This is a genomic window from Candidatus Thermoplasmatota archaeon, from assembly GCA_038884455.1.
Classification (GTDB): Archaea; Thermoplasmatota; E2; order DHVEG-1; family DHVEG-1; genus JAWABU01.
In genome coordinates this window covers 1-49226 of the sequence record JAWABU010000008.1, presented here as the reverse complement: position 1 = coordinate 49226, position 49226 = coordinate 1, and the positions used below count along the sequence as shown (strand labels likewise).

Below are 49226 nucleotides of genomic sequence, written 5' to 3'. Positions count from 1 at the left end.
TGTGTGGAACATCCCGGGCTTTCTTGATAATTTTTCATAGGTCAGCATCTCTACATCCCATCCGATGTAGAAGATATATGCTAGGGGTTAAAAATTGCTATTTCGCAAGAGGTCTAATATTAATCTCTACCCAGATTATCGACCCTATTGATATCTATGTATGACGTGGTTATTGTTGGTGCTGGTCCTGCTGGCTCAACAGCTGCGAAATTTCTCGCGGAAAACGGAATTTCTGTACTTATTATTGATAAAAGAAGGTTTCCCCGTGATAAACCCTGTGGCGGTGGATTAACGATAAAGGTTCTTGAAGAATTTCCGTATATACAAGAACAGGGGGTTGATTGATTCTTACTCGTATGGCGGGAGTGTTTATTCAGCATCACTTCGATATCACGTTTCTGTTGAGAAAGAACGTCCTTTTCTCGCAACTGTTCTTCGTTCAACATTTGACTATGGTCTGCTTCGTCTTGCTCAACAAAGTGGTGCAACAGTTTTCGAAGGAAAAAAGGTTACTGATGTTCAAATGTCTCCTGACCATGTTTCGATCATTCTTTCAGATGAGACAACGATCCAAAGTCAGGTTGTCATTGGTGCTGATGGAGTATGGAGTATAGTCGCTCAAAAAACTGGTTTACATTCTGATTCATATCGATTTGGTTTGTCGATGGTAAACGAATATGAACTCGGATCACACGTAATTGACCAACTGTGTACTCCTCAACGTCGCGGGCATCTTTTTTTAAAAGTTGGAGGTATTGCAGGATATGGATGGGTGTTCCCGAAAAAAAATCATATAAATCTTGGTATTGGTGTTACTAATGCATCTCGGCAAACTCAAAATAATAAAATCAATTTGAAAAACGTGTATCTGCAGTTTTTTCACCTATTGCAAGAACAAAATATCATCCCTGCAGATCTTGACCCTGGCGATATTAAGGGTGCTGCACTTCCTTCGCAACCACGCAAAAAAACCTATGCACATCGAGTACTGTTATGTGGCGATGCAGCTGGTTTAATTAACCCGTTAACTGGCGAAGGTATTGATTATGCGATGATTTCAGGAAAACTTGCTGCTGAAGTTATTGCCCAAGCAGTCAAGCAACATACATTTTCTGAACGTTTTTTATCTGAATATCAACGTCGTTGGAAACAACGTTTTGGGAAGGATATCGATTTATTAGTACGCCTGTCGAAACGTTGGGGGACCCAGTCTGAAAATGTTATAAAATATGTAAGTCAAGATGCAAAGATGAGCGAGCTACTTTTTGATATTGCTACAGGAAACAAGAGCATAAATGCTTTAAAATGGAAGCTTGTCCGACGATATCTGCTCCTCAGAACCAAAAATATTTTTTCACACTAATGCTTAACAGACTGCTATCTGAAAAAAAATGCATTTTTCTCTCTTTTGCTGTTCCAGTGGTTTTTTGATTTTCAAAACCGTAACTCATAAAGATTAAGAACAGATTCCTGTATTCTGACTAGGTTCTATGACAATAAAAACATGGATTCCTATTGAAGAGATACTCCAAGGAAAAAAGACCAACGAGACCGTTCATCTTAGAGGATGGATTTATCGAACTCGGAGTAGCGGCAATATCGTTTTTATAACCCTCCGGGATGTTACCGGTGTTCTGCAAACGACCATAAAAAAAGGAAATCTTCCGGATAATGAGTTTGCAGACGCTGAAAGAGCACTCATTGAATCTTCAGTTGAACTCACCGGCATCGTAAAAGAGGATGCCCGCGCACCAGGAGGTTTTGAATTACACGTAACTAATATAAAAGTAATACACTTTGCAGAACCTTTTCCAATTAACAAAGATCAAAGCCCTGAGTTTTTACTTGACCAGCGACATCTATGGATACGCTCTCGAAAACTGACCTCAATTTTAAAAATTCGATCAACGGTGGTCGGTGCAATCCATCAATTTTTCCGTGAACGAGGTTTTTATGAATTCGATGCACCAATCCTCCAACCAAATCAATGTGAAGGTGGGTCAACTCTTTTTGAAGTGAAATACTATAATGATAAAACATACCTTTCACAATCATGGCAACTCTATGCAGAAGCAGGTATTTTTGCTTTAGAAAAAATCTACAACATGGGGCCTACCTTCCGAGCAGAGAAATCAAAAACCTCCCGTCACCTCTCTGAGTTCTGGATGGCTGAAATGGAAGCAGCATGGATGGATCTCTATGACGTTATTAACCTTGCAAAAGAGGAGATCCGTTACATCATCACTCAGGTTATCCAGAAGAATCAAAAAGATTTAGAATTTCTTGGTCAAGATATTCGAAAACTTGAAGCCATTGCACACGCAGAGTTTCCTACTATCACGTATACTGAGGCATTACACATCTTAAAAGAAAGGGAGCATATGGAGGTTGAATGGGGTAAAGATCTTCGAACACTTGAAGAAGATGCACTTATGAAACATTTCACCACACCGGTGGTGGTGACGCATTATCCAATTTCGATCATGGCATTTTATAAACCACGGGATGAAAAAAACCCTGATACGGCACTCTGTTTTGATATGATTGCTCCCGAAGGATATGGTGAAATTATTGGCGGGTCTCAGCGAAGTCTTGACATTGAGGATATGACGAAACGATTAGAAGCAATGGGCGAAAAAATCGATAATTATCAATGGTATTTTGATCTCCGACGTTATGGCTCCGTCGTTCATGCAGGGTACGGTGTTGGTGTTGAACGAGTGGTTGCATGGATCTGTGGCGTTGATAACATCAAGGATACTATTCCATTCCCGCGGACGTTACTGCGTTTTAAACCTTGATTTTCAGGAGGAAAACGATGATGGCACAAGCACATGTGATGATCTCGGGAAAGGTCCAAGGTGTTTGGTTTCGAGCGAGTACAAAACAAAAAGCAGACCAACTCGGTGTGACCGGCTGGGTGAGAAATACCGAGGACGGTTGTGTTGAAGCTGTTTTTTCTGGAGATAAAACCAAGGTTGAAGAAATGATTGCATGGTGTTATCAAGGTCCACCAGATGCACAGGTAACCCGTGTTGACGTTACGCATACCTCATCAAAAGAAGTCTTTACTGAATTTACAATTAAAAGATAACATCCATTTTTTATTCTTCTGCTAGCTTCTTTTTTTCTTCGAGTTTTTTTTGTTTTTTTTCTGCTTTCTCTTCTTGATGTTGTTTTTCTTTCACCGTCATACCTTTAAGTGTTTGTATTCGTGATTGAAAGGCTTTGATGCGTTCTTCATGATGTCGTTTTTTAATGGTGAGATCTGCTTTAGTTATCTTTTTTTGCTCAAACCTCATCTCCAACTGGGTAATTCTCATCTGTTCTCGCTCTATTCGCTTTTCAAGTTTGCTTATGCTCTTATCAAGTCTTTGAAGGAAACCCATAGTATCATCCTCGCAAAGGAATATGTTTTCTTTTTTCAATTCTGCATATAAAGAAGTGGCTTATATACCTTTCAGAAAAAAAGAAATTCACTGAGTACTCTGATGAATATGTTTCAACATAGATTTTGTTGTTTCTCAGGAACATATTTTTCTATGATTTTTTGACGCTGCCCCAAAAAATATGCTCATAGAATATCTACTGCTGCTGAGTTCATATAAACAAACATCACGGAGAAACTATGAAAAGATTCAAAAAAACTATGAAGAACAACTTGTTTTCGGATACTGATGACAACAATTTTTCTTGGAACCTCTGGTTGGTCGTATGATTGGAATCTGGGGAATTCATTGGATTGGTATCTGCAGAATTCTGGTTTTAATGCAGTTGAGTTGAACATGAGTTTTTACCGATTTCCGTATCCAACTATGATTCAGGCATGGGCTAAAAAAGCAAAGCATCTCGCCTGGGTTGTCAAAGTCCATCGTTCGATTACCCATTTTCAAAAACTCAACAAAACATCTTTTGCAGGTTTTACTCGTTTTAGAAAATTGTTTACACCGCTTGAGGATAGCATTGATTATTATCTGTTCCAGTTGCCGCCTTCTTTTGTTGATATCAGTGCTATAGAAGCTTTTATTAAAGAACATGGCTCTGAGAAGATCGCTGTTGAGTTCCGCCATGAATCATTGTTTACTCAAGAGATGATAGCGTGGGGTAAAAAACAGGGTGTTCTTGTAGTTAGTATCGATAGTCCTGAACTTCCCACAAGGATCATGAGTGAATCAGTAATTTATGAGCGAATCCATGGAAAAACTGACTGGTATCAGCATGATTACTCAGATCACGAACTTTATGAAATTAAAGAACGGATTTTTCAAAGTCATCCTGATGCAGTGTATATCTTTTTCAATAATGATCATATGTTGAAGAATGCACAGCGGCTACAACAGTTGGTAGATTATTCGAATCCCCAGTGAGACCAAAACAATTTTTGCCGTTCTACTTCTTCTTGACTTTGTTTCATTCTGCGTATTTTTTCTTCTCGCTGCTGCTCAATTTGTCGTTTCCGTTCCTCCCAAAGATCAAGATCAATTATTTCCTCCATAAAAAAACCCCTTACAATTCAATAGTATTCACTATATATGATATTCTATTAGAGTAGCTTCTTCCTGAACGCGCCTTTTTACTTTGATGAAATTTTTTTAATACTAGTATCCATGTCAATTCGATCCTGCTAGTCGTTGCTTGCTTTGTCATGTTTCCAACATTATTTTTTAGGGAAGGAAAAACTATGACGAGCGAACAACAAACATCCCATCAGATACAAAAACCAGATGCTGTACCCTTACTCATACGTAGTGTACAAGTCAATTAGTATCTTCTGTGGTCACTACTGAACAGTCACAGAATTATAGAACATTCGGTTGACATGCTGAAGCTCTTCAACAATCAAACCGCTATCAGCGTGAATTTGTACTGGAACAGGAAAATCAGACAACTTGTACAATGTTCTGAAAAGATCTGCTCCATCTTTTGAAGATACTATTCAAACGTTAGCAAAAAGGGTAGACGTGAAAAAATGCAGATTTGATAAAAAAACGATGAGGAGTTAAGGGAATTATTTTTTTAATCGTGCCCAATTGTAGTGTCGTAGTTTACTGGTTTCACCAAAACCACAGGATGCACACCTGCGCTTCTGCACATGAAATGAATGTTTCCCACAGCGTCGGCAGGCAACATGGTTGGTTTTTCCGCCAGCACTTGATGTTGTTCCTTTCGTCATAGCAATCTACCTCAGTATTCTATGGAGATATATAAATAATATTGTCACCGCGAACGATGATCTTGTCATGTTTTCTTTTCTGATCTGCAATGATTTCATCAGCATTTTTTAAAACAAGGTTCATATGGGGAACATCATACCCGTCAAGTATTCCTTGATATTCGATACCATTGCGAAGTTCAACAATAACCCTGCCGTTTAAACTTGCGTGTAGTAATTTTAATGGTTTCTCCATAGGTTGTGTCATATGGACAGCCCAAATAGAGCTATGCTTTATAAGAGTTTGGATGATATAGATTATTTGAAAAGAATACATGATGGTAGATGAGTATGACAGTTTCTCTGAAGAATCGACATCAGTTAAATCATCGTGATGTTCAGAAATTGTTTTCAAGTCTGAAGTCTCGATTTCCGGGTCTAAAAACAGGAAAAAAAGCTGTTGTCGAAACAGGTTTTCTTGATCGGTATCAAGTTTTTTTAGTGGACAACTCAATCGATTTTTTTATGGTCGATACTAGGATTTTTTTTACAGTACGTGGTCTAATGAAATATCAGCCTGAAGTCGCATGGGTTGTAGTTGATATGGGTGCAGTTGGTTTTATTGTGAAAGGCGCTGATATCATGGTACCAGGTATCGTTGATGTTGATAGTACAATTCAGGAAGGAGAGTATGTCTGGGTATGTGATGAACAACATCACAAACCACTTGCCGTGGGTATCGCATTGATGTCTGGTGAAGCCATGAAATTACGTACAACCGGTAAGGCAGTTAAAAACATTCATTATGTTGGTGATGATCTCTGGAAACTGTCAGCATCAGGATAACCTCTTTGTTTCACGGTTGATAATTTTTTTAATTATTTCAGGAAGTTGAACTTGATACCGCGTAAAATTATGATCATCATGAAAAAAATGGACAGTTGCTTCTTGGATTTTTGCAAATTCCAATGACCAGTGATTGGGAACAACCGTGTCCTGAGTACCGATCAATATATCAATCTTTGTTGGTACTTTCTGCTGAAATAATCGTGGCTCGATCATTTCGTTCAGAATCCTCTTTGGCATAGCTGGTATCGAATCAGGTGATGTTGTAGGGGGGATGATTGCAGGATTGAGTAAAATAAGCTGTTGAACCGGATGAATAAGTGCTGTTGCAGCTGCAAGAAAACCACCAAAGGATGAGCCAATGAGAACCGGCTGAGGATCAGATTGTATTGTCTGTGCTATCCGTCTTAAACATGCGGAAATAACCAGATCTTCAGGGTTGCCTTCGCGGTATTTGATTGCATACACCTTAAGTGTTTGGGCAAACAAAACTGCCTTGGTGCTGGATGTGCTTGATTGGTAACCATGAATGTAGTATAACATCGTGTACGCTCCGTTTTTTTTGAAATGGTGTTGTTCCTTTATATAATCAAAGACAAATGTTTATAAAGAGAAATATATTTAAGATGTGTAGTTAAAAATTACGGAGAAGCGTGTGAGTATGGGATTAGCAAAGAAAATTTTTGGCGACAAAAAGTCAGATTTAACAGAAGGATATGTTGATTTAGAAAAATATGTCGACTCAACCGGCGATTCGATGGGTTCAGTAAAAATGAAGGTTGCCTTAGGTGAGATCCGTCAATACGATGACTTAAAAGTACTTTCGGATTATGTCTACGGTGGAAACGTTTTGATTCTTGACTTTTCTGCAATCGCTGATGAAGAAGTAATTCTGAAAAGAGTCACCAACGAGTTGAAGAGGATTACCGATGACATCGGTGGTGACATCGCAGGTATTGGGAACAACCTGATGATTGTTTCACCTTCTGGTGTAAAAGTTGATCGTCGGAAAATCCGTGGCACCAATGCATAAAAAAATCTTTCCCTTCTTTTTTCCTTTCAAAAGACATATTTTTTAGTAATATTTATATTCTCTTTTCCGTTGACTCTTTATAGAGTTGGGACTAGAGTGGATGCGCTCGATGAGGTTACAGAAACGTTTGTTAGTTCTTGGTATAGCACTTGTTATTTTGAGTACGGTTATGGCGACGCAGTATGCAACATCTCAGGTTGGGTATGAATATAGTATTGGACATCCAAGTAATGCTGATATTCGTTTTGTAGCATGTGATAACTCAACTGATAATATTACGGTATTGCGTCTTGCAGGAAGCAATGGGACCAACGCTGCACTGAAACTGCATTTTGGTGGTAATTTTAGCGCAGGGTATAACAAAACATATACTGCTGCGTTTGCGATTGTCAATGAAGAGCCATTTCCCGTCTCTATCACGCATATGAATGTGTCGAGCAGTACCGGTGCTGATTATCTGCAGATATGGCTGCATACGAATCGAACAAAGCTTGTAGATGATGATAGTGATTCTGTTTTTTTATGGAATCAGGGTGTGGGAAAATCAGGAATCGGGTCGGTTGTGTGGGTGTTAGGTGCAGGGAATCAGAATGCTGGTGATATAAACGGTCAAAAGGAGTAACTGGTTGGACGAATGAGGGTGTTCGTTTTACGAAGTATGCTGGCCAGGCGGTGAATGGTACAACAGATTTCGTCTGGGTGCAGATTTCAATTAGTCTTCCACAGTCTCCGGATAGTTGTGGTGTGCATACGGGTGCTATTTTTATTTATTTTGAAGCAAGTTCATATGGTGGTGATGGTGGTGGGGGTGGTCCGTGTTATGAATGTGGTGCTGGTCATGTGGATAATGGTGATGGAACGTGTACCGCGACATTGAATAATCCAACTGAAGATGGATATATAAGGTATGATGTGTTAAGAGATAGAACAATCAAATATAGTGCTAGTGAATTAATTTATATTGGCGTTTCTTTCGACGTATATCGTGGATATGTTGAATGGGAGATCTCTTCTATTCCGGATAGTTCGATTATTAACAATGTTGTTTTTAGATATCATGGCGCTAGTAATAATATAGATTGTCATATTCATGATGTCATATTCATGAAATGGTTGGCACTCGGCCGTCGACAAGTGGTGCCCAAGCAATATATAATGAGGCTGCTGAGGGAACCGTGTATGCTGATGAAAATGGATTCCCCGTGGTTGGTACAAATAAGCAGATTAATCTTGGAGCAAATGCTTGTACTGATCTGCAGAGTCTGCTTGGATCAAACTGGTTTGCTATTGGGATTCAATCAGACAGTGAGGTTACCTCTGCTGTATCACAGATTTATTCTGAAGAATACAGTTCAGCAAGTCCAAAACCAATCCTAGTTGTAACCTACACACCGCCGTCCTGTTAACCAACGGTGAGTTTTAAGAATACATTCGACAGATTAAGTTATCTAATTTTAAACCTTATTTTTGATATACTGCATCAGTGGAATAAAACAATACATTTATGTAGAACCACATATTAATAAGGGGTTCTTAATTATCCCCTTTTCAACCGTAGTTTGTTGGGAGTTAGAGCGTATGAAAAATCTTGATATAACTAAACTACGCCATGGAACAACATTGGTGAAACGCGGATTTGCACAAATGCAAAAAGGTGGTGTCATCATGGATGTCACTTGTGTTGAGCATGCTCGTATTGCTGAGGAAAGTGGAGCTGTAGCAGTTATGGCTCTCGAGCGTGTTCCTGCGGATATCCGTGCTGATGGTGGTGTTGCGCGAATGGCTGATCCAAAAATAATTCAAGAAATTATGGATGCCGTGAGTATTCCTGTTATGGCTAAGGTTCGTATCGGTCATTTTGTTGAAGCGCAAGCACTCGAAGCACTTGGTGTTGATATGATTGATGAATCAGAGGTACTCACCCCTGCTGATCCCTTTTATCATGTGGATAAAAAAAAGTTCACGGTTCCTTTTGTCTGTGGTTGTCGAAACCTTGGAGAAGCGGTTCGACGTATCTGTGAAGGAGCAGCAATGATTCGAACCAAAGGAGAAGCAGGAACCGGAAATATTATTGAAGCTATACGTCATCAACGCATGGTTTCAAGCATGATTACCTATGTACATACTGTTGATCAGAAGGAACTGCATCGTCTCGCTGAGGAATGTCTGCAGAGCTATCGTACGTCGTATACAACGTTGACCAATCAAACAGTTCATGATGATACGATCATCTTTTCTGATTATTCCTATAAAACAATGTATAAGGAAATCATTGAGATTCTGAAAGAGATCAAATCATTGAAACGCCTTCCGGTTGTAAATTTTGCTGCAGGTGGTGTTGCAACTCCTGCTGATGCTGCAATCATGATGCAGCTCGGGAGTGATGGTGTCTTTGTTGGTTCTGGTATTTTTAAATCATCGAATCCGAAAGCTCGAGCCCGGGCGATTGTCGAAGCAGTTGCACACTTTGACGATCCGCAGATTATTGCAGAGGTAAGTAAAAATCTTGGTGATGCGATGCCAGGAATTGAGATTGAAAAACTCTCCAAGGAACATATGCTTCAAGAAAGAGGTTGGTAACAATACGAACCGTTGGTGTTCTCTGTATTCAAGGTGCGGTACATGAACATATCGCTATGATGGAGCAGGTGTTCAAAAACCACGAGACTCTGGGGAGGGTTGTTCCTGTTCGTTCAAAAAAAGATATCGATCTTCTTGATGCGTTGATTCTTCCTGGTGGTGAGAGCACCACTATTTCAAAAATGTTGTATTCTTCTGGTATGTATATCCTGCTTCGTCAAAGGTTAGAATCTCAGCAGTTGCCTATCATGGGGACGTGTGCAGGGTGTGTGTTGCTTGCGAAGAAAATTACTGACTCCGATACCGGGGTTCATCTTTTAGAAGCAATGGACATGTGTGTTGAGCGGAACGCATTTGGCAGGCAGAAGGAATCCTTTGAACAAGAAATCACATTTTTAGGATTTCAGAAACCATTTCCAGCTGTTTTTATTCGGGCACCCTTGATTACTGAAGTATGGGGAAAGAGGATTCAGGTACTTGCAACACTTGATACAAAAAATCAAAAAATAGTTGCTGCCAGACAGAATAATCTGCTGGCATTATCGTTTCATCCTGAGCTTACCACTGATCTCAGGATTCATGAGTATTTTTTCAAGATGATTCTTTAGGCTTTCATAATTGCTAGCAGGAATATTCCTAGAGCGATGAGTGCTCCGACGACGGCACCGACAACTGCAACAATGCCGTTGAGCACGGTTCCTGATAGGTTGATTAAATCAATTGGTGTTCCCAGCAGGAATGTTAAAATGTTTGCGCCCCAGAGAAACAGAATACCAACGACTAATCCTATGAGGATAAGTATTGCTCCAACGATCCGACTTTTTCCAGAGCCAAAGTATGCGGTAAAGATACCAGCGATGATACTTGCGACAGCGAAAACAAGCATGAGCATGCCTAAAAAATATTGAACTAATCCTTCCATTTTTCACCTCCCTTAAAATTTCGTCCCAGTCAGTGTTTTTGTATCGATGACACCAGGAATTGATCTGATTTTATTAACAACGATCTCTCCAAGGGTTTCAAAGTCTTCTGCTTCAATTTTGGCAATAAGATCATATTCCCCAAATAACGGGTGAAGTTCAATGATTTGTGGTACTTTTGATAGTTTGTTATAGACCTCATGTTCATGTGCAGGTGCTGCACTTATTAGTACGAAACCTATAGCCATAATATTCCTACCTCTAACATCCCGTTATAGCCTTATGTAATATAAAGTTTATTAAAGACTTTTCAGAAAATCTTTGTTTATCTATACGCTAGCTCTTGGTGGTATTACTGTTTCGAGTATCTTTTACTGGTGGGTTCGTAGTTGTGCTCTTGAATTTTTCCGTTCAGTTTGTTGCAGTCTGCAATGATTTTATCTTGTATTTTCATACTACATCTTACTGTTATCACTACGGTTTTACTGTATCGAATATCAGTAACAAAGGTTTTTGTATACAATTCAGATATAAATGAATGGGTTTCGCTGGTGTTCGGGAGTTCAAGGGTTAAAAGTACATCGTGGGGAAGAACACTGTAGAGCACGTCAAGTAGCGTCGTGAGTCCTTGTTGCTGTTGTACTGAGATCGCAACATATTTTTTCTGTGTTAAGTAGTGTTGTTCTTCAAGATGTTTAATCAGATCGTTCAGTTCAGTTTCAGTGATGAGGTCGATTTTGTTGAACGCTAGAATAATCGGTGCGGTAACACCGAGCTCGTGGAGTTCTTGGAGGGATACGTTTAGTTTTCTTTCCACACTCCTTTTTGGTTCGCTACTATCGACAACGAGAATTACTGCATCAGCAAGTTGGATTTCTTCTAGGGTTGAGTGGAACGCATCAATGATGACGGCAGGAAGATTTTCAATAAAACCAACGGTGTCCGTAAGGAGCAGTGGAATGTTTTTGTATTTCATGTTCTGAGGAATCTTCCTGGTTGTAGTTGAAAGGGTTGAGAATAATTGATCTTCAACAAAAACATGTTCTTGTGCAAGAACGTTCAGAAGACTGCTTTTGCCAGCATTGGTATATCCTGCTAGTGAGACAAGGTAAAAACCGCTGGTATATCGTGTCTGCCGATGGAGCTGGCGAGTGGTTCTGATTTTTTCAAGCTCGTTTCGAATGTTTTTCATTTGTTTTTTGATCATTTCATAGTAATCAGCAACCGGGTATTCACCACCACCCATATACCCAGGATGTTCTCCTGCTTTTGCTCGATGAATGAGTTCGCGGACGTACGGTCGTTCATATTCAAGTTGAGCGAGTTTTACCTGAAGTTTTGCTTCGCGGCGGTTTGCATGTTTTTCAAAAATAGCAAGAATTAGTCGGATCCTGTCGTAAACTTCTTTTTTGAATTTTTTTTCAAGTGAAAACCATTGTGATGGTTTGAGTTCACCATTGACAATGATGAGATCAATCGGATGATCAGCATGTTCTATAAAGTCATGTACCTCTTGGACTTTTCCAGATCCAATATAGTAATTCGTATCTGGTGTGTCTCTTTTTTGGATAAAAATTTTACCAACGTCGTATCCAAGAGTGTGTGCGAGTTGACAAAGCTCAGCAGTGTCTTCAGCTGTAGAGATGATAATTGCGTTTTTTGATTCTTGTTTCATGGTCTCTGAAGCCATCGGAGGGTGCTGTAAAAACGTTGTACTGCGGTAATATTTCCAACGACTGCAAAATACAGGAGAATAAGTTCAAGTACGGTGAGGTTGAATGGGAGTTGCACGGGGATTCGAAGCATGATATGTTGCAGTATCGGGAAGATCATGAGGAGGGCAAGTCGATCTGCTCGTCCAAGGAGTCCTGAATAGTCTCTTTTATGACCGATTGCCTGTGCTTGGGTTCCCATGTAACTGGTGAGAAGCATTCCGATCATTGCCAGCAGTCCAACACTTGGCCGGCACCAGACACTGAGGGCAAGTCCACCAACTATGAAGACGTCTGCATATCGGTCGAGGGCATGGTCAAGGAAATCTCCTCGAGCTGATGCTTTTCCAGTTAGTTTTGCGACTTTTCCATCGAGCGCGTCTAGAAAACCATTGAGAAAAACAAAAAACGCTGCGATAAAAAGAAAGTAGTTGTCAAGTTCAGAGGTTGGTGTTGAAAAATAGAAAAAAATACCTGATATGAGTGCACAGATAAGCGCAAGCCAGGTGAAAACGTCAGGGGGGATACCTGTACCATAGTGTGCGATTTTAGTGAGTAATGGATCAATATTTTCTCTTTTTTTGTCAAGTACCATGTACGTCTCACTTAGATTTTATAGTCGTTGAGGATTTCTTCTGACCAGTCAATTGTACCTATGGTATATTTTTCTATCGGTTTGAAGTTGTTGTGGATAATTTCAAGGATTGCCTGGGTGCATGCTTCAACAGATTGTGCTGTCGTATCGATTTCAAAAATATGTTGTTCTGGGTGGAGTTCAGTTGCCTCACAGAGGATAATGTCAAGGGTTTCTGCTTCAACATTTTCTTTGATTTTTTCTCGGCTCCACTGCCGTTGTTGTAACCGCCGGGTAAGCTCCTGTGGATGACATCGGAGGATAATAATATACTGCATGCATTTCAAGAGATGGGTTGCGAGTCCTTCAAATATAATGATATTTTCTCTTGAAGAAAATACGTTCTTGATATATCGGTTTAGTTTCGGGATGTCGAGAATTTTTGCTTGGCGTTTCGTATCAACACCGAGGATAAAGTTGTTTTTAAATGCAAGCTCATTGAGATTATATATCTGGTATCCAGAGTGCTGCAAACGAGTTGCTATCGTTGTTTTACCAGTTCCTGGTGTTCCACTAAGTGCAACCAACATGTTATATCAACTTATGATAGTCATAACCCCGGAATCCTTTTGTGAAGCAGTAGTGGATTTCTTGATACTCAGCGCGGAATGTTTTTACTGCTTCTTTGATCTTTTTCGGGTCTTCTTTTTTAAGCAGTATTCGTGCAAAAAAGGTTGCAATGTCTTTCATTTCTTGTTCTTTCATACCGATTCTTGTTAGTTCAGGTGTGCCCAGTCTGAGACCTGAGGGGTTCATCGGGTCAGTGTCACCAGGGATAGTATTAAAGTTTGTGATAATGCCTGCTTCTTCGAGTTTTTGCGCTGCTTCTTTTCCTTTTTTCGGCCCGATTGAAACAAGGACTTGATGGGATTTTGTGAATCCTAATTTTTCACCGAATACGTTAAATCCTTCTTCATGGAGTGCTTGTGCAAGGCTTTGTGCATTTTTTATGGTTTGTCGTGCATATGCTTCACCGTACTCTAAATGTTCTGCAAATGCTATTGCTTTTGCTGCGACATGGTGGAGGTGATACGATGAGGTGATTCCTGGGAAAACACCAAAACTGAGTTTTCTGAGAAATGATTTATCCTCTTCAGTGTCACCTGCATGATTAGACAGGATCATACCTCCTTGGGGTCCAGGTAAGGTTTTATGGGTGCTTCCGCTCATCACATCTGCGCCTTCTCTGAGTGGATCTTGGAATTGTTTTCCTGCAATTAGTCCAAGGACATGAGCTGCGTCGTAGATGAGGTATGCTCCAACCTCATGTGCTGCTTCGGCGAGTTCTTTTATTGGACTTGGGAATAAGAAGACTGATTGGCCGTTCAACGCGAGTGTTGGTTTTACCTGTTTGATGAGTTTTACTGCACCGTCGACGTCAATGTTCATGATTTCGTCATTAAAGGGATATGAGATGAGGTTGATTCCTCGAACACCAGCAGCACCCCACTTCCCAAAGGAGATATGGGCGCCGTTTGCAAGATCTAAAACAACTGCGGTTTCTCCTGGTTTTATCAGCGCTTTTAGGATTGCGAGATTTGCGGTTGTTCCTGCAGTTGGTCGAACGTCTGCATAGGAGCAGTTGAAGAGTTTTTGTGCAAGTTCTATTGCTTTTTCTTCAACGAGATCAAAATATTTGCATCCTTGGTAATATCGGTTGTGTGGTGTTCCTTCTGCGTATCGTCCATGAAAATCGGTGATGAGCATCTCTCGGCATAATGGTGATAGAATATTTTCACTTGCAATCATCGGGAGTGATTCAGCGTAGAATTGGTTATTTTTCATCGCCTGCTTTCTGATATATTCAACTTCAGTATAGTATGTCATATGATTGTCTCCGTAGGGTTGTATCCCTGATGTTCATAAAAAGATAATGGCGTACTTTAACAGGTTCTTTATGTGTCTATGTCTCTTTTTTTATTTGATTCTTCGGGGATTGTTTCATGGTTTCTATTGTGATGATCGGGTAGTGATGAGATAGTAAGTCGTTGGAGTTCAGGTATTTTTTGCTGAGTAAGCTGTACTATCTTTTGCTTAATGATATACAGCTCTTTTACAGGCATATCACCAGATACTGATATCTCAAGTTCTCCTTGGATCACAGGTCCTGTTCGACGGAGTCGAATTAAACGAGCTGCTTGCACACCAGGAATACGTTCAGCAAGATTTTTAATGAGCAAACCGTAGGCAACACAATCTCCATCACATGCATCAACGAGCATCGAACTTGATTCTTTGATTGCTGCAAACCCTATGGTAACAATGATGCCCGCGATGATAAAACCAATCACAGCATCAGCAAGAGTGATACCAAAGGATCCAAAGATTAATGCAATACCTGCAAGAAAGGAGGTTGTTCCATCTTTAAGCGTGTTAATAGCATCAAGTTTGATTGAACTATACTTTGTTTTCTTCCCATTGATATATTTTGAAATCCCAAAACCCCATGCGATAAACGCAGCGATAAAAGCAATACTTGCACCAAGAAATGGCAGCATGATTGGTCGGGGGTTCATGAGTTGTTGATACGATTGATAAAAGATATATCCTGCAAGGATGAGCATGATTACTGCAGCGATAATCGACGCAAGATTTTCTATTTTGTAATATCCAAAATGAAATCGGTGATCTTCTGGTTTTTTTAAATAGCGTAATCCAATCCACACAACACCCGATACAAAAGCATCTCCGATACAGTCGATGCCGTTTGCGGTTAATGCGACACTTTGTGAGACGTTTTCTCCTAAAAAGATTTGAATTCCACCAAGTCCCATCAGAGTCAAGGTGGTTAATGCGGCTATATTTTCAGGTTGTTTGAGAAAAACTTTTTTTTCCATCGACGTAAAGAAAGTAAGACGATAGAGCTACAAAAGGTTTATGTTTAGGGTATTTTGTTTGGTACCTGCTGTTTAATGAATGTGATTTCGGCAGGTTTTTGAAAAAGGAAAACTTGAAAGGTTTCTTCGTATTACACTGTTGAATATCCTCTACTAACTTGAAGGTTTCGATATGGATGATGTGTTGAAAAAACAGGTTATCGAACGGTTACAGCAGATTCCCCGGAAGCAAGATAGGGCTGTGGTGTTACTTCCAGATTTTTTTGTTGATCATTTTGTCGTTTATGACTCATGGGCACATTTTGTGTCGCAGGCTGATCAAAAAAGATTGCAAGGTGGTGGTAATATCCCTGGTGTTGCTCAAAGTATTTCGCAGGGAGGTAATGCAGCAAACACTGCACTTGCACTTGCGCGTCTCGGAATTGCTTCATATTTGATTTGTAGGACCGATCCTTTAGGATATCATTTGTTAGACTTTTTTCTTGGGAAGCATGGTGTTGATTTATCACATGTGAAAACTGATGGAAAGATAGCCTTAACTACAGCATTAGAATTTCAAAAGGATGCAGCAAATGTTATGCTTGGTGATCCAGGATCTGTCGCAGATTTTTCATTTTCACTTCTTGATGAAAATGATTTGGCACTTATCAAACAGTGTTCCATGGTGTGTGTTGTCAATTGGAATCTAAATGCATATGGTACATCTCTTGCTTCAGAGGTTTTTTCGTATGCAAAGAAAGAAGGTGTTACCACATTTTTTGATTGCGGTGATCCTTCGCCAAGACTCCAGGACCTTTCACATTTGATGAAACATGTTGTGACGAGTCATAATCTCGATATTTTTGGTTTAAATGAAAATGAATTTATGCATCTCAGTAAACTAAAAAAAGCCCAACAAGAGGATATCCTCAGAGCTGCAAAGATGTTCAAACAACATATTTCTGCGCGTCTTGATATTCACACCGCAGATTTTTCATGTTCCTATGGTGATTCTTTTACGTGTGTACCTGTTCTTTCAGTTCCTACGATTTATAGATTAACTGGGGCAGGTGATGCATGGAATGCAGGTGATATCTTTGCAGAGTTGCATGGTTTTTCTGCTCAAGAGCGGTTGTTCTTCGCCAATGCCTATGCAGGGTATTATATTTCTTCAAAAACTCCACATCATGCGGATATTGAAGAGATACTTCAGTTTCTTCAACAGATATAAAAAATTTTTACAATTTTCATAACTTTGAATATAAATAATAACATTTATAAACACTTAAATATAGAAAGAATTTTTATTCTATAAAAAAATTTATATACTGTCTCTCCTTATGCATTAGGGTAGAATGGGGGAGACTTGAACTTTTTGAATCTCTCCTCACCACCTTCGATCTTCCCCATTCTCTCCTTTATTCTCAAGAGAAAAGTATTTTTTCAGCATGACCGGATACTTTTTCTCGATATCGCTCATCAGTTACAATCATAAGTTTCCAATCAGGAGCGATTCGTGAACGTATCGCCTGCGCGATCGGTGTAAACTCATCAAGCGTATGTACTGTGGTATCATCGACGATTCTGATATCTGTTTTTTGAATACGTGGTTCTGATCGTTGCAGTTCGGGTAAGGGGATATCGATGATGACGTGACCATGAGGAATGCCGAGTTTTTGTTCAAATTCTCGTTCTTTTTCATGTCTTTTTCGCGAGTCTTCAAGGTTTCTGATAAGGTCAGTGTGTTGTTGGTTGTGATCTGTTGAGGGAAGCATAAATGCTTGTTTGAACAAATGCCGGTACTTTAAACGAGTTACAATTTCTTGTTGATATCGACCTTGTTGTTTGAGCCATTCGATGATTTCTCCGTCGGTCATTCTGAAAAAAGAGAATGGTTCGACATGTTCGAGAAATTCGATTGCTTTCGATAGCATGATTTCTGCGATTCTAACAGTTTTGTGAAAATAGACTGAGGAGTACATGAGTCCTCGTGCCATGAGTATGTTTTCTACAGCATTGACACCTTTTCGTTGTACTGCTAGATTGTCGTTGAAAATGAGCAGAGTCTGTTGCAGTCGATCAACGTCAATCATGCCGTACGCAACTCCTGTGTAGTATGCATCACGCATGAGATAATCGAGCTGATCGACATCAATTGTACTGTTCAAGAGTTGGCTGAGGTATGGTTTTTTTAGAAAAACTCCACGGATGATAGAACATAACGCATCGAGGTCAATAGTATATTTTGTAAGTATTTGATGCACTGAGGTTGTTTCAATGAATTGTTGTTCTTCTTTTTTAAAGATGTCGTACGCCCCTCGTATGAGTTTTTCTGTAAGATCAACATGATCAACATTGAATTTTTCGATAAGAATCGATTCGAGAGTATGGGAAAACGGACCATGGCCAATATCATGGAGTAATGCTGCACATTTAACTAACTGTTTTTCTTCATATGTGAGTTGTAAGATTTCAACGATTTGTGCAGCGATATTATATGTTCCAAGTGAATGTTCTAGGCGTGTGTGATGTGCCCCAGGAAAAACAAGATGGGCAAACCCGAGCTGTTTGATATTATACAATCGTTGTAATTCTCTAGTTTCAAGGAGTTCGTTAAAGATATCTTCAACTTTTATGTTTCCATGGATAGGATCTCGGACGATTTTTACTTGGTCATTCATATCTGTTTCTGAGAACAGAATATGTGGCAATGGTTCATATAGTTTTTTTATACATTGTTTTCCAACAACATTTTTTTGTTAAACAAAGGTATAAGAACGTTCAAATAGCAAAAAAAGAATCATGGTTGTATACAGCTCGAACTGTTTCTCGCGGGTTATCTGTATGGAAAAAAAAATATTATTTTGCCTTGAACAATGTGCAAAATGCAGTCAGACAAAAGAACTCTTGGTAAACAGAACCGATGTTGAGGTGATAACCTTTCCCCATGACTTCTCATCGTGGACTGAATCAGATGTTGCCCTGGCAAAAGAATATCATGTTTTTGATGATCTTCAAATCACCGCCCCGATTCTATGGGTTGATGGAAAAAAGCATCTTGGCTATCTGCGGATTCGGAAGTGGATTCAAGACACTCAAGGATGAACACTTATATAGTACAATGTCCATCTCAACATCTTATGGATGAGTTAGAGGAACTCAGAAAGAAAAAATATGAACAGATCAGAAAGCAATATCTTTATGGAGGAAAAAAAATGGAACAAAAATGGCCAAATACACCGTTGCACATCACTGATGGTGATTTTGATGCAACAGTAAAAAAATACCCATCGATTGTGGTTGACTGTTGGGCACCCTGGTGCGGTCCATGTCGTATGATTGGACCGGTTATTGAAGAGCTTGCTAAGGAGATGCAGGGAAAAATTGTTTTTGGTAAACTTAATGTTGATGAAAATCCGTTGGTGTCAGCTCAGCATCAAATTATGAGTATTCCGACGTTGTTAGTTTTTAAAAATGGTTCGTTGGTTGATCGTATTGTTGGTGCGCTGCCTAAGGATCAATTGAAACATCGGTTAACCCAGAAACTCTGATGGTTTTGGATGGACAATGATACGGAGCAGCACTCGTTTGATATCTTTTTTTCTAGTGATGTCTGTCAGTATTCTTGGGATGCTTAGTGGTTGTATCAATTCTGATAAAACCACTGAGTATGCTGAAAATATTGTTTTTACTACTCTTGATGGTCGTACTCGTTCGTTGGCCGATTTTGCTGGAAAAATCGTTGTTCTTGATTTAATGGCGGTAAATTGTCAGCCCTGTTGGTATCAGATGCTTGAACTGAAAAAGATTTCTGAGAATTATTCAAAAAATTCTGTGGTGATTGTATCAATTGATGTCTGGATGAATCAAGAGACCGTTGATATGATCAACAACATGCTTGATACGTTTGAACAGTATGGGATTGTCCTTGATTGGATATTTGGTGTTGATGATTCACAGGGGGCGATTCGAACACTCTACGCCCCGCAGGGTGTTCCAAGTTTGTATCTTTTGGATCAAAAAGGAAACATTTATTATTCACACGTTGGTTATGAATCCTACGCAACGCTTGCTTCAAAAATTGATGAAAAACTAAAATAATCCTAAGGTTTCAAAAGGAGAATGAATGAGTATGAATATCCAGTTTGAAAAAAAAGCAGTATTGTCTGGCGTGATTATTGCGATGATCGCGATACTTTCGAGTGTGGTTTCTGCAGCGCCACCGACGATTGGTGAAATACAGGTCAGTCCAGAAGCACCAGCCGTTCAATCATCAGTAACCTTTACCGTTGATGTAACTGGAGAACAAATACACGGCGTCTATCTTTTTGTCCAGGAATGTAATAAAAATACTGGTGTTTGTTACACGCCACAGAATACATCTATGACTGAGGTTGCTCCTGGGACATATCGAGCAACGGTGTCGTTAACACATGGGGATGCAACCTATATTACTTATGCAGCTATTGTTCATAGTGAACAAGGTTGGCAAAAGACCTCTGACATCAATCGTGATCTAGTGCCAAAATCGGATGGCAATACTCCAACAGATAATAAAACACCAGCTTTTGAACTACTGCTATACGTGGGAGCAGTTAGTCTTGTTGTGCTGATAACTTTCTTGTATACAAAGAGAAAATGATGCGATTACAATTCCAACGGTTGATTACTCAAATTTTTTTGTTTTTTTCAGCGAATCTTGGTGCACTTGGTGTTAAAACCGGTTTTTGTTTTCCTTTTTTTTACTGTCATGCTTGTCCTGCTGCATCAGCAGCATGTCCGCTTCGTGCATTTGAGCAAAGTGTTGATAAAGGTAGTTTTGCATGGCGGTTGTTTTTGTATCCTTTTCTCATTCTTGGATTTTTTGGTATAACCACTGGCCGAGCAGTGTGTGGTTGGGCATGTCCGATTGGTTTGTTGCAACGTGGTACTGGACGTTTCGCACGGAAGTTAAAAAAATTTAGGCTGATTCAAACCATCGGTAAACATCGATGTGAACAGTATCTCCGGTATACAAAATATGGTGTTCTTATTGGCCTTGTTTTCGCTACCTCCTATCTCCTTGGTTTTATTTTTACTGATATTTGTCCGGTTGGTTTTCTGACGGGAACAGTCCCTGTTCTTATTTTGTATCCTGGAAAGTTTGTCCCAAATTTTTTCTTCCCTGTTGCCTTGGTTATTTTTATTTTGTTTATCATCTTGATTTTTGTGGTTGAGCGGGGTTGGTGTCGCTATTTCTGTCCACTTGGAGCTTTTTTTGCAGTGTTTAATAAAATAAGTTTTCTCCATGTTGAAGTTCATAAAGAAGATTGTGTTCATTGTCATATGTGTTCATTGCAGTGTCCGATGGGTATTGACGTGCCAACGATGCACCGCGATCCTGAATGTATTCTCTGTGGAAAATGCGTGAGTACTTGTCCGAAAAAACTCATCACCTTTGAGAGGATGTAGATCATGAAAAAAATACTGGTTGTTCAAATAACTGCACTGGTTGTTGTTTCAGCATTGTTTGTAGGGATGCTGTTTGCAACTCCGGTGTATTCTGAAGTATATGAGGGTATTGTACAGGTACTCTGTTTGAGTTGTTTGAAATTGCAACCAAAAACCACAGTTAATTTTAGTTTTAACACGGTTGATAGTATGTCGCATCCTGATTTCGTTGTTCAGAATCTTTCTCAGGGGGTAGTTTTTCTTCATTACAGTGGTGATTCCTGTCTTGGCTGTGATATTATGTATCCGGTAATCAAAGAGTTGTTTTCAGTTGAGTTCGGGAAGCAGGATATGTTTTCAACAACAGTCCGACTTTTTGATACGAATATTACCTTTATCTATATTAATATTCATCATACAACCGAGCGGTTACGAGCATCTCAGCGTATTTATGACACTCAAGATGTACAAGGTATTCCCATGTTTACTGTTGTTACCCTTGGGTATGATCATGGTGATGTTAAACCCTTTTTTGCTACGTTGTATGGGACGTTGGGAAAAGGGACCAATGAGGAACGACGTATGTTATTATCAGATGTTGTGCGTGATGCTGTTGAGCTGTATCATCAAAACAGGGTTGGCTTTCATCATTAAAAAAAGAAGTGAGGTGGGCGAAATCAGGTTTGTGTTATATTTCGCCGTTTTTGATCTTTTGTTTCAGAATGTTAAATTGCTCTTTGGTTAAGGTACAAACATTGTTTTTTTCACCAATGATGACACGGTCGTCGCGAATGTCAACAACCGGGCATTTTGGAGGAATACATACTCCATCATTACAGAGAACCACTTTCATAGTTTTAATCCCTCATTTAACACTTGTTAATACTATTAGGTTTGTATGGATTATATAGTTTTCGGTGTTGGAACGTTGATTTTTTCAGGATCATCAGTCATAGCGTATATCTGTTGAACAGTACACTTTTTCAGATGTGCATTTCGGAACGGTACATTTTTTCCTTGGCGTCTGTTTTTGTTGAAACGTAACTTTTCAAGAAATACAATTAGAAATTGTCACCTTACGAATTTGGTACTCTATCGATTCAGAGATATAGAGATGGTGATGAGAGCTGCTATGCAGGTGCTGAGAAACACCTGTTTTTATCGGTTTCGGCATGTCTGTCGTAGGATGATTAGAAAAGTAACAAGTGAGATAATGAGTATGAACAGATCAAATCCTGGCGTGCTCGTACTTTCTTGGGGATTGTTTTTGGTATTTGCTGCATTGCTTGGGTGGTACGTTGGGCCAGTCCAGTATCCCCTGATAATGGGAACAGCAAAGGACACACCAATGATAACGTTTTCACCTTTTTTGAAATTTTGGGCAACAAAGTCACAGTTGAGTGGTGCACCGCTACAACCTTCACATGACCAGTTAGCATTCGGCCGTAAAACCCAGGTATACTCGAGCGGTTCATTGATGAGCAGATATTGTGGTTGGTGATAGAGCGGGATGTTATAGTCTTTAAATACTTGTTTTTGGTCGTCTATTTGCTCCTGATTTTCAAAAACCATAAATCCTGTTCCTGGTTTCGCTGCATCATAGGTACCTTCTAATAAATCATAGGCATGTGGAGTCCCGATTTCTGATAATTCTATTGTAAAAATACATCGAACATGCGGTGTCACGATGATCTTACATTTGATCGGCTGTCCAATTTGAAGGATTTGGTCCTCGATATAGCCCTCTTTGCTGACGTTATGCCATTCATGCCATGTTCCATCATCATTCATCCATGTGAAATAAAAATAAACTGATATTCGTTCATCTCTATACGCTGTTGTGGTAGATACCGAACTCACGAGCACTATGCTTATCATGCACATGAGCAGGAGGTTTTTCTTCTGATTGTTCATAGACTCTCCTGGTACTTAGAGTGGTTGTTGATTTTTATGGATATGATGATGTTTCATCCCATCCTCCAATGCGATCACCCATGCCGGTAACCTTGTTTTTACCGGGTACAATTGCACAGGTCGCAGTTTTATATTCAAAATCAATCGGTCGATTATGTCCAATGAGATATTCAGGTTGTCCATCACCATTAAGATCAATAAAAACCGGCATATACCTCCGGGTGTACTCCTGTGCTGTATGTCCCCAGAAGGGATGTGCCATGGTTTCATCATAGCTGTCGCTCACCTGGAAGAACGGTATCTGTCCGCTCACGTCGATATACCATACGTTGAGCGTCATGATCCAACCGATAGGCAGTAACAAAGGAAGCCCTGCCGGGATAAACGAACTTATTAATTTGGATAGTTGGTTGTTTGCCCATTTCTGGAGTTTACTACTCAGCACGCCAAATTCTTGTTTTAATTTTTCTTTGGAGTTATTGATAGTATCAGATACAACTTTTGTATACACGCTCAGCACCTGCTTATCAATAACACTCATGATTTCATTTTTTATTTCAGTTGATAGATAGCTATATTGATTACCTATCTGCTGTTGGATTCTACTGCTGATATTAATCGCATGTTGTGATATGTTCAAATCATGAGCATATCTTGGGTTTCCGTTATCTTTACTCTGTCCAAGGACAGTTGAAACAATCGATGGTATATTGAGACGCTGAATGCTTATATTTAAATGCATCATCGTTGCACTTTTCTCCAATGATTGGGTGATCTTATTGCTCAGATTTGCAAGAAGCTGCCGATGGATCTCGTTCGTGATGTTGTCTAAAGCCTGTTGAACCTGATTTTTAACTGTTGTGTTTGCTGCAGCTGCGATTTCATCAAGCTTTGTAAAACCAGTGTCGAGTGCACTGCAGACCATAGTATTTACTGCATCAAATCCTTTATCGATCAGATCGTTGATTCCAGCGCCAGGGCTAAACAGATTAATGTTCTGGTACCGTAGTTTACATTTCTGTTCGTTCCCATGTTCACCTGAGGGGGTGTAATACTTCTCATAGTTTGGTTTGCTAAGAAACGACGGCTCGTGAACAACTGCACATTGGAATGGTTCAGTCCAGCTACTGTAGGGATTTGATGGGATGTAGGGAGCGGTTAGATTCATGACAAACGCCAACGGAAAACGCGGGAGTAACAACTCAGTCAACGATTTTGCACTGGCTGCGGCATCCTTCAGTTGGCTATATGAACAATCGTTGATTCCAGCTTGGGTGAATGCCTCGTTGATACTGTTTTCTATTGTATTTTGGAGGCTCATCCCAGAAACTTTTGCCTCGATTCGGTCGAGATACCGCATTAGGAGGTAGTACATCACTTTCGCAGCAGTGCTTGTATACTTTGATCCTGTTTTATATGTTGAAGCAAGTTCGGCATTCCAGCTACTTCTCTTTGAATTCCAGAGTGAGAACAGCGTAGAGGATATCGTTTGTTCTAGGACATCAGGGGAGGTATTTTGGTCAACGGTTTTAGTTGTTTTAATCTGCTGAGGAATACGGTTCATCCAATCGATGATAACCGCACTGATTTTACTGTATAACCACTCTGGATACAATACATACTGGTATTGGTATCTTTCAGGGTTAATTGCTTTTGGATATCGTTTGTCGGCACCAAGAAGTCTACCACTCTTTATGCGGAGAGTCTCCTTGCGAGGTTCAGAGGTCCAACTCATATCAGATGGCCATCCGCTGTCGGTTGTATACCGAGTAAGGAGCGTCCAATTTCCAGGAACTGGATCACGTTTATACACCTTTTTGAGATTTGGGTCGACAGATGTATCAAAATTTGCTTCGGTAAATGGGTTGAGAATATCATTTTTTGATCCATCTGAAAGCGCAGCGAACACGTCACTTTCAAAAGTGATATTTACCCATTGGTTATCAAAGAAATCCTTTGAAATAGTGTGACCTACTGACGGTAATATTATTGTTGTAGCGCACGGGCTGCACGAACTTTTGTCGCTACGCCAGGTTGCTGTCCAGGATGACCACGAGGTCCAAGAATACGTTTGTGTCTGGGTTCTTTTTATCTTCCAGGACTCGCCACCGAGAACGACAGGAACGTTACGATTATCAAACTCAATATTTTTTTGAAAACGCGCCTCACTCACTTGCAGATCTGTAAACTCTTGTGTGATCCGAGATGTGTACATCCGTTGAAAACTGACTCCAGCAAATGACCAGTTCCCACACGCAGGACATGGCGGTCCCATCGCTTCAGCTTGAGCACGTGCTTCGCCGTCTCGCTCTCGTTCAGAGCTGTCGTCAGTATACGCAGCATTAACGGAGTTGTTTATTGAACGCTGATTGTGCTGATAGGTTGTTCGAGTGACCCTAGTGTACACCTCTGCTGAGTATGCATTCAGTACGGTTGTGATGGTTTTTCCATCAGGATCACCAAGGATATAATCAGCTTCTTCTTTACAGACTTTACTGATGTTTACCTCAGGAGTAAACTGTAATTGATCACTGGTCAAAGGTGTTTCACCAAATTTACGAGCAAAGGCATCGTAATTATTTTTGAAATTATTTGTTCCAATCGGATTTTGTACTTGTTCACTTAAGATCGTAGCAGAGATATCTTCGAGCGAGTCAGGATTCATGGTGATGTCTTCAGCTACAGCACGCCCAAACCCAAATCCAGTATATACCAGACCTACTGGGTCAACGCTGTTAAATACAAATCCCTCCTCGAGGAGAAGGGCGCTATTTGTCACAAATTCAAGCCATGTGGTACTTACAATGTTAAGCGGTTTATTTGTTTTATATTGTGCCCATGCATGGATCCAGGTCATTGGCATCAAAAAAATCAATGAATTAATGCCAAATGAACTCCAGGAACCGTTGAGCCGAGAATCAAACTCACGAGTCAGTTCTTCAAGGAGTGGATACCGGTTTGTAATAACCGTCATAATCACCGATTTTTTAGTAAACACCGTTTTTCCAAGTATCGTATCATTCACTGAAATCGACATATTCACTCGAAGAACAGGATATACTGGATATTCATTCTTACAACCGTTATCGAGAACGCGACTCATCATTAATTTGATGATGTTTTTTTCAAGAGTTACTTCTCGCCATGATGTTGGCATGGTGACCGTCACGTTATATTTACCAGCGGTATACCGCCCGTTTTTGAAATTTTCATGTACCAGTTTGCTCAATAGATAGTAGGTATCAACACGCATCCGATTTATATTTACATCAACTTCATCGATTGTATTGTCGTAGTTCACATCAAAATACAATTCAGTGCCACTCAAAGGAACAGCAACCGGGTTTTTACCAATTTCATTCAACGCGCTACAAGCAGCATAGTTCAAACATCGTGCAAGATCTGCTTCGACATATTTGACAATAGGATCTATATCGTTCGTCTCTATTGTTGTAGAGATTTCCTTTGATTTTTGATTTTCTAATTGTGAGATATACACCGTTGTTATACTACTACCGATGAGTAAAAATACTCCAATGATACTAAATGGAATACGCGCCCAATCATCTTTTAATAGATTTTTTCTTTTCATCATGAACGTGCCTCCCAAATCATTAATCGTATCTCTGCTCGAAGGATGTTGACTCGTTGATTGAAGAACTCGAGAACCTCTCCTCCAAGCTCAGCTACCGAATCAATTGTAGATCCTAGAACATTCATAATCATGTCCACAAATATAGTAATATAGGGTGTGAGAACACCATCTATAACTTCTTTTGTTTTTGTAATTACCGTCGTTTTTAGCACACTAAACAATTCATCAAGATTTGTTATAGTACTTCCATCAAAACCAGGGATGAGTTGCGTTAACAGTGGAAGTATGGCATTCTTCAGATATGAATCCAGTGATCTCGTAATATCAATGCCGTTCTCAATGGTGTTAAGCAGACTGGTTATCTTACCAAGTGATTTATTGAGAATGTTGCTGACTGAGGTTTGAATTTTATCAAAAATATAATCAATGGTTGTATTGATCACCCCTGGAAAAGCATATCTGTGTGAACCAATAGTAACGTTCACACCATCAAACAGCACAGCTTGGAAAGTCGTATTAATCAGTTCTGTCAGATTTTCCCGTACCATTGCTTGGTTGAGAGTATCGAAGTTGCTGAGATAGGTTTGAATGTTTCGTAATACCGAATTATTTTTTATCATTTCCATGAGGTATTGTTCTGCTTGTGCTAACCATGTAGTCAGTTTTGTCTCAGGTAGGGTAATATACGATGTGGCAACATAGATGTTTGTCTGAGGTGGTTCTTGTCCGATGAACAGTTCTCCGCCGAAAGGTACTCCTTGGATAGGATGCCAAACAAGACTTAAATTGAATGCATATTTCGAGCCAATATGATAGGTAACTACATTCGAAATGCGTTTATCTAGCAAAGTAGCATACTGTTGTGTAAATATATTTAGTCGGTTGTGGAATATATTTAACTGTGAGATTAGTGATTCTGTGCATAAATCTGCATATGTTTTATGCAATAGTTGTTTTCCAAGTAACGCTTGAATACTGGTATTGATCAGCCAGTTACCACTATAATCTCCTAAAATATCCTGAAGTTGTGATCCTGCAAAGGTATGTAAGAAGAATTCATCTCGTGATGTCATCAGCATGAGCAATGTTTCGTCGACTATTTCTTCTCGTTTTTTTTCGACAGATGCTTGAAGTGCGGTTTTGCTTTGAAGAGCGGGTAAAAGTATTGCTCCACTGAGGCTGACGAGGACAATGAAAAATACTGCGTCGTACATAACAGAGAGTGCCTGCGTGTTTCTCTGTATACTTCTTTTTACAATCATGATATTTTTACACACTCCAGGTGATTATGGTGAGTTTTCCGGGGCAGTCTGTTACTGGATTCAGTTGGATAGTTACATCTCTGCTGACAGCAACACGATTTCCAACTTTGTTGAGATCAAAGGAAGGGATACACGGTGGTACATCAATGCTATGGTGTCCTTGTGTATCTGTCCATGATAGTCTCAGCATAAAACCAATTCCTGCCGCTTGGTATTCTTGTTGGATTTTCTGCCAGAAAGGGTTACTGCTCATTTGTGTATATTCGGTCAACTGGACGATTCCTGCTGTCTGGCTGAACGGACAGTTTTGATTGGTAAGTTTATTTGCGATAAAATCTGCAGTTTGGTATTTTTTGATACTGTCGATGCGTGTTTCGTAGGCCGCATATACGTTGGTGACGAGGAGGATGAAGAGCGTGATTCCGATCATGACTACAGCAAGTGCAGGTAACGCAGTAAATTCTTCTGAAACTGCGGTGGTATCTGTAAGAAAGAATTTCGGGGAATTATATCTTTTTTTCATAGTGGTTATTCCTTTTTTCCACATTTTGAGGTAAAGATATAACAAATAAATATAATTTATATAATATATAAATATTACGTTTTGTTGTCACCAGGAGAAGATTTAGTGGTAGAATGTACTGTATGAGAAACAGTACTCCTTCAGAGTAGCTCGAATAAAAAAAAGATGGATAAAGATACGTATGTCTTTTGTCATACTTTTTTTTCAACAATTAGACATATCCTTGGATTTCTCGTTTTTTCCGGTCGACTTTTGAAATAATGCGAGGGCCTGCATGTTCAAGTTCAGCAACAATATTGATCTGGATATCTACGGTTACGCCAAGTTTCTCACGGAAGCCTTGTTGTATACTTGAGGTGATATCCTTAATTGATAGATGTTCTAGTGGAATTGATGGATCAAGGACAACGTTTATTTCAAGCGATGTAAGAGTATGTTGAATAATTTGGACATCTTTGATAATTCGAGTTTTCAATCCATAGAGTATCTTGCTAAATATCTCAGAAATTGATGCAGGAAGCATAAGTTTATTATCAGGTGTTACCAGTGAGAGGTCATCTCGTCCGTAGATTCGTTCAAGCATCGGGCCAGGTAAACCGCAGGAGCATGGTTGCAGTCGGAGGGAAACAATATCATTGATTGAGGTATACCTGATGAACGGAGTTCCAGATCCATACAGTTTTGTTATCACTACCTGACCAGGGGTGTTTGGTACTGCTTGTGTGTTATTCTTGAGTACTTCGAGATAGACGAGATCAGACATCACATGATAGGTACCATGGCGGCATTGATATGCGATTGGTCCTGATTCAGTTGCACCGTATGCCTCAAAAACTGGACTGTTAAACGTTGTCGAGATGAATTTTTTTAAAGTTTCATCGAGAACTGCTCCAGTTGAGATGATACAACGCGGTTGAATCTGTTTTCCGTATCCTTCTTCTTTGAGAAGTGCAAGATGTCCAAGCATACCAACATATCCTCCAATGAAATCAGGGTCGAAGCGATCAATTTCTGTGATAAGTTTTTTTGGTGGATCATTGGTATTGAGCCATTGGATGTTTTTCATCAGAAATCGTGGTATGATCTTGGTTTGAAGTCCCCTTTGCACATATCCAGTTTCAGCGGTGTGTGCTGCGAAATCACCGATAATGGTTATTTTATCTGTGGGCCAGTGTATATCATGTTCTCTGAGGACTCGGAGATACCCAAATAAACCTTGAATAATATCAAAGTAATCAACAAAAAGTGCTAGAGATTTGCCGGTGGTTCCTGAGGTTGAGATTTGGATAAGGTCACGGATGTTTTTTGTTGTTGGAATAATTCCATTTGGATAATACTGACGAATTTCTTCTTTCCCGATGAATGGGAGTTTTGAAAGATCATCTACTCCTCGGATATCCTGGAGTTTGACACCAGCATGGTGATATAGATCATGATACAGTGGTACAGTGAATGCAAACCTGGTTATTTTCTGGAGAGATTTGTCTTGGTATTTTTGGAGTTGTTCTTCAGAGAACCGTTGGAGTCTATCAAGATTACAAAGGTAGCTTTTCAGTGTTTTTCCAAGAAACAAGGGGGTATACCAACGAGACATAGGAACTCCGATAGTTTTTTATGATGTTGAGATTGCGAAAATTCCTTAAATACGTATCTCTTTTTTACTACCCTTCAGTACACTGAGTGTATGGTTTAGTTGTTATCTATGAGAATATGGGATATTCCTGCAGAAAAATTATGCCGGAGTCATTTACTTGGTGAGCATCGAGAGTTACATGCACTCTGGTCAATTCTTACCCAGAACAAGCGTGGCTATGCCCATCATCCTGAGACACTTCGTTGGAAAGGAAAACTTGCTGCGTTGTATCATCGCCATGAGGTATTAGTCAATGAAATGTTGCGTCGAGGATATCAGCATAAAAGTCCGTTGGATCACCGTCTTGCAACTGGTGAGCAGGACCAGACAGTGGTGCTTGATCCGGTAGAAAAACAGTATCAAATTCTTGCATCAAAAAAATGTTCATGCAAACGATAATTCTTTTTTCTCTTGAATTCGAAATGTTCTTAATGTAAAAACCGCTTTCGTAGATTTTGTATGAATATTCTTGTTGTTGAAACAGTTTGGATGGGGAAACAAAAGTATCATTTTTTTGATATATGGTTTTTGACCATGTTTTCAATTCTTCCAACGCTATCTGCTCGTCAACTTGCAGCGTTAACACCAAAGAAACATACGGTTACTGTTCTCAATGAACGCTATGATGAAGTTGATTTTCACCAACACTATGATCTGGTCCTTATCGATTTTGTTACTTCAACAGCACCGCATGCTTACGAACTTGCAGATGGTTTTCGAAGCATCGGTATCCCTGTTGTTCTGAGCGGTATGCATCCATCGTTGATGCCTCACGAAGCAAAGCAACATGCTGATAGTGTTCTGATTGGCCCTGCTGAGACGGTATGGCTTGAGCTACTCAGTGATGCTGAACAACATCGATTACAACCATTCTACTACGGAACGTATTTTGATCGCGAGTTGTATATTCCACCGACTCAGGTTCAATTACCTGGTTTTGTGCTCACCGGTGCGGTTCAGGCAACACGGGGTTGCCCCTACAAATGTTGGTTTTGCCCTGAGGCAAGTATTCCTGGAAGTTCACAACTTTATTTTCGACCGGTTGAGGAAGTAGTTCGTGAAATTCAGAAACTTCCTCAGAAGACATTTATATTCTATGATGCGTCGTTAACGATCAATCCAGGGTACACCAAAGAACTCTTTCGACAGATGAAAGGTCTCAGAAAGCATTTTTTTTGCAATGGAAATGTTGATGTTCTTGCTCAGGATGAGGACCTGGTTCGTCTTTCGAAAGAAGCAGGTTGTATCTCATGGCTAGTTGGTTTTGAATCAGTTGATCAGAGAACCCTGGACGTCATGAAGAAAAAAACCAATACGGTTTCTGAGTACGGCTTAGCAGTGTCCAATATTCATAAGCATCACATGGCTGTTGTTGGTTGTTTTATGGTTGGTTTTGATACCGATACTCCACAGATTTTTCAGGAAACACTTCAGAAGATTTACCAGCTGAAAATTGATGTTGTTGATTTCTGTATTCTGACGCCATTTCCTGGCACACCATTGTTTGCAGAGCTTGAACGAGAAGGAAGAATTCTTACAAAGGATTGGGCGCTGTATACCTTGAAAAATGTGGTTTTTCAACCGAAAAATATGTCTGCTGATGACCTCATCCGGGGTGTTCAATTGATGTACGCTGATTTTTATTCAATCAAAAATACGATTCGTCGGTTCATGCATGCGTTTCAGTTGGGAATATATCCTTTTGTACTTGTCGTATCTCGAAATATACTTGCGGTGATGAACAGCAGACGTATCAGAAGGCAATAAAAAAGCTTCAACGTGCCGTTGCCGTTTTAAAATGCATGCCAAGCGATGACGGTAATACTTGCAGTTGATGTTTTATTGGTATCATCGTATGCTTTGACAAGAATCGTATACCTTTTTGGTAGTAAGAATGGCTGTTTACCGAGTTTTTTTTCTGGTGACCATTCATATGGTTCTGCAGTGAGTGTTCCAGCAAGTTCGTTGTTCAGGTAGATTTCTACTTTGCTGATCGCTGAGTCATCATCGGCATGGATACTGATTTTTGGTGTTCCAATAAGAATTGTATTTCTTAACAATCGGTTTTTATATAAAAATGTTAATCGGGGTTTTCCTCGAATATAGATTTTTCCTTGTTCAGGTAAACTAATGCCCACTTCAGGGGGGAGATTGCCTCCTTGGATTACTCGTGTTGCGTTGACCGCATCAGCATAGAAAGCATCAAATTGTTTTGTATTGCTCGGGGGGTCAGAATATGCATTCTGTTTCTGGGCGTTGAATACTGCTGCGTAGAGCATAAGATTGTCGGGGTCAAGATCAGAAATATTTCGTGATTCTGAAATTTCAAAATTTCCCTGCGCGTTAATCGTAATATCGGTGTTGATGAGAAAATCTAGGAGTGCATAGTGGTACGGTTTTCCATTGTAGTCGTTGAAACGTGAGACAATCTCAGTTAGATACACTCGGAGTCTGCCAGAGTATGGTTGTTGTTCTTTGTTTTTGATGACGACGGTAGTATGTAGTATGGTAGTTGTGGCATCATATTCTGTACTCATGGTGATTTCAAGGTTTGGTACAGTACGGTTTTGTGCTTTTTGTATGGCCTCTTCAAAAACTGTTTTTTCATGGTTTGAACCGAGCAGTACTTTGTATCCACCATCTATAAATACGGTTGGGTTTGCATAGAGATTATATTCGGTGTGGAGACGGTTGTATGCAGGTGTGTTTTTATCTTCGACAAGACTGACATAGTAAAAACGATATTTACCTGATTCATAGAGATCATGGATGATTGCACCGACGCTAGGGCAATAGCGGCAGGTTGTAGCGGTTGCTTCTTCGATGAAAACGGTATGGGGAACGTTTTGATTTTCAGGGGTAACTATGATGAGATAGTATCGAGTTCCATCGGTTGAGGGAGCACCGATTGGTCCATTTCCAGCTGCATCATCGATAACGAGATAATAGTACATATTTTCTTGTATGTTCTCGGGAATGAGTAGATCGATTGTTCCCTGAAGAATTGATATGGAATTCCAGGTTGATGAACTTGCAGGTTTATAGTAAATAACTGCACTGGTTACTGCTTTGTTGTCAGAGAAACGTGCTGAAATCGTGGTGGTTTTTCCTGCAGTTCCTGTAGTGTTACCGGTAATAAATTCGATTCTTGGTGCTTGGGTATCTTGAACTTCTGATGGTGGTGCCTCATCGTTTTTCAAGTAGAGGTATGTTGAGGCAGCGATAAGAATAATAATGAGGATAATAGCAAATGCTCGAAATGGTAGTTTCATGGCAGATTTTATATTGTTTTATTATATATTTAAATGTACTGATGAAAGTAGTTAATTTTTCGGAATCTTGATTGGTGTTCTTTTATGCTTAACTGCTAACAACAAATATAAAAAAACAATACGTGATACCTATTTTTATTGGATTCATATACGATTGGTATGATTTCTCCAGATATTCTCCTGAGAGATCTCTGATGAATATGATACGAGGGATGGAACATGCCTGGTAATTCTGTTGAAGACGAGAAATTTTTTTGCAGAAACTGTGGAAAACAACTGATTACGATTGATGAAATAGCAAATACCCTTTGTGATAAATGTAAAAAATCGATATCTGATCTATCAAAGGATGAATCATTTTTTTGTTATATCTGTGGAACAAAACTTGAAACGATGAGTGAAATCGCTCAAGGTATGTGTCCGAGTTGTAAGGCATCGATTCTTCGGAAGATTGATACGAAACATTGATGTGCTTCTTCGTACTCTGCCCACGGGAATATTTATAAGGATTTGTAAAATAGCGATGACGAGTGAAATCGTTGAAGATTTCAAAAATAAATCGCTGTCGTGTTGATGTCCTATGAATATTTTACTCTTGATGCCTCATCCTCGTGCACGTCGTAACTTCTTTGCACGTTTTACCTATCCTTCTTTGGCTTTGAAGCAGCTTGCTGCACTTACGCCACGGGCTCATAAGGTGACGATTGTTGATGAGCGATTTGAAAAAATTTCGTTGTCAAAACAGTTTGATGTTGTTGGTATTTCAACATTGACCTATAATGCACCTCGAGGATATGAACTTGCTGCTTTGTTTAAACAGCAAGGTTCAACGGTTATTTTTGGTGGGTATCATGCATCGTTGTTACCCGAAGAGGCAAAACAGCATGCTGATGCAGTGGTGATAGGAGAAGCAGAGCTAACCTGGCCGAAAGTTCTTGAGGATATCGAAAAAAATCAGCTACAGCCATGGTATCGTCCTCCTCGTTTTGTCGAACCCGAAGAGATTCCACCTGCTCGACATGATATTGGTTCGTATCATCCGTTCAGTGAACCGATCCAAGCGTCTCGCGGATGTCCTACAGGCTGTGAGTTTTGCGCGATGCAGATTGTTGAAGGACCTCGTTTTCGTGGCAGACCGGTTGATCATCTTATCAACGAAATGCAATCAATGAAGACAAAATTCATATTTTTTACTGATGCGTCGTTAACGATCAATCCTTCTTATTCAAAATCATTATTCAAAGCAATGACTCAGTTGAATAAATACGCTGAAGGATTTGGCAATATCAATGTGCTTAGTCGAGATGATGAATTTTTAAAGCTTGCTGCTGATGCTGGTTTTATCAACTGGTATGTAGGGATTGAGTCGATTTCTCAGCAGAATATTGATGCTGCAGGGAAGGGGACGAATAAGGTTGAAAATTATGCAAAAGCAATTACTAAGATCCATGATCATGGGATGATGGTGACCGGTTTTTTTATGTTTGGTTTTGATTTTGATACGATTGAAACCTTTGAACAAACATTGCAAGCAATCTATACTTGGGGTCTTGATGAAGTATCCTTTAGTATTGTCACTCCATATCCCGGGACACGGCTTTTTGATCGATATGATAAAGAGGGGCGGATTGTCTGTCGTGACTGGTCCAAGTACACTGAAGGAAACGTAAATTATCGACTTGTGAATTTATCAGAACAGGAGTTGTTAGCAGGAATTAAAAAGATCGCTCTCCAATATTATTCGTTTCCACAGATCATACGACGGAGTATGCAACATACCCATGGGAGTATCTTTCGTTTTGGTTTAAAACTTGGGCGCAATATGGGTGTACGGTCATTTTATCTGCATGAAAAACTCCGCTGAGTACATATTTTTCTATCTACATGAAAAAAATATTTTTCTCAAGATAAATGCATACATTTCTGGATACCCATGTGTGTCGGCAACTGCATATCTACCTACATATCTACCTGCGTGTGCACCTGCAGATAAACCTAATAAATCAATTATTCTATTTCAAGTATATATAAATGCATATTCACATGCATACTGAGGATGGGATACATGAGATGGGATGTTGCCAATAGAACCTTATTACTACCTCTTAAACATCATACAATCGGCGATGTTGGTATCGGCGCGATGATTGTGTTCATTGCGATGATCCTTGTGGCAGGTATTGCTGCTTCTGTTCTCATTCAAACAAGTTCGAAATTAGAGAATCAGGCAATGTTTTCGGGTCAGGCTACTATCTCAGAAACGTCAACTGGCATCTCAGTTGAATCTGTTGCAGGTTATAATAAGTCAGGAATTATCCAATTACTTGCTATTGATATCCGAGCTCGAGCTGGTTCACGACCCATTAATCTTGCAGATGTCGTTCTTGAACTCTCAAATTCATCAGTGAAAGGACTTCTTCGATATAATAAAAGTGTTTTTACCAAAAATCTTGATATCAATGGCCAGATGTTTACCCGGTCGTTTTATCCAATAAATAATGGTACTACTTTTGGCCTTATTGTTATTCAGGATGGTGATGGGTCATGTACTGCCAATAATCCAGCCATGAGTATAGGTGATCATATCATTCTTACCATTAACGTGTCAAAATTATTCAATGGCATTATGCCAAATACGAATATCTTTGGTAAAGTTATCCCTGAGGAAGGATCTCCAGGAGTAATTTCGTTTACCACACCAGGAGCATATACCAACTCTGTTATTGATTTATGTTAAAAAAGAGATGAGAGGGTTTTTTCAATGGTTAAGATAAATATTTGTATCGAGGGAGAAGATATAGAGCAGATTGTTGAAGAACTTTTTTCACTAGGATTAAACATCTTAAAATCAAATCAAAAAAATATTCGTGAAGCGATGCGGCTACTTGCAGATAATGCCATCGAAATCTTATCTGAAAAAAAAACACTTGAGAAAGGCGCGCAATTGTATAAAAAAATTAATATGGAGATTAATTGGACCTATAAACGTGATCATGAAAATTAAATTTTTTTTAGATCTCTATTAATTTTCGCGGAGTTTTTGTTAGGAGTTCACTGCCTTTTTGAGTGATCAGGATGTCATCTTCAAGTCGAACTCCTCCTGTGTTTGGGAGATAGATGCCAGGTTCAATAGTGAGTATCATATTTTCCTGGAGTAGTTCTGTGTTCTCTTGGGTAAAACCAGGTCCATCATGGACTGCAAGACCTAGGCTATGTCCTGTTGCATGAATAAAGCGATCATTAAATTCAGTTTGATTGATATGTGATAGTACGTTGGTATGAATCGTGTGTGCTGGGACTCCTGGTTTGATGATTTCAAGTGCTAACTGATGCGCAGAGAAAACGGTGTTGTACATTTTTTTCTGGTATTCTGTTGCTTTTCCAAAGACGAAGGTGCGGGTGATATCTGAGTTGTATTGATGGTAACGTGCACCAAAATCACAGATGATAAAATCTCCTTGTTGTACTCGTTTTTCTCCGTGGGAATAGTGCGGTTCAGCGGTATTTTGTCCAAATGAGGATATTGTTGTAAATGCTGGTTTTTCTGCGCCAGCTTTTTGGAGATGATAATCAATTTCAGCTGCAAGCTCAGTTTCACTGATACCAGGATGGATAAAGCTTGGTATTTGTTCCATAACTGCATCAGCAATCTTGCATGCATGATGAATGGTTTCGATTTCATCGTAATCTTTGATGAGGCGTGTTTTTTTTAGAGGTTCAGAAATGTCAGGAAACTGTGTTTCAGGGAATAGTCTCTGAAGGATGCAAAAATCCGCATAGGATATCTTTTGATAATTTAAACCAATGATTTTATCCTGTGAACAAATCTGTTTGAGAAGTTGTTCTGTATCGTCTTTTTTTTTTGCAATGTGGATATGTGCTTTTGTTTTTTTTGCGCTTTCTGCTTCAAGTTCAGATGTGATGAGATCAATGGTTCTGTCTGAATGAAGAATTACATACGATCCTTCAAATAATCCTTGATGTAGACCGGTGATGTAGAAAAAGTTTTCATCGGTATTAGTATTGTTTCCATTTTTAATGAGAATAGCCTGAATGTTTGGAGGGCTATTGTTAATAATGCGTTGTATTCTCCCAACCACGTTTTTATCCACCAATATTTTTTGAAATATATACTTGTTAAATAAAGAACAAAGAAAAAAGAATGGGAATGGTGTATCTTAGTATTTTGGAATTGTTTTTGTTATGGGTTTTTTTCAATATTTTGGATCAGTGAGTGGAGTTGGTTAAGATCTTCTTTGATGCTTTCGACTTCCTTCATTTTTTCTTTTTCAAAGCTTTTTAATATAGTTGGAAGATCTGCGGTTAATTTATAGAGATGTACTGGACGCCCTTTTCCTTTCTTTTTCACATCTCGTTTTTTTGCCCAGCCTCGTCTTCGGAGTTCTTGCATGGCAACGCTTACTTCTGGTTGTCTGAGGTCAGCGCCTTGTTCGACATCTGCTGATCTGCATTCATCGACTTGTGAGATAAAAAGTAATGTTTTAGCAAGATTTTTCGGCATCCCGAGCTCGGTGAAGAGTTGAACTGCTTTATAGTCTTTATCATCTAACACAAATGACTTTTTCCGTTTCATACTTTCTCCTCAGTAAGGAAATCAATTCTTAAGTATTTATATTTTTCCAATTTTTTCATAAAGCTTTTTTTTATATAGAAATCAATTATTTAAATCTTTTTATTTTAAGATTACTTTCTGAGGCGATTTCTTTTGCCAGTTGATCAGGATAATCTCCTGCGTAGATGATTTCTGTTACACCCGCATTAATAAGCATTTTAATGCAGACAACACAAGGGGTATTGGTGCAATATAATATTGCGTCCTTTATAGAAATACCAAAAACTGCTGCTTGGATGATTGCGTTTTGTTCGGCATGTAATCCTCGACAGAGCTCATGTCGCTCCCCTGAAGGAATGTTCATTTTTTCTCGAAGACATCCTACCTCGGAACAATGTTGTAAACCTTTCGGTGCGCCATTATATCCCGTGCTGAGAATATGTTTATCTTTGACTAGAAGTGCTCCGACTTTTCGTCGTAAACAGGTGCTTCTTTTTGAAACAACATGTGCCATTTCCATGAAATATTCATCGTATGATGGTCGATTATTTTCCGGTATTTTTCCCATGAAAATCACACCGTATACTCTTCTCTGAATCGTGTGTTCTATTTAATACAATTATGATTTCTTCACTCTTTTTTGTATTCCTTATTTTTTCAGGAAAATTTCTAGAGCGTCAAGATCGTTGGGAATATATGTTTTTTGGAAAATTTTTTTTGCTTCATCTTTGAGAATATTCGTATCAAGGTATCGAGGGCTGATATGGATGAGAAATAGTTTTTCGACTTGTGCTTGTACTGCAATTTTTGCTGCTTGAACTGATGTTGTGTGGCCGTATTCATCAGCGATGTTGGCAAGTTTTGAGTCGAAGGTTGCTTCATGGATGAGGACGTCAGCATTTTTTGAAAAAGGGATTAATTCATCATATGGTTTTGTGTCACCGGAATAGACGATTTTTCGTCCTTTTCGAGCAGGACCTAGCACCATATTCGGTGTTATTTTTTTACCGTTGGATAAGGTGATCGTCATACCTTTTTGGAGTTTGTTAAACAGAGGCCCTTCTGGAATTCCGAGTGATAATGCTTTCTTTTTGTTGAATTTTCCTGGCCGTTTGTCTTCTTCAAGACAATAGGCATATGCTGGGATGTTATGATTAACTTTGAGAGCGTGAATTGCGTATCCATCGAAATGTATCGTATCATGATTTTTGATTTCATGGCTGATAATTGAATATGCTGGTTTGAAGTATCCCAGTGAGAGGAGTTGATCGGTGAGTTTTTGTATGCCTGCGGGTCCGTAGATATGTATTGGTTTTTCTCGGTCGTTGAGTTGCATTGTTTGTAAAAGACCTGGCAATCCAAGAAAATGATCCCCATGAAAATGACTGATAAAGATGCTGGTTATTTGCATGTAGCTTAACATTGATTTTTGGAATTGCCGTTGGGTTCCTTCACCACAGTCAAACAGGATGATTTCGCTACCTCGTTTTACTGCTATTGAGGTGACGTTTCTTTTGGTTGTCGGCCAGCTTCCCCCGGTTCCGAGAAAGACGATTTTAAGCTGTGTCATAGATGCTGTGTTGATAGTGTCTAACCATATAAAAAGTAGTATGGTTATTTTTGGAATACGCAGAAATACCGTGTCAGGCTTTTATGAACACGGAATTCATGAATCTCGATCAACTCTAAATCGTGTTGTGCTTGTGGTATTGTTTTTGTATCGGAAAGTCCGATGACTGCTCTGCCGTTTTTTTTCAAAATCTCAGCGATAGTTCTGTATGCGCGATGGTATAATGCTTGAATGTCTTCTTTTTTTGTTGTTGTAGATCGTCCGTAGGGGAAGTCTGTCACAACTGCATCAACAGGTTTAATGAGTTTTTTCGGTAGTTCGCTGATGTCAGCTTGAAAAACCATGAAATTTTGTATGGAATAATGGTTCAAACTTTGTTTGCATCCGATGATCATCTTTTCTTCAATGTCGCTTCCAATGATGTTTATTCCGAGCAATCCTGCTTCGAGGAGTATTCCTCCGGTTCCACAAAAAGGATCAAGAAGCGTTTGATTTCTTTTTATTTGTGAAAGATTGACAAGGGTTCGTGCCCATTTTGGGTGAAGCGAAATTGGTGAGAAGAATGGTCTATATTGGACTTTTCGTTGTTCGTATTGTTTTCGATTATTTGTATGGAGCAATCTACCGACGTAGATCTGTTCATTCGTAAAAAAAAGATTGAGGTGATGAGTTGGGTTGGTTAGATTCACTGTTCTGTTTTTTGTGAAGTGTGTTTGTAGGTAGTGGAGAATAGGTTTTGTATCGTATTGTGCTGTAAGATTTTTTTTGCTTATAGCTATTGTTCCGGGGGGTAGTTGTTTTATTTGTTTGAGTTGTTGTTGGAGTATATTTAAATCAGGTTCGCATGAGAACAAGAGGTCGTAGAAATGAAATGTTAGTGCGAGTCTTGTGAATAGGTGCTGGAGGTTTTTTGCTGGTGTTGAAATATCAAAAATACTGAGATTGTTGTGTTCTTCAATGGTTTGTACTTGGATTTCTTCGGCGGCGAGACCTGCTTTAATTTCTGCTTTAGGCAGGGTGCTATGTTCTTTTGATAGTTCGCAGAGTAGTTTCATAGACATCGACTACTGTAGGTGTCATTAAAATCAAAGATGATAGCAGCAAGGATTATAAAAAGAATAAGGAGGTGCTTTGCTTTCTGTGTGGTGGTGATCACTTGATCTCTTTCTTTTTGTAATTTTGTTTTAATTTTTCATCAACTTTGAGTTTGATGCTGTCAACACCTTCAAACCATTTTCCCGTTGTCTGTGTGTCTATTTTTCCGGTCATTTCATCGAGTTTGTATCGCATATACTCTGTTCCGGTAAACCATTCGTTTGCGTCTTTTTTTCTGTCTTGTTCTGCAGGTTTGTTATTCGCTGCAGTTATTATTTTTGTTTCTTTTTTCTGATCTGCACTTTGGATTCGTATCTCTTCGATTTTTGCTCCTTTTTCATGGACGTGTATTTTTTCATGGTTTTGTGTATCTGGTGTTCGTGGTTGTTTGTAGGAATGATTTTTGTTTAGTTTTTGCTGGCGGGCATGGATCTGTGGATCGTAGTTTTGATTTATTGTTTGGGTCTGGGATAGTTCAGTTGTTGATCTTCGTTGTCGTATCTTTACAAAAATCACCGCACAAAAAAGTATTATGAGCGCACAGATGATGTAGATTTTATCTGAGTCTAATGGAAGAAGTGCGGTCGAACTTGCTTCGATTTGTATCTGGTTTGAACCAGGTTTATATCCTTCTTTAAAGGCTGTGATTAAAAATTGTTTCGTTGTGTCTGTTTCTGGTGCTATAAGAAGTGCTTTTCCTTGAGCGTTTGTGGTTGCTGGTGCAGCATTTGGTGAGTTGATAGTTACCGTTGCTCCTTGAATTTTTTGATTATTTTGATCATGAATTGTTACTTGGAATTGTTCGTATTCTTTGACGCTTTCTTGAGTGGTTACTATTGTTAAGGTTCCTTTAAGAACGAAGATTGTTGTTTCGAGTGATTGATAGTTTTCTTTTGATATTGTGATGATGAATTGCGGGTAGATTTCGTAATTTGGTGCTCGGATGCAAACATTTGGTATAGCCTGTGTTGTGATAGTGGTATTCCAGGGGGTAGTTACGATAACGTTGTAGAGAATAGTTTTTGTTTGTGCATCGAGAACTTCGAGGTCGTAGTATTCATTTTCGTAGAGGTAGCCGTCGGTTATTTTTATACCATTTTGATGATGGTAGATATTTATTAGAAAGGTGCGGGTGTTTTGAGCGGCACTGGTGAAGGTACAACTACTCAGTAATAATAGACAGATAATGATGAATAGTTGATGGATCGTGATATTGTTGGTGTATGTTTTATGCTGCATAGGACATCATTTTTTTATGGAGTGTGTCTCCTCACACCTATATGTTATACTCTATAAACAATAATATTTAAATATTGTGTGACAAAATGCCAAAATATCTATTCTTTCAACGAAAAAGTGAAAGTGAGAACGGATGAATGGGCGGGGGGATTTATTTCTGTGCAAGTCGTTTTTTTAACTCTAAAATAATATCGACTGGGCTTGGATCTACCTTACGGAGAATTGCTAGGTAACAACTCGTCAGATCTCCAAGATTCATAAGGTACATCATTTTTGCTAGTCTACTTTTGCCTTTTGGTTTAACATCGATATAGTTTGCGACAGTGTCCTGGAATAATTCTTTCATAAAGTCGAGTCTTTTTGTCATTTGAATTGATTCTTCATCTTTATCTCGAAAGATGATGCATGAAAATTGTTTTGCCATTTCGCTGTTGCCAGACCAACCTACGATATCATTATGATTACATTCAGGAATAATGTCGGCGCGAGCAATGATTTTACTATTTTCATTAAATTGATGTCTCCATCGAATTGCGATAGGAGCATAGATTTCCCATCCATATATTTGCGGGATTGTGTTAAGAATCTGAGTTGCAAGTTGTTTTGCACTGTTCGTAGCAAGCGGTATTTCTTTATGGTTCTGTTCTCCAAGTTGTTTTGTAACAGTGACTGTTTCTTCAATATCGTTGTTGATGTTGTATTTAATAAGATTATTCTGTTGCAGTATTTTTAGGAGGGGAAAAAGTAAAAATGCTGTTGCTGCTCGAGGTTGAAAACCTGTGGGTATTTGGATGTACGGTATTGTATAGGTATCACAGAATTCTTTCAATTTTCCTCCTGATGTGATACAGATAATTTTTGCTTTTTTTTGATATGCTAATTTAAACGAACTGAGTGTTTCTTCTGTGTTTCCCGAATAACTAAGGAAGAGCGCAAGGGTATCTTTGTTCACCCATCGTGGGAGGTCATAACTTCGATTCACATATAACGGTACATCGAGTTTATCGTATAACAAACTTTGAGCGATATCACCTGAGATCGCTGAAGCACCCATACCTGATATAAGGATATTATCGATTTTAAGAAAACTTGGTAGTTGTGTAGCATGTGTTAGTTCTAATGCTTGTTGTATTTGATGTGGGAATTGGATTAAACTATCGAGCATATGTGCTTTGTCAATGGTAGATAGTATTGCTTGATCATCTAACATCCTTTCAACTCACATTCTTTTTTTTAGAAAATGAAGAATTTTACCTCACTTCATTCTCAGGACTAACCGAGATTACATGCCCTGTTTTAATATATTTCTATAATATTCTCAGTACTTTTTCTCTGTTTTTGGTAGCTTCCAAGCATATAAGAAGAGATGGTGCGTTTCATCTTTCAATAGGCGTGGTATATGCAGCAGATATCCGGTGAAATTCTGACTCTTGAGGGTTTCAGATCAGGATGTATTTCATTTGATGATCGCCATGTTGATATTCATTTCAGTTCAAAGTTGTATTCGAAGAAACCAACTCTGGATAAAATCATTCTTCCTACGCTTATCAATGCGCATACCCATATCGGTGATGCGTTTATTCGCGATAAGAAAATGGATCTACCTCGAACTGTTCAAGAGCTTGTTCGCCCACCCACAGGGTTAAAACATCGTTTATTACATGCCGCCTCTGATCAGGAGATACTCCAGGGTATGATATCTTCTATTGCTATGATGGATGCCTGTGGTACAACTTTGTTTTGTGATTTTCGTGAACAGGGTCTTCATGGAGTTACCTTGTTAAAAAAAGCAATGTCAGATTTTTCTGTTTGTTCGTTGATTTTATCGCGCCCTCGTCGTATGGTCTATGATGAACAGGAGCTCATCAAACTTTTACAAAATTCAGATGGAATTGGCCTGTCAGGTATTCTTGATTGGGAATATGCAGAAGTTCAAAAAATCGCAGGTTTGGTTCGCAGAAAAAACAAAATTTTTGCACTACATGCAAGTGAAGTTCAACGGGAAAACATTGATCAGATCCTTGATCTTCATCCACACTTTTTAGTGCATATGGCGCATGCTACTGAATCTGATTTAGTGAGGGTCCAACAGGAGAATATTCCTGTTGTGATTTGTCCAAGATCAAATGATTTTTTTGGAATAAAACGTGATTGGTCGCTGCTTAAGAAAACAAAAGTGTTGGTGATGCTTGGAACCGATAATGCGATGATAGCAAACCCAGATGTTCTTGACGAAATTCGTTTTCTATACCAAACAAACACAGATTTTTCGTTACATGAGTTACTTGCTATGGCGACGTATACTCCAAGGAAAGCTTTAAATTTAGAGGATGATATTCATGCTCCCAATTCACTCGGAAACTTTATCATTTTAGATAGAGACACGATGCGTCCAATCTATCGAGTATTACGAGAGAAGAGAGGTTGATTATGAAAATCGAAGATGCGATGTCAAAGGAATTAATTGTTGGATATGTTCCTGGAACTATAAAAGATGCTTTGAAGATACTTGCCAAACATAATGTTTCAGGGATGCCCGTGTTGAAAAAGGATACAAAAAAAGTTGTAGGGGTTGTAACACGAAATGATATTTTTCGAAATCCGGATGAGGAGCAGCTTGCGTTGATCATGTCAACCGATCCCATCACGATTAATAAAGATCAAGAATTGCAAGATGCAGCCCGTATATTTTTAGACAAGAAGATTCATGGCCTTCCTGTAGTAGATAAACGAAAAAATCTTGTTGGAATTATCAGTCCAATGGATATTTTAAGAGCCTTACCAAATGAATATGATGACATTGTTGATCATTATTTCACCAAGAATCTTGTTCCTGTGTACCAGGAGACTCCAATAACGATTATTATGGAGATTATTAATATTACAAATGAAACTGCATTGCCGATTCTGAATGATGATCGGGAGCTTGCTGGTATTGTCAGTGAAGGTGATTTATTCAAACTAAGCCATATCAAAGAAAGTGTTTCGCAGACGAATATGGGGATGGGTGGTGATGAAGATGAATGGACTTGGGAAGGCATCCGCGATACAATTCGATTACATTATTCGACAACACAAGTTGATTTGCCGCCAGTTCCCGTGAAGGAAGTTATGGTGAAAAATGTTATCAAGGCGTATAAAAACGATCCGATCTCAGAGATTGCTCGAAAGATGTATAAGAACAATATCAGCCATGTGCCGGTGGTGAGTTCTGAGAATCGTTTACTTGGGATGGTTACTGATATTGATTTAATGGCGTGTATGTTTAAAGCATGTAAAAAGAAATAAAGCTTTGCTAAAATCAATTCTGTAGAGGAGAGTATCCCCGAAAATGCCGCAAGATATATATGATAAGATTCTGACGCTTGCAAAACGGAGGGGGTACATATATCCCTCCTTTGAAATTTATGGTGGCGTTGCAGGTTTTTATGATTATGGTCCACTTGGTTCTCAGTTAAAAAATAATATTGAAAATCTCTGGCGAAAATACTATCTTTTCGTTGATGGTTGTGTTGAGATTAGTACGCCAACGATTACCTTATTTGAAGTTTTACAAGCATCTGGTCATGTTGACGAATTTACTGATTTAACTGTTGATTGTCCGACGTGTAAACGATCGTATAAAGTTGCTGATATCCTCCAGGATGGTTGTCGCGTTGAGGATGCTGTGAAAAAAAATATGCTTATCTGCCCGGGATGTAAGAAAAAACTTACAGATCCTCATCCAGTTAATTTGATGTTTTCAACGTCGATTGGTGTTGGTGATAGTAGAAAAGCCTTTTTGCGGCCTGAGACTGCGCAAGGTATTTTTACGAATTTTCATCTGCTGTATCGGTATCATCGTGAAAAACTACCGTTTGGTGTTGTGCAGGTTGGTCGGGGGTATCGAAATGAGATTTCCCCTCGGCAAGGAACCTTACGGCAGCGGGAGTTTTCAATGGCTGAAGCGGAGATATTTTTTGATCCGCTCTGCAAAAAACATCCGAGGTTTGACTTGGTGAAAGAGAAAAAAATTAAACTTTTTGATAATGAAAAAGAATATATGCTTTCATTGCAGGATGCTGTTCAAAAAAAGATCATTCATAATCAATCCTTGGCATATTATATGTATCTGACGCAGGAGTTTCTCGTAGATGTTGGTGTTGATATCAACCGTTTTCGGTTTCGGAAACATGCTGCTGATGAGCTTGCGCATTATGCAACTGAGTGTTGGGATGCAGAGCTTTTTAGTGAGCGTTTTGGATGGGTTGAATGTGTTGGTATCGCAGATCGATCTGCATATGATTTGAATGCGCATATTGTCGCGTCATCGGTTGATATGTATGCAGTACGCAAGTTTGATCAACCGCAAGAACGCCTGGTGAAAAAAATTGTTCCAAAAATGAATGTTCTTGGTCCTCTATTTAAGGATAAAGCAGCTGCGGTGAAACAAGCTTTAGAAGCTTTGGATGTTGAGACTTCAAAAAAAGTTCAGATTGTTCTTGATGGAAAAAAGATCGATATCCCTGATCATTGTTTTGATGTTGTTGAGGTTCAAGAGCGTGTTGTTGGTGAAAAGTTTATTCCGCATGTTATTGAACCGTCGTATGGTATTGATCGTATTGTGTATTTTGTTCTTGAGCATAGCTATCGTGAAGTTACAAAAAACGATGAGGACTATCGGATTTTGCAGTTGCGGCCTCATATCGCTCCGATTAAGGTTGGTGTTTTTCCGTTGACGACGGATGAGACGCTGGTTATGCTTGCACAGCAAGTTGAATGTTCATTACGACAGCAGGGCATCAGCACGTTTTATGATGAAGCTGGGACGATCGGCCGTCGATATGCTCGGATGGATGAAATAGGTACGCCGTTATGTGTGACGATCGATCATGAGAGTCTTTCTCATAATACGGTGACTGTCCGTGATCGTGATACGACAAAACAAGAACGGGTGGCGATTGAGAACCTTGTTGCGTTTCTGAATAGTAAAATTGGTTGTTCTCAGTGAAAAAATTAGATATTTTTTATTTGTTGAGATATGGCTGTAGAGCAGGTATTCTGCCAAGAACCTGCTCGATGAGTGGGAATCGGTAAATGAGGCGATTGATGATCCGTTGGATGAGGGGATTGGTTGATGATACTGTGAGTGGTGTTGAAAGTGTTATAGTAATTATTGAGTAATCACTGGTATTTTGTGTGTTGATAACTTTTAACGCCCCGGTGAATGCTTTGTTTTTTTCGTTTGGCGCGATAACTGAAACTCGGATTGTTTGCTCTCCGTCTTCTGGTTTGAGTCCTTGTCCATTGGAGGGGGAGAATGTCCAGGTTCCCCAACTTGGATATTCGCTAATTCTCCAAGAAAGTTGTGTTCCTAGATCACCACTGTTTCTGAGGGTAAAACTGTTAGTTACTAGTTGATTTGGTTTCACGTTAGTCCAGGTGATGCTTCCAGTTGCTTCAAGATCTGCTTGAACTTTTGCAGGGATATGAAAACGTACTGCCGGGTCTCCAAATAGATTCGTTTCGTAGTAACACCATCGCATCGCATTATGGTTGATATAATTTACAAGGTATTCCTTTGAGTAGTGGTTTGCTTCCCCAAAGGCTGTTTTATTCTGTTGAAGCAGACCTTTGACAAATGACTGGTGGTATTTATGTGATGGGCCATTGATGACTTGTCCTGGTGTGTACCAGCCGTAGCGTGAGTTCCAAACTCCAGCAACTGCAGCATGTTGTGTTTTGACGGTGAAGTGTTCTGCTATGCAGTCGCCTAGATCAAGAGCTCCGGGATAGCATCCTTGAGTGTAGACAAAAAAGAGTTGTTCGTTCGTTAAACTGTCAACGTCGGTAGTAGATAATTTAAGATTGTTATAGATGTATGAATGTCCAAGATGGTTGATCATGTGGACGTTGCTGTTAATGAATTCGAGTAATTCTTCTTTGCTCCAGATATGATCTTGGTCATAGAGTTTCTGAAGAATGTAGAGATCCTTTGGTATTGCAGAAGTGGCGAGGTTTTCCATAGCTGTGTCACCGTAGGTAGAACTGTCGAGTTGTTCTCCGAGGAGAGCGATTTTTCTTAAATCCGGGTTGTTTTGATCGTCATTCATATAGGTAATTGTTTTTGTAACAAAGTTTTGAGCTTCAGTGATGGTTCCAACGCTTGCACGTCCAACATAGACTTCAGCAAGAAGGTCGATATCTCTGCCGTTATCACCATCAGTTGGCTCACCCCATTTGTCATCGCCATCAAAATTAAATTGTCCGTCAAGGCAGGCGTAGTATATGTCTGAGGGGAGATGGTCAGTGGTAGCACCATTGTTGACTTGTGCCCAGAGTTTTTTTATCGGTATGATGTCATGGTCTCCTCCGATAAGCACATAGGAGATGTGATATTGGGTATAGCAAGACGTTATATATTCTCGGATCATCTCGGGTGATGTTCCCCCAACATCGGTGAGTGTTTTGATGATAGTTCGTGTTCCATGGTTGTTGTGTACTTCTTGGAGAGGGATGAATGCATCTTTAAATTCATCAGTTGTGAGGATTAAAAGATCATACTCGTCACTGGTTTCTGCTGAGATTTTTGGATAGGTTGCAAGTGTTGATGGATTGTCGATAGTGTTTTGTATTCGATCGATGTCTTTTCCATCTCGATAGAGGATAGGGGTGGAGAGCGGTGATGATGTTGTTGCTATGGTTACGTCCATGGTTTGATAAAACATCGTCTGTTTAGTGACTGGATTATACTGAACCGGATATAGATTGAGAAAAAGGATGCGGTATCCACATAACATATATTCTCCGACATACTGATAGAAGATTCCAGGGAACACTGCATTTGTTGCATAGATTTGATGGTTTTTTTGAGCATACAAGGTATCGGTTTTTTCTCCAGGGGAAAGCATTGGCATTGGTTGTGGTACCGGAGGAATATCATAGATTCCAAGTTCTTGGTGCTGTCGTGGTGTAACTGTAATCTGTTGTACCTGGGATTGATAGGGTACTACGATGCGAATAGGATATACAGGAAGATCTGGTTCTCCAGGGTTTCCCGCGGTGATGGTATCTGGAAAAATAACCTGTGTTAAGATGTCATTATTCATCATGGTTTGATGGATGATGGGTTGTTCAAAGATATATGAAAGGTTGATCGTCGTTTGATTCATTGTTGATGGTTGTGCTTGGATGAAAGGCACCCCAGTTGCAGAAATGATACTTATGAAGATGATAGCAGGTATCCATCCTCTCTTTTGATGAAAGATGTTCATATTTCCCCATAATATACTTTCTTTTCTCTTTTTAAATACTTTTCTCCGTTCAGGGCTTCATCCCGAAATAGATAATTAAGGAAGAAACATTCATTTTTTCATTGGATGGGACGCGCAAAGAAAAGGATTAATCCAACAGTTGCGAACCATGTGAACCGCAATTTCACCGCCGAT

55 protein-coding genes are annotated in these 49226 nt (G+C 39.3%); 27 read left to right on the top strand and 28 right to left on the bottom strand.

The features are described from left to right. Positions 1-156: 156 nt before the first annotated feature. From QXL17_02630 to QXL17_02615, 4 genes are all read left to right on the top strand, one after another. Entirely contained in the window at positions 157-345 is a 189-nt protein-coding gene (locus QXL17_02630; protein MEM4258032.1) for an FAD-dependent oxidoreductase, read from the top strand. Beyond that, positions 338-1363, top strand: a complete 1026-nt coding sequence (locus tag QXL17_02625; GenBank protein MEM4258031.1) for an FAD-dependent monooxygenase — start codon at positions 338-340, stop codon at positions 1361-1363. Before QXL17_02630 ends, QXL17_02625 begins: the two co-directional genes overlap by 8 nt. Positions 1364-1490: 127 nt before the next feature. Next, positions 1491-2801, top strand: coding sequence for an asparagine--tRNA ligase (gene asnS / locus QXL17_02620; protein MEM4258030.1), 1311 nt, complete (start codon positions 1491-1493; stop codon positions 2799-2801). Between the two features lie 20 nt (positions 2802-2821). Beyond that, positions 2822-3094, top strand: coding sequence for an acylphosphatase (locus QXL17_02615; protein MEM4258029.1), 273 nt, complete (start codon positions 2822-2824; stop codon positions 3092-3094). A 10-nt stretch (positions 3095-3104) separates the two neighbouring features. On the opposite strand, the gene QXL17_02610 is transcribed toward QXL17_02615, so the two are convergent. After that, positions 3105-3302: a hypothetical protein gene (locus QXL17_02610; GenBank protein ID MEM4258028.1), complete on the bottom strand. Its 198-nt coding sequence runs from the start codon at positions 3300-3302 to the stop codon at positions 3105-3107. 375 nt (positions 3303-3677) lie between these two features. On the opposite strand from QXL17_02610, the gene QXL17_02605 reads away from it, so the two are divergent. Beyond that, on the top strand, positions 3678-4367 hold the full coding sequence (locus tag QXL17_02605) for a DUF72 domain-containing protein (protein ID MEM4258027.1): 690 nt from the start codon (positions 3678-3680) through the stop codon (positions 4365-4367). Here QXL17_02605 and QXL17_02600 read toward each other — a convergent pair. The 3 genes from QXL17_02600 to QXL17_02590 all read right to left on the bottom strand — a co-directional run bounded on the left by QXL17_02600 (position 4349) and on the right by QXL17_02590 (position 5420). Then, entirely contained in the window at positions 4349-4495 is a 147-nt protein-coding gene (locus tag QXL17_02600; GenBank protein MEM4258026.1) for a hypothetical protein, read from the bottom strand. The genes QXL17_02605 and QXL17_02600 overlap by 19 nt on opposite strands. Before the next feature lie 513 nt (positions 4496-5008). Continuing rightward, positions 5009-5173, bottom strand: coding sequence for a 50S ribosomal protein L37e (locus QXL17_02595; protein MEM4258025.1), 165 nt, complete (start codon positions 5171-5173; stop codon positions 5009-5011). 19 nt (positions 5174-5192) lie between these two features. Beyond that, positions 5193-5420 carry an LSm family protein gene (locus QXL17_02590; GenBank protein ID MEM4258024.1) on the bottom strand — a complete coding sequence of 76 codons (228 nt, stop codon included), beginning with the start codon at positions 5418-5420 and terminating at the stop codon, positions 5193-5195. An 83-nt stretch (positions 5421-5503) separates the two neighbouring features. Here QXL17_02590 and QXL17_02585 point away from each other — a divergent pair, with 83 nt between their 5' ends. Next, positions 5504-5998 carry an RNA-binding protein gene (locus tag QXL17_02585; GenBank protein MEM4258023.1) on the top strand — a complete coding sequence of 165 codons (495 nt, stop codon included), beginning with the start codon at positions 5504-5506 and terminating at the stop codon, positions 5996-5998. On the opposite strand, the gene QXL17_02580 is transcribed toward QXL17_02585, so the two are convergent. Then, a complete protein-coding gene (locus tag QXL17_02580) occupies positions 5990-6541 on the bottom strand; it encodes a YqiA/YcfP family alpha/beta fold hydrolase (protein MEM4258022.1) in 552 nt (183 codons plus the stop codon). The two genes, QXL17_02585 and QXL17_02580, sit on opposite strands and share 9 nt — an antisense overlap. A gap of 118 nt (positions 6542-6659) precedes the next feature. Between QXL17_02580 and sepF the strand changes: the two genes are divergently transcribed. The 5 genes from sepF (at position 6660) to pdxT (ending at position 10219) form a co-directional block, all read left to right on the top strand. Then, positions 6660-7031, top strand: a complete 372-nt coding sequence (gene sepF, locus QXL17_02575; GenBank protein ID MEM4258021.1) for a cell division protein SepF — start codon at positions 6660-6662, stop codon at positions 7029-7031. 109 nt (positions 7032-7140) lie between these two features. Next, entirely contained in the window at positions 7141-7653 is a 513-nt protein-coding gene (locus QXL17_02570) for a hypothetical protein (GenBank protein ID MEM4258020.1), read from the top strand. A 487-nt stretch (positions 7654-8140) separates the two neighbouring features. Continuing rightward, on the top strand, positions 8141-8437 hold the full coding sequence (locus QXL17_02565) for a hypothetical protein (protein ID MEM4258019.1): 297 nt from the start codon (positions 8141-8143) through the stop codon (positions 8435-8437). Between the two features lie 172 nt (positions 8438-8609). Beyond that, positions 8610-9611, top strand: coding sequence for a pyridoxal 5'-phosphate synthase lyase subunit PdxS (pdxS, locus tag QXL17_02560; GenBank protein MEM4258018.1), 1002 nt, complete (start codon positions 8610-8612; stop codon positions 9609-9611). Beyond that, the gene (pdxT, locus tag QXL17_02555) at positions 9605-10219 is read left to right on the top strand and encodes a pyridoxal 5'-phosphate synthase glutaminase subunit PdxT (GenBank protein MEM4258017.1); all 615 of its coding nucleotides are present in this window, start codon (positions 9605-9607) and stop codon (positions 10217-10219) included. The genes pdxS and pdxT overlap by 7 nt, the downstream gene beginning before the upstream one ends. On the opposite strand, the gene QXL17_02550 is transcribed toward pdxT, so the two are convergent. The 7 genes from QXL17_02550 to QXL17_02520 all read right to left on the bottom strand — a co-directional run bounded on the left by QXL17_02550 (position 10216) and on the right by QXL17_02520 (position 15714). Next, entirely contained in the window at positions 10216-10533 is a 318-nt protein-coding gene (locus QXL17_02550; protein MEM4258016.1) for a hypothetical protein, read from the bottom strand. The genes pdxT and QXL17_02550 overlap by 4 nt on opposite strands. Positions 10534-10545: 12 nt before the next feature. Continuing rightward, positions 10546-10779 carry an Lrp/AsnC ligand binding domain-containing protein gene (locus tag QXL17_02545; GenBank protein ID MEM4258015.1) on the bottom strand — a complete coding sequence of 78 codons (234 nt, stop codon included), beginning with the start codon at positions 10777-10779 and terminating at the stop codon, positions 10546-10548. Between the two features lie 104 nt (positions 10780-10883). Next, on the bottom strand, positions 10884-12206 hold the full coding sequence (gene hflX / locus QXL17_02540) for a GTPase HflX (GenBank protein MEM4258014.1): 1323 nt from the start codon (positions 12204-12206) through the stop codon (positions 10884-10886). Continuing rightward, on the bottom strand, positions 12203-12838 hold the full coding sequence (locus tag QXL17_02535) for a CDP-alcohol phosphatidyltransferase family protein (protein MEM4258013.1): 636 nt from the start codon (positions 12836-12838) through the stop codon (positions 12203-12205). The genes hflX and QXL17_02535 overlap by 4 nt, the downstream gene beginning before the upstream one ends. 11 nt (positions 12839-12849) lie before the next feature. Continuing rightward, a complete protein-coding gene (locus QXL17_02530) occupies positions 12850-13407 on the bottom strand; it encodes an adenylate kinase family protein (GenBank protein MEM4258012.1) in 558 nt (185 codons plus the stop codon). Between the two features lies 1 nt (position 13408). Further along, positions 13409-14704 carry a serine hydroxymethyltransferase gene (gene glyA / locus QXL17_02525; protein MEM4258011.1) on the bottom strand — a complete coding sequence of 432 codons (1296 nt, stop codon included), beginning with the start codon at positions 14702-14704 and terminating at the stop codon, positions 13409-13411. A gap of 68 nt (positions 14705-14772) precedes the next feature. After that, positions 14773-15714 (bottom strand): cation diffusion facilitator family transporter, encoded by a 942-nt coding sequence (locus QXL17_02520; GenBank protein ID MEM4258010.1) that lies wholly within the window; start codon positions 15712-15714, stop codon positions 14773-14775. 172 nt (positions 15715-15886) lie between these two features. Between QXL17_02520 and QXL17_02515 the strand changes: the two genes are divergently transcribed. Further along, positions 15887-16924 carry a PfkB family carbohydrate kinase gene (locus QXL17_02515; protein MEM4258009.1) on the top strand — a complete coding sequence of 346 codons (1038 nt, stop codon included), beginning with the start codon at positions 15887-15889 and terminating at the stop codon, positions 16922-16924. 193 nt (positions 16925-17117) lie between these two features. Here QXL17_02515 and QXL17_02510 read toward each other — a convergent pair whose 3' ends face one another. After that, positions 17118-18374, bottom strand: a complete 1257-nt coding sequence (locus tag QXL17_02510; GenBank protein ID MEM4258008.1) for an HD domain-containing protein — start codon at positions 18372-18374, stop codon at positions 17118-17120. Positions 18375-18537: 163 nt separating this feature from the next. Between QXL17_02510 and QXL17_02505 the strand changes: the two genes are divergently transcribed. The 6 genes from QXL17_02505 to QXL17_02480 all read left to right on the top strand — a co-directional run bounded on the left by QXL17_02505 (position 18538) and on the right by QXL17_02480 (position 21777). Further along, positions 18538-18798 carry a hypothetical protein gene (locus QXL17_02505; protein MEM4258007.1) on the top strand — a complete coding sequence of 87 codons (261 nt, stop codon included), beginning with the start codon at positions 18538-18540 and terminating at the stop codon, positions 18796-18798. Positions 18799-18908: 110 nt separating this feature from the next. Continuing rightward, the gene (gene trxA, locus QXL17_02500) at positions 18909-19244 is read left to right on the top strand and encodes a thioredoxin (protein MEM4258006.1); all 336 of its coding nucleotides are present in this window, start codon (positions 18909-18911) and stop codon (positions 19242-19244) included. A 16-nt stretch (positions 19245-19260) separates the two neighbouring features. After that, on the top strand, positions 19261-19794 hold the full coding sequence (locus tag QXL17_02495; protein ID MEM4258005.1) for a TlpA disulfide reductase family protein: 534 nt from the start codon (positions 19261-19263) through the stop codon (positions 19792-19794). Between the two features lie 31 nt (positions 19795-19825). After that, positions 19826-20335 (top strand): hypothetical protein, encoded by a 510-nt coding sequence (locus QXL17_02490; protein MEM4258004.1) that lies wholly within the window; start codon positions 19826-19828, stop codon positions 20333-20335. Continuing rightward, positions 20332-21144, top strand: a complete 813-nt coding sequence (locus QXL17_02485; GenBank protein MEM4258003.1) for a 4Fe-4S binding protein — start codon at positions 20332-20334, stop codon at positions 21142-21144. Before QXL17_02490 ends, QXL17_02485 begins: the two co-directional genes overlap by 4 nt. Positions 21145-21147: 3 nt before the next feature. Continuing rightward, entirely contained in the window at positions 21148-21777 is a 630-nt protein-coding gene (locus tag QXL17_02480) for a hypothetical protein (GenBank protein MEM4258002.1), read from the top strand. A gap of 34 nt (positions 21778-21811) precedes the next feature. Here the strand turns inward: QXL17_02480 and QXL17_02475 are convergent, their stop codons facing one another. From QXL17_02475 to QXL17_02450, 6 genes are all read right to left on the bottom strand, one after another. Beyond that, complete coding sequence (locus tag QXL17_02475) at positions 21812-21976, bottom strand: hypothetical protein (protein MEM4258001.1); 165 nt, start codon at positions 21974-21976, stop codon at positions 21812-21814. Positions 21977-22281: 305 nt separating this feature from the next. Continuing rightward, positions 22282-23037 (bottom strand): hypothetical protein, encoded by a 756-nt coding sequence (locus QXL17_02470; protein MEM4258000.1) that lies wholly within the window; start codon positions 23035-23037, stop codon positions 22282-22284. A 34-nt stretch (positions 23038-23071) separates the two neighbouring features. Next, a complete protein-coding gene (locus QXL17_02465; GenBank protein ID MEM4257999.1) occupies positions 23072-26632 on the bottom strand; it encodes a hypothetical protein in 3561 nt (1186 codons plus the stop codon). Beyond that, positions 26629-27894: a hypothetical protein gene (locus QXL17_02460; protein ID MEM4257998.1), complete on the bottom strand. Its 1266-nt coding sequence runs from the start codon at positions 27892-27894 to the stop codon at positions 26629-26631. The genes QXL17_02465 and QXL17_02460 overlap by 4 nt, the downstream gene beginning before the upstream one ends. Before the next feature lie 7 nt (positions 27895-27901). After that, positions 27902-28417, bottom strand: a complete 516-nt coding sequence (locus QXL17_02455; GenBank protein MEM4257997.1) for a hypothetical protein — start codon at positions 28415-28417, stop codon at positions 27902-27904. A gap of 211 nt (positions 28418-28628) precedes the next feature. Beyond that, complete coding sequence (locus QXL17_02450) at positions 28629-30011, bottom strand: hypothetical protein (GenBank protein MEM4257996.1); 1383 nt, start codon at positions 30009-30011, stop codon at positions 28629-28631. A gap of 108 nt (positions 30012-30119) precedes the next feature. Between QXL17_02450 and QXL17_02445 the strand changes: the two genes are divergently transcribed. Next, positions 30120-30449, top strand: coding sequence for a pyrimidine dimer DNA glycosylase/endonuclease V (locus QXL17_02445; GenBank protein ID MEM4257995.1), 330 nt, complete (start codon positions 30120-30122; stop codon positions 30447-30449). Positions 30450-30509: 60 nt separating this feature from the next. Continuing rightward, positions 30510-31817 (top strand): radical SAM protein, encoded by a 1308-nt coding sequence (locus QXL17_02440; protein ID MEM4257994.1) that lies wholly within the window; start codon positions 30510-30512, stop codon positions 31815-31817. Positions 31818-31843: 26 nt separating this feature from the next. Here QXL17_02440 and QXL17_02435 read toward each other — a convergent pair whose 3' ends face one another. Next, positions 31844-33322: an Ig-like domain-containing protein gene (locus QXL17_02435; protein ID MEM4257993.1), complete on the bottom strand. Its 1479-nt coding sequence runs from the start codon at positions 33320-33322 to the stop codon at positions 31844-31846. Positions 33323-33541: 219 nt separating this feature from the next. Here QXL17_02435 and QXL17_02430 point away from each other — a divergent pair, with 219 nt between their 5' ends. From QXL17_02430 to QXL17_02415, 4 genes are all read left to right on the top strand, one after another. Continuing rightward, entirely contained in the window at positions 33542-33790 is a 249-nt protein-coding gene (locus tag QXL17_02430) for a hypothetical protein (GenBank protein MEM4257992.1), read from the top strand. 112 nt (positions 33791-33902) lie between these two features. Then, a complete protein-coding gene (locus QXL17_02425; protein ID MEM4257991.1) occupies positions 33903-35186 on the top strand; it encodes a radical SAM protein in 1284 nt (427 codons plus the stop codon). 201 nt (positions 35187-35387) lie between these two features. Beyond that, a complete protein-coding gene (locus tag QXL17_02420) occupies positions 35388-36059 on the top strand; it encodes a flagellin (GenBank protein ID MEM4257990.1) in 672 nt (223 codons plus the stop codon). 24 nt (positions 36060-36083) lie between these two features. Then, positions 36084-36326, top strand: coding sequence for a hypothetical protein (locus QXL17_02415; protein ID MEM4257989.1), 243 nt, complete (start codon positions 36084-36086; stop codon positions 36324-36326). A gap of 7 nt (positions 36327-36333) precedes the next feature. Here the strand turns inward: QXL17_02415 and QXL17_02410 are convergent, their stop codons facing one another. From QXL17_02410 to QXL17_02380, 7 genes are all read right to left on the bottom strand, one after another. Continuing rightward, positions 36334-37422: a Xaa-Pro peptidase family protein gene (locus QXL17_02410; protein MEM4257988.1), complete on the bottom strand. Its 1089-nt coding sequence runs from the start codon at positions 37420-37422 to the stop codon at positions 36334-36336. Between the two features lie 101 nt (positions 37423-37523). Continuing rightward, positions 37524-37916, bottom strand: a complete 393-nt coding sequence (locus QXL17_02405; GenBank protein ID MEM4257987.1) for an ArsR family transcriptional regulator — start codon at positions 37914-37916, stop codon at positions 37524-37526. Positions 37917-38001: 85 nt separating this feature from the next. Next, entirely contained in the window at positions 38002-38463 is a 462-nt protein-coding gene (locus tag QXL17_02400) for a dCMP deaminase family protein (GenBank protein MEM4257986.1), read from the bottom strand. A gap of 81 nt (positions 38464-38544) precedes the next feature. Continuing rightward, positions 38545-39465, bottom strand: coding sequence for a ribonuclease Z (gene rnz, locus QXL17_02395; protein MEM4257985.1), 921 nt, complete (start codon positions 39463-39465; stop codon positions 38545-38547). Between the two features lie 44 nt (positions 39466-39509). Then, the gene (locus QXL17_02390; protein MEM4257984.1) at positions 39510-40520 is read right to left on the bottom strand and encodes a TRM11 family methyltransferase; all 1011 of its coding nucleotides are present in this window, start codon (positions 40518-40520) and stop codon (positions 39510-39512) included. 97 nt (positions 40521-40617) lie between these two features. Further along, positions 40618-41799 carry an Ig-like domain-containing protein gene (locus QXL17_02385; protein ID MEM4257983.1) on the bottom strand — a complete coding sequence of 394 codons (1182 nt, stop codon included), beginning with the start codon at positions 41797-41799 and terminating at the stop codon, positions 40618-40620. 151 nt (positions 41800-41950) lie between these two features. Next, positions 41951-43009: a bifunctional phosphoglucose/phosphomannose isomerase gene (locus QXL17_02380; protein ID MEM4257982.1), complete on the bottom strand. Its 1059-nt coding sequence runs from the start codon at positions 43007-43009 to the stop codon at positions 41951-41953. Positions 43010-43198: 189 nt separating this feature from the next. On the opposite strand from QXL17_02380, the gene QXL17_02375 reads away from it, so the two are divergent. The 3 genes from QXL17_02375 to glyS are packed head-to-tail and all read left to right on the top strand — an operon-like array spanning position 43199 to position 46789. Beyond that, positions 43199-44227, top strand: coding sequence for an amidohydrolase family protein (locus QXL17_02375; protein MEM4257981.1), 1029 nt, complete (start codon positions 43199-43201; stop codon positions 44225-44227). Positions 44228-44229: 2 nt separating this feature from the next. Then, positions 44230-45087, top strand: coding sequence for a CBS domain-containing protein (locus QXL17_02370; protein MEM4257980.1), 858 nt, complete (start codon positions 44230-44232; stop codon positions 45085-45087). A gap of 43 nt (positions 45088-45130) precedes the next feature. Further along, complete coding sequence (glyS, locus tag QXL17_02365) at positions 45131-46789, top strand: glycine--tRNA ligase (GenBank protein ID MEM4257979.1); 1659 nt, start codon at positions 45131-45133, stop codon at positions 46787-46789. A 16-nt stretch (positions 46790-46805) separates the two neighbouring features. Here the strand turns inward: glyS and QXL17_02360 are convergent, their stop codons facing one another. Next, positions 46806-49052, bottom strand: a complete 2247-nt coding sequence (locus tag QXL17_02360; GenBank protein MEM4257978.1) for a C25 family cysteine peptidase — start codon at positions 49050-49052, stop codon at positions 46806-46808. Positions 49053-49226 lie beyond the last annotated feature (174 nt).

What these genes read in the sequence shown, in the direction of transcription:
- QXL17_02565 (MEM4258019.1), top strand. Translation starts at nt 8,141, where the DNA reads ATGGTTGGCACTCGGCCGTCGACAAGTGGTGCCCAAGCAATATATAAT.
- QXL17_02505 (MEM4258007.1), top strand. Translation starts at nt 18,538, where the DNA reads ATGGAAAAAAAAATATTATTTTGCCTTGAACAATGTGCAAAATGCAGT.
- rnz (MEM4257985.1), bottom strand. Translation starts at nt 39,465, where the DNA reads ATGACACAGCTTAAAATCGTCTTTCTCGGAACCGGGGGAAGCTGGCCG.
- QXL17_02455 (MEM4257997.1), bottom strand. Translation starts at nt 28,417, where the DNA reads ATGAAAAAAAGATATAATTCCCCGAAATTCTTTCTTACAGATACCACC.
- QXL17_02445 (MEM4257995.1), top strand. Translation starts at nt 30,120, where the DNA reads ATGAGAATATGGGATATTCCTGCAGAAAAATTATGCCGGAGTCATTTA.
- QXL17_02605 (MEM4258027.1), top strand. Translation starts at nt 3,678, where the DNA reads ATGACAACAATTTTTCTTGGAACCTCTGGTTGGTCGTATGATTGGAAT.
- QXL17_02400 (MEM4257986.1), bottom strand. Translation starts at nt 38,463, where the DNA reads ATGGGAAAAATACCGGAAAATAATCGACCATCATACGATGAATATTTC.
- QXL17_02515 (MEM4258009.1), top strand. Translation starts at nt 15,887, where the DNA reads ATGGATGATGTGTTGAAAAAACAGGTTATCGAACGGTTACAGCAGATT.
- QXL17_02435 (MEM4257993.1), bottom strand. Translation starts at nt 33,322, where the DNA reads ATGAAACTACCATTTCGAGCATTTGCTATTATCCTCATTATTATTCTT.
- QXL17_02415 (MEM4257989.1), top strand. Translation starts at nt 36,084, where the DNA reads ATGGTTAAGATAAATATTTGTATCGAGGGAGAAGATATAGAGCAGATT.
- QXL17_02595 (MEM4258025.1), bottom strand. Translation starts at nt 5,173, where the DNA reads ATGACGAAAGGAACAACATCAAGTGCTGGCGGAAAAACCAACCATGTT.
- QXL17_02465 (MEM4257999.1), bottom strand. Translation starts at nt 26,632, where the DNA reads ATGATGAAAAGAAAAAATCTATTAAAAGATGATTGGGCGCGTATTCCA.
- QXL17_02475 (MEM4258001.1), bottom strand. Translation starts at nt 21,976, where the DNA reads ATGAAAGTGGTTCTCTGTAATGATGGAGTATGTATTCCTCCAAAATGC.
- QXL17_02545 (MEM4258015.1), bottom strand. Translation starts at nt 10,779, where the DNA reads ATGGCTATAGGTTTCGTACTAATAAGTGCAGCACCTGCACATGAACAT.
- asnS (MEM4258030.1), top strand. Translation starts at nt 1,491, where the DNA reads ATGACAATAAAAACATGGATTCCTATTGAAGAGATACTCCAAGGAAAA.
- QXL17_02510 (MEM4258008.1), bottom strand. Translation starts at nt 18,374, where the DNA reads ATGAATGACCAAGTAAAAATCGTCCGAGATCCTATCCATGGAAACATA.
- QXL17_02615 (MEM4258029.1), top strand. Translation starts at nt 2,822, where the DNA reads ATGGCACAAGCACATGTGATGATCTCGGGAAAGGTCCAAGGTGTTTGG.
- QXL17_02535 (MEM4258013.1), bottom strand. Translation starts at nt 12,838, where the DNA reads ATGGTACTTGACAAAAAAAGAGAAAATATTGATCCATTACTCACTAAA.
- glyS (MEM4257979.1), top strand. Translation starts at nt 45,131, where the DNA reads ATGCCGCAAGATATATATGATAAGATTCTGACGCTTGCAAAACGGAGG.
- QXL17_02600 (MEM4258026.1), bottom strand. Translation starts at nt 4,495, where the DNA reads ATGGAGGAAATAATTGATCTTGATCTTTGGGAGGAACGGAAACGACAA.
- QXL17_02425 (MEM4257991.1), top strand. Translation starts at nt 33,903, where the DNA reads ATGAATATTTTACTCTTGATGCCTCATCCTCGTGCACGTCGTAACTTC.
- QXL17_02470 (MEM4258000.1), bottom strand. Translation starts at nt 23,037, where the DNA reads ATGAACAATCAGAAGAAAAACCTCCTGCTCATGTGCATGATAAGCATA.
- QXL17_02590 (MEM4258024.1), bottom strand. Translation starts at nt 5,420, where the DNA reads ATGACACAACCTATGGAGAAACCATTAAAATTACTACACGCAAGTTTA.
- hflX (MEM4258014.1), bottom strand. Translation starts at nt 12,206, where the DNA reads ATGAAACAAGAATCAAAAAACGCAATTATCATCTCTACAGCTGAAGAC.
- QXL17_02420 (MEM4257990.1), top strand. Translation starts at nt 35,388, where the DNA reads ATGAGATGGGATGTTGCCAATAGAACCTTATTACTACCTCTTAAACAT.
- pdxS (MEM4258018.1), top strand. Translation starts at nt 8,610, where the DNA reads ATGAAAAATCTTGATATAACTAAACTACGCCATGGAACAACATTGGTG.
- QXL17_02370 (MEM4257980.1), top strand. Translation starts at nt 44,230, where the DNA reads ATGAAAATCGAAGATGCGATGTCAAAGGAATTAATTGTTGGATATGTT.
- QXL17_02585 (MEM4258023.1), top strand. Translation starts at nt 5,504, where the DNA reads ATGACAGTTTCTCTGAAGAATCGACATCAGTTAAATCATCGTGATGTT.
- QXL17_02480 (MEM4258002.1), top strand. Translation starts at nt 21,148, where the DNA reads ATGAAAAAAATACTGGTTGTTCAAATAACTGCACTGGTTGTTGTTTCA.
- QXL17_02385 (MEM4257983.1), bottom strand. Translation starts at nt 41,799, where the DNA reads ATGCAGCATAAAACATACACCAACAATATCACGATCCATCAACTATTC.
- QXL17_02630 (MEM4258032.1), top strand. Translation starts at nt 157, where the DNA reads ATGTATGACGTGGTTATTGTTGGTGCTGGTCCTGCTGGCTCAACAGCT.
- QXL17_02485 (MEM4258003.1), top strand. Translation starts at nt 20,332, where the DNA reads ATGATGCGATTACAATTCCAACGGTTGATTACTCAAATTTTTTTGTTT.
- QXL17_02570 (MEM4258020.1), top strand. Translation starts at nt 7,141, where the DNA reads ATGAGGTTACAGAAACGTTTGTTAGTTCTTGGTATAGCACTTGTTATT.
- QXL17_02520 (MEM4258010.1), bottom strand. Translation starts at nt 15,714, where the DNA reads ATGGAAAAAAAAGTTTTTCTCAAACAACCTGAAAATATAGCCGCATTA.
- QXL17_02580 (MEM4258022.1), bottom strand. Translation starts at nt 6,541, where the DNA reads ATGTTATACTACATTCATGGTTACCAATCAAGCACATCCAGCACCAAG.
- QXL17_02610 (MEM4258028.1), bottom strand. Translation starts at nt 3,302, where the DNA reads ATGAGGTTTGAGCAAAAAAAGATAACTAAAGCAGATCTCACCATTAAA.
- QXL17_02440 (MEM4257994.1), top strand. Translation starts at nt 30,510, where the DNA reads ATGAATATTCTTGTTGTTGAAACAGTTTGGATGGGGAAACAAAAGTAT.
- sepF (MEM4258021.1), top strand. Translation starts at nt 6,660, where the DNA reads ATGGGATTAGCAAAGAAAATTTTTGGCGACAAAAAGTCAGATTTAACA.
- QXL17_02360 (MEM4257978.1), bottom strand. Translation starts at nt 49,052, where the DNA reads ATGAACATCTTTCATCAAAAGAGAGGATGGATACCTGCTATCATCTTC.
- QXL17_02450 (MEM4257996.1), bottom strand. Translation starts at nt 30,011, where the DNA reads ATGTCTCGTTGGTATACCCCCTTGTTTCTTGGAAAAACACTGAAAAGC.
- QXL17_02530 (MEM4258012.1), bottom strand. Translation starts at nt 13,407, where the DNA reads ATGTTGGTTGCACTTAGTGGAACACCAGGAACTGGTAAAACAACGATA.
- QXL17_02460 (MEM4257998.1), bottom strand. Translation starts at nt 27,894, where the DNA reads ATGATTGTAAAAAGAAGTATACAGAGAAACACGCAGGCACTCTCTGTT.
- trxA (MEM4258006.1), top strand. Translation starts at nt 18,909, where the DNA reads ATGGAACAAAAATGGCCAAATACACCGTTGCACATCACTGATGGTGAT.
- QXL17_02380 (MEM4257982.1), bottom strand. Translation starts at nt 43,009, where the DNA reads ATGTTAGATGATCAAGCAATACTATCTACCATTGACAAAGCACATATG.
- QXL17_02390 (MEM4257984.1), bottom strand. Translation starts at nt 40,520, where the DNA reads ATGAAACTACTCTGCGAACTATCAAAAGAACATAGCACCCTGCCTAAA.
- QXL17_02550 (MEM4258016.1), bottom strand. Translation starts at nt 10,533, where the DNA reads ATGGAAGGATTAGTTCAATATTTTTTAGGCATGCTCATGCTTGTTTTC.
- QXL17_02375 (MEM4257981.1), top strand. Translation starts at nt 43,199, where the DNA reads ATGCAGCAGATATCCGGTGAAATTCTGACTCTTGAGGGTTTCAGATCA.
- QXL17_02495 (MEM4258005.1), top strand. Translation starts at nt 19,261, where the DNA reads ATGATACGGAGCAGCACTCGTTTGATATCTTTTTTTCTAGTGATGTCT.
- QXL17_02490 (MEM4258004.1), top strand. Translation starts at nt 19,826, where the DNA reads ATGAATATCCAGTTTGAAAAAAAAGCAGTATTGTCTGGCGTGATTATT.
- glyA (MEM4258011.1), bottom strand. Translation starts at nt 14,704, where the DNA reads ATGACATACTATACTGAAGTTGAATATATCAGAAAGCAGGCGATGAAA.
- QXL17_02430 (MEM4257992.1), top strand. Translation starts at nt 33,542, where the DNA reads ATGCCTGGTAATTCTGTTGAAGACGAGAAATTTTTTTGCAGAAACTGT.
- QXL17_02405 (MEM4257987.1), bottom strand. Translation starts at nt 37,916, where the DNA reads ATGAAACGGAAAAAGTCATTTGTGTTAGATGATAAAGACTATAAAGCA.